This window comes from Hymenobacter sp. YIM 151500-1 (assembly GCF_025979885.1).
Classification (GTDB): Bacteria; Bacteroidota; Bacteroidia; order Cytophagales; family Hymenobacteraceae; genus Hymenobacter.
In genome coordinates, this window is the sequence record NZ_CP110139.1 from 2,077,212 (window position 1) to 2,134,882 (window position 57,671).

Here is a 57,671-nt window from a genome sequence, read left to right on the forward strand (position 1 = left end):
CACAGCGTTTGCCACAATACAAGGCTGACCTGCTTCCTGCAACCTACGCCACAGGGCCATATAAGGTCGCATGAACGTGCGACGACTGAGCGGAGGACTAATTACCTCCAGCCATACGTTGGCATCAAAAAAATACAGCCGGCTGGGAGCCGGCTGCACAGTGTCAGGATGATAAATCCTGGGGAGATTCGCCTCATCAGCCATTAGTATCCAGCTAATTCAGCGTCCCATGCTTCAGCAGTCCGCTGACGATAGTCAGCATCCAATGCCAATTTTTTAACCTCTGCCAACTTGATGTTGGCATAAGGAATGTGCTCCAGGCCTTCGATGGTGAGCAACGAATCGAATTCGGGATGTACCGACAACACCACGCCTACGGTGGCGTGCAGAAAGTCCGACATCACATGACGCATCCCTGCAAACGATAGTATGAGCGGTTGACGTTTTTCCGCTGCTTGGCGCAGCACGTCTAACACCGGCTGGCCCTCGAAATCGAAAGCCGCTACTTCTTTATTAAGAAGCTCCTTCACGGAAACTACGGCCATCATGTTCATAGAATGAGATTGTTAAGAAAAGCCTTGGGAAACGAAATCATGCAACCGACGTGCCATAATACAGGCGGCAGTGCATGCACGGTAAGGGTTCTTATAGCGCAAAGGTAACCGAATTTGTTACTTCAGCAAGAGGCCTGACCGCAATTGAAAATGGCGTGAACTACACTACCTTGGAACGGGGGAACCGCTACTGCTGAGTACGTTACCCGTCCCGCAGCATCGCGTTTTCCGGTCAAATAATAACCGTCACTACATAGGTGAAGTTCCCCGCCGCGGCCGATACAGTAGTTGCGCAACATCTTCAGGCCAAAGCCTCCGTTACGACGTGGCAGGCTACTGTTGTGGCCAGTTAGAGCCCACCGAAGAGCGTTTTCAGGCAGAACCACCGGACTCGGAGTCTGGCGGGTAAACTCCTGTATCGGCTTCAGATACCCTTGACCCAGATCTACCAGCGTGAACTTGAGTTGCTGGGTTTTGGGGTAGTACTGGCCGCACACAAATACCGGCTGGTCGGTATTGGCATGGCGCTTCACGTTGGTAAAAATTTCGAGTAGGTGCGCCACGATCTTACCTTGCTCGTCCTCGGTGCAAGCAGTACCTAAATCCGGCTGTTGTAGCAAATAGTTCGCGACGTAAGACTCAAAACCAGCCACATCCATCGGGTCGAAATGCTGCATCCGCACAGAGGTAGTGCTGCCAGTGCACACATCAGTCTCGCCTTGTATAAAGCCATTCCGTAGCAATACGCCAAACCGCTGCTGGACTACCTCACCCGCTACGCAGAATGATAACCCGCGCTGCTGCTCCAGGTCATGCAGCATAGCACCCAGCAAAGCGCATTGGTTAGCGTCCAACCAGTTTAGGCTAGCCAGATCCAGCAACACCAGCTGATCTTGCAGTAGTAGGCCGCGGCTATGCCACTGTACGAGCTGAGCAAATCCCGCTGGGTCGGTACGGATGGCCCCCTGCAAAGGGAGCGGTTGCGAAGATTCAAGCGTTAGGACGGACACAGGCGGTAGCAGCTATTACATCGAGGTTAACAAAGATAAGTAAACCCACTTGGTAGGATTGGTGGAATACAGGATTTTTTTAATCCTTGTTTTCGAACATAATACACTCAGCAGGAGCACTCAGCCAACTCCTTCACTTGAACTGGGCTGATCAGATTCATGCGTTTGATATAGCTGCTAACTGTCAAACGATGAACTTTCAAGCGTCGCCCAATCTCGCTAACGGAAACTTGTTGTTGTAACAGGGTCTGAATCTTTGCTTCTTTTCCGGAGAGCTTTAGTTTTTCAGACTTTCTACCCCTTGGCCTTCCCAGCACCACGCCTTCTGCCTTCTTGCGGGCCAAGGCTTCTTTCGTGCGCTGTGATATAAGGGTTCGTTCAATTTCTGCCGCCAACCCGAAGGCGAAGGCTAGCACTTTAGAGTTGATGTTGTTGCCCAACTCGTACCGCTCTTTCACGGTGAAGACCTGAATATCGTTCTCCATACAGTCATGCAGGAAGCTCATGATTTGCATCAGGTTACGGCCGATGCGCGATAGTTCCGATACGATAAGCACATCCCCTCGCTTCAGGCGCTTAACCAGCAACCCAAACTTTCTGTCGTTCATCTTGCCGCCTCCGGTGGCGGTTTCCTCCAGCCACTTATCAATGGTAAGGCGGTGGTGCTGGGCGTACTGCTGAATCTCGTAGCGCTGGTTTTCTACTGTTTGGCGGTCCGTGCTTACTCGAACGTAGGCTATAATCATGAGAAGAAGGGCGAAAATGAGCCGGCAAAGCAACCGTCATTTTCTGTATAATTTATACGACCCCTTCTTCGCGGCAGGGACATCGACCCCTACCACATCCGCTTCGCCGACCAATGGCTAATAGATACTTACAATGGCAAGCTGGTCGATGTAATAAATCCAACAACCAAGCAAATTCGCAAAGTACGTGTTGGTCGGATTGATGTTGTTAAGGACTACCCTGCTATTTACCAGCATCTTTCGTCGTTCGGTGACGAAATTAGAAACAGACAGGATCAGGGGGAGCATTGGACTAATCTGCGGAACTGCGCCTATGCAGAAGAGTTTGCCTCACCGAAGATCATCTACCCGAACATGACGTCGGTGCTGCCCTTCGTCTACGACAAAGGAGCGTTTTATACTAACCAGAAATGCTTCATCATCACTGGTGAGCGTTTAGGCTACCTAACGGCGTTTTTCAATTCAAAGCTTTTCCGCTACTGCTTCAAAAGCAACTTCCCAGAGTTACCAGGAGTTACACGCGAACTGAGCAAGGTGTTCTTTGATCAGATACCGGTAAAACCGGTATCTGATGAACAGGAAGCAGTATTCATGAGCAGGGTTGAATGGGTGCAAACGGCGAAACAGAAAGGTGTAGACACCACCCACATCGAAGAAGAAATTGAACTACTCTTAGCTGACCTCTACGGATTGGAAGCTCCTGAAAGGGATGCGGTAACAGCCTCTACAGATTGATCATCAGCATTGATAACCTCCAATAGCTCGTTGGCGTCAAGTTCGTACAGGGCGCATAATTGCTCTTCAACTGTTGCTTCCAGCTGAGAGCTATCCAGTCCTTTCCGCTTGGCCAATTGAATTTGCTCTACAGCTTGTTCAAACCAAGCGGCCTGTTCACTTGTGGGCTGCTTGACGGGTATCTGATCAAAGAACACCTTGCTCAGTTCGCGTGTAACTCCTGGTAACTCTGGGAAGTTGCTTTTGAAGCAGTAGCGGAAAAGCTTTGAATTGAAAAACGCCGTTAGGTAGCCTAAACGCTCACCAGTGATGATGAAGCATTTCTGGTTAGTATAAAACGCTCCTTTGTCGTAGACGAAGGGCAGCACCGACGTCATGTTCGGGTAGATAATCTTCGGCTTCTCGAACTCTTCGTAGTAGTTAGATCCAAAACGTTGTAGAGCATACCATTCATAGCGAATGCCTGTTTCAGCAGCATTTCTTGCACTCAGCTGTTGCTTAAACGAAGCTAAGTGTTCATACACAGCGGGGTACTGTGCAGCGAATGCCTCTTCAGCAGCAGTAGAACTGCCTTTAATGCTCGCATCTCGATGCAAGGGAAAGTGCCAAGGGATGAACAGCAGCCATTGGTCGGCGAAGCGGATGTGGTAGGGGTCGATGTCCCTGCCGCGAAGAAGGGGTCGTATAATTTCGGCTGATTTGGGGTCAGACGCGATAAGTTCGTCCTTCTTCTGGCTGGTTACTACAAATGCCGGGTTTAAACCTGTCAAAATCCCCCTAAAGATTTTGATAGACCAGTTCTTCAGTGGTACGCCCTGTGCTTCTACTTTCTGCTTTATTTTAACCTTCGAGCCATCCATCACAACCCAGCTTGTGGAAGAAAAGCCGCTTTCTATTACCGTGCGAGTTTCCAAGTACGGCCGCAGGGCGCGTAGTTGCCCGAAGTCCCGGTTGATTTTGCAAACGGCTGTTTGACGTTGGTTTGCATCCTTGGTCAGCACGATGATGTTGGCCAACAGAACAGCGTTGTCGAACAGCTGATAGTCGTTGAAGTCGAGCAGCGTAAGCGGGTTCGTTTTCTCCACAAAGAAAGTGCGCAGCTTCTCGCCGTAGTTGGCCCGAAGCCACTTGTTCGAGGTGATGTACGCCAAGCAGCCACCAGGCTTCAGCATCTGGTAGCCTTTCTCGTAGAAGAGGGCATAGATGTCACCCGTCCGGGTGAATGTTTCGTAGCCGGCTTGCTGCAACAGGTCGCAATCAGCGCCCATTTTCTGCAGCTGGATGTAGGGCGGATTACCGATGACAATATCAAACCCGCCCTGCTCAAAGACATTACGGAAGTACAGATGCCACAAGAAATAGGGCCGTTCGGTGCTATCCTGGAGCTTATCCAGCCGCTGCATAATGCCCTCTAAGCGTTCAACGATCTGCTGACATGAGTCTACCACCCGTTGCTGTTTTGCGCGGGCCCGTTCCTTCTGCTGGCGCTTTGCGGCCGTATCCTTCGGGTCCAAGCGAACAGTCTGCAGCACCTTTTCGGCTTCTGCTAGCCTGATATGTGCTTGGTTCAGCTCCAGCTCTACGTTGTAATGCAAGTGCTGGTGAATACGCTCCGAAATCATCCGCCTCAACTCGGCTTTCGGTGGTGAATTCTTTTGGGGGCCATCACCCACGTTGAAGTAGCTGTCAAGCAACTCTTCCATTTCCTCGCTTTGCTTCTGCTGAGCCTCCTGGCGCACCAAGTCTAACTTGGTTTGCTGAGCCACCGAAGTCTGAAAAAAGCCCAACTGTTGTCCACCTTCCACCAAGGTTTTGGGCTCGTAGATGGCTCGTACTTGGTGCGTGGGCTTCACGTGGTGCAGCGGAATACCCTCGAACGATTCCAATAATGAGTTACCCTGCATGATTTTGTAATCCAGGTTGGGCAACGGGTGAGGCCGGTCCTCATCCACCACCAGCGCCAGCCAAAAGCGCAGCCGGGCTATATCCACCGCACCACGCTCCAGGTCCACGCCGTGGATGGTATGCTGGATGATGTGCTTTTTTACCTGTACCGGGTCGAAGGTGAGGCCGTGAGCCAGGTAGGGAAACAAATGGCGCCGCGCCGAGAAAATTTCCTGCAGCATCCCCATGGGGAAGGCCCCCGAGCCGATGGCCGGGTCGCATACCGTAATGTCGCGCAGCAGTTCGTCGGCGTATTGGGCATGAGGCCGCAGCGGCACCGTCACGTTCTGGTGCTGCACCAGTTCCACTACATCAGCCCTCGAAACACCATGAGGCACCAAACGCCGAGTTAGATGCTCCACCAGCGCTTCTTGGCACATGTACTGCACGATTTCGCGCGGCGTGTAGAAGGCCCCTTTCTCGCGGTTTTCCTCCAGTAGGTTCTCAAAAATATGGCCCAACATTTCCGGGTCAATACCTACCTCGTGGTCATCTGGCCGGTTTTCGTCAATGGTGAAGTTGTATTGCGCAAAAAACTCCAACAGGTCTTTGAAGAACTCAGCCGGGAAGTCTAGCGCCGCTGCTTGCGCATCGTCGTTATCAAACAAGCCACCATTCAAGTAAGGCACCCGGCAAGCTTGGGTCATGCCCCCAACCTGAAAGCTGTGGTTAGGGCGGTCAGGGTTATTGAGTGTGCGGAAAAACAGCTCGGCTAATGCTTGGCTATGAAAATGTTCTTTTTCGGGAAAACGCTCGTAGAGGTCGAGCAAGAAGCTTTGGTTACCTCCCTTCCAATCTGCTGTGGTAGTAGGGCAACCTAGCCAGCCTTTGCGTTGCAGGAAATGCAGAAATACCAACCTGCCAAGCAGCTTTTTAGCGAAGTCACGGATGGGCTTCTCCTGCTTTTCTTTCTCCGCAGCCTTCTCGGGTACCGGTAGGCCTGGCAAAAACACTTCGCGGTGATGCAGCGCGAGGTACTTCCAGAACCGTTCGTAGTGCGCTTTGTAGCGGTTGAAGAACTCTTTGTTGAGTTTATCGACCGAGAAAGCATCTTGCACGTGCTTTAGCTCCGCTACTGGCTGTTGCGCTGCCAGCATCTGCAGCCGCTCCGTGGCTGTGCTGCAAGCCTCTTGCTGGCCCAGCACGTATGTGTAGCGCTTGCTGTTGGTAGACGTGGTAACGACTTCTCCCGTTTCCTCATCCAAGCTGCTTTGCTGGGTAAGAAAGCTAAAGCGGTAAGCGTGGGGCTGAGTAGGATCGTGGAAAAAGGCCAAAAGCCCGTCAGCGCGCTGGTCGTCCGTTAGATTGAACACCATGTTGCGCAGCCCCACGCGGTTGCGGGCAATATCTACGGTGCCAGGTGCCAGCTCCACTTCCACTACGGCCAGCTGAGATTTAGCTCCAAATAAATCAGCGGCTCCCAGCTGCACCACGCCAAGCTGGCGTTTACCGGTCACCTTTGCTGTGTAACGCTCTTCTATCTCCAGCGGCACCGGCATAGGAAACCACTTTATCTGCTCGCGTCCGAACATGTGAGGCAAGAGCGTTTCATGCCATGTGTTGGAACTGAAAGGTTGACGCAGATACTCTTTTAACTGGTTGTTGGGTAGGCCGGAAGTAGCGTGAGTGGGCATGTAAGTAGTAGTTAGCTGACTACACAAAGGATTCAGAAATGATGATGCGCGGCAAGATTACGGCCGTTGCGGGGACGGCCTCAGCCGGTGAAGGTTCCGCAACAATCGAAACAGGAGGTGAAGTTGGTTCCGCTTCCAACGGGTAGCCCTGCAGGATGTGCATTAGTTGGCTTAGCAACACTGGTATTTTGAACTTGGCTTTTTTGTGAGCCGCCTGCAGTTTGTTTACATCGCGCTGCAGCTGTTGAAACTGTCCCTTGGATATAGCTTGCTTGGCTGCTCTGATGCGTTGCGTTTCCTCCGGGTCTAGGTGTACTACTTTGAGACAGGCATCTAGAAAGTCCAACGCCTTTTTCTCGTTGGGGGGGAGCTTGGTTGGGGTCAGCGCCATAGGCCGGGCTGCCTCTAGTTGTATTTGTCGTGCAAAGGCTTCGGTAGCGGCACGTACTTGCTGGTGATGACTCTCCGGTAGTGAGTGAGGAGCTTCGTCGGGTGTTGCCTCAAATAGCTTTACTGCTTCCAGAAACGACTTTTCCTCTAATTGCCCATCCGGCTTGCAGGCGTAAAAAACGTCGCGCAATGGGTTCCGCAAATACAACAGTGTCGAGCCGACAACAGGCTCTTTACGGTCCGTCCGAGCAGTGCGGGCCCGAAGTGGTAACTGCTTGATGCGGCGGAATTCGGCGTTATTTTCCTCGCGGAACTTGCGTAGCCAAAGCAAGTAGTTCAAGCGTAAGTCCCGTTCTTCTTCAGGGTTCTTGTCAAACAGCCCGAAAGAGTTGGTTTCTTCCTCCGGTGAATACACTTCGCTGTCTTCGCCCAGTGCTTCGTGAAAAGCCTGCAGCTTCATGAACGCTTTCCGTTCCAACTCGATGTTTGAGTTGACTTGCGCGGTCGGGAAAAAGTTATGTACGAATATTTCGTCGGCTTCAGTACCAATTCGGTTTACACGTCCAATGCGTTGCATCAAGCGCGTTGAATTCCAAGGGGTATCATAATTGACAATAACATTAGCGCGGTGCAGGTTGATGCCTTCAGCCAAAACCTCCGTGGCGATGATAATATCGTAGTCGTTAGCGCGTTGTTCTTTGGGTAAGTTCGCATCAAAATTTGCTCGAACAACCGGCATAAGTGCAGCCCGGTTGCTGCCATCTACCACCAGTACCCGACGCGTAGAGTGCTCTTGCAGCCTATTAGCGAGGTAAGACGTGGTATCCTTTGCTTCCGAGAAAATAACCAGCTGTTGATTTCGGTTGCGTTGCTTATCGAAAAGCTCCGGCTCCAGCTGCGTCAGAAACTCATCTAGTTTAGGATCAAACCCCTTGACTTCTTCCCAGGCCGAAGTCAGTTCGCGCAACAAGCTTAGGTCGCGCTGTAGCCCTCCTAAGAAACCAGGGACAAAATCTTCAGGTGTGCAAATCTCAATACTGGGGTCACTCAGCTGTTGGCTCAGCAGCAGGGCTTCTAGCTCCTCTTCTCTGCCTTCCAGTACGTATTCGGTAACCGACAAACTAGGAGCAATATAGATTTTGCCCTGTTCGAACATGGTAACCATGGCCTGCGTGGCATCACAAAACTTGCCTAGCGAGTTACGAAACGCATGGAAGCTGCTGTCAATGCGTTTGACTAGCAGCGTCCGCATGATGTGCGCTAGTGACTGCGAAATGCGGTCTGCGTAGCGGTACTTGCTCTTTTTAGGCTCGGTAAGGTGTTGAATGGCCCGGTAACGGTTGTATGTCAGCTCATGGGCCAGAACGAAAATAGTACGATCAAACAGTGCTTCCAGCTTGGGCGGTAGCTGGTAAAGAATCTTATGCGGTTTGCCTACGTGCGGGAATTTTATTCCCTGCTCCTTCAGGTCTTCCTTGTATTCAGGGTGCGCCCGTAAGTCAGTGCGAGTGCGCCGCACAATAATGGGTTCCAAAACTTTGTCGCGTATAGCGGCATACACTTGCTTGATGCCCGCTCTAACCAAAGCGGTGTTTTCTTGTCTACGCAGCTTATCGTAAGCATCGATCTGCTGGCGGAAAAAGTGCTGCAGGTTGCCTACTTCCAGCGTCGAGTCTTTCGCGTCTTGGAACAGGTAAACAAGGTTGGCTATATCCTGCGGCCGATTGTTGAGAGGGGTAGCCGAAATAAGAATTACGCGCTTGCGGTCAAGCTGGCCAGCTAAAGCACCTGAGGTAACGCGACGACGCGTTGGTGTCTTGCAAAGCTTTTGCAACTCGCCATACATGCCGGCAGTGTCGTTACGAAACTTATGAGCTTCGTCCACGATGATAAGGTCGTAGTCTTCGGCCGGATGTGGAAGCTTGTGCAAGCTTCCATTGGTGAGCACATCGTAGTGCCCGATGTTGGTAAAGCTGAACTTGCGGATTGCCTCTCGCCAGTTGGATTCGAGAGCGGGAGGGGTAATGATGAGTGCCCGACCGATGTATTCAGTCGTGTGCAAGTGAATGAGGTATTGCCGGGCAATCAGTGTGCCCACAATAGTTTTGCCTAGACCCACTACATCAGCCAAGAAGAAGCCAAAATGGTCTTTCATCTTGCGGTAGCCGTCGTTTACGGCATCAATCTGGTACTTCAGGCGCTTGAAGCCCTGTGGCAAATCAGCGGCTGCACTCGGGTCATACTCTACCGCTTTTCCGAAGTATTCCACCAAGAGCTTAACGTACAACTCAAACGGCGTAATGGGCGCGTTAGGGTCACCCAGATAGGTCTTCTCCCGCACAGTGCGCGTCAAGTCAGCTGGCAATACATCAACTGACTGGCGCCATAGGGTTTCGAAGGTTTCCGTGGCAAAAGCCACATCAGCGTAATCCTTCAGTTCGACGTTGAACTCAAAATTATGTGCTAGCCCCGACGCGCTCAGGTTACTGGAGCCAGTGATAACGGAACCAGAGTTATGTGAATTGAAAGGCGCTGGGCGGAAAATGTAGATTTTTGAGTGTAAGCGTTGGCTAGGATGTGCCTTAATCTTGATTTGCCCCGACGCAACACGGTCTACCAGCCAGAAAATGCCGTCTTCAACCTCCTTTCTATATTCTGCTTGCTGAATGTCGCGGGCGAAGTCCTTCAAGGCTTCTTCGCGTGCTTCCCCAGACTTACCCATAAAATGTAGACCTTGGTGATGCGCTTGCTGTATAAGCGGGTCCACGTTGATACCAACCAGTATACGTACTTCTGGTACAGTCTCCAGCCACTTTTGTATTTGGAAGTAACCCGAAGCACGGAAGTAGCCTACTAATGCATCGAAAGCCTGAACAGTAGTGTTTTCAAGTACGCCTGCAAACTTGGCTAGAAGAGTGTTTCCTTCCGAGTTGGTAAAGAACTTTGTATTCATCTAATTCTAGGGTGCACTCTTGCTCGGTTTACTTCGGCAAGCTGCGCAAGATAGAATAAAGGGGTGTTTTCTTTAATCTATAGTAAACCTTATTAGGGTTGAAGCTTTATCGCGTGCATAGGCGCGCTCGGCGCTGTGCACGCGCAAATTATGTAGGGCTTAAGCGCCCACCAAGACCGTATCACGCCCCCACTCGCCGCACAGACGCAACGTGTCTTGGATACCGACGGATGTTTGGTACTCCTTGCGCCTACTCGATGGCCACGCGCAAGGGGCTCAGCGAGTGATTATAGAGCTTACTCACGGTGGGCGGGCCATATCCACTTGCGCCTCTCCAGCGTGTGCCAGCGCTGATACTGCTCCCATACTGGGGCAAAGTCGTAAGCAAGCCATCAAACTCGGCTACAGCAGGCTGATCAAAGCCAGAAACTGCCGTGGACGGGCCCGCAAAGCTGTGTAATCCACCCAGCAGAATTACGCCCTCTGCTTGCGGAGTGATATAATCCTCCTGTGCGAGTTAGCTTTAATGCACTGTTCACTACCGTTGGCGGAAAAAATAAAGTCGCTAGATTGCTAATAAATTTAGTTAGCAAATCTTTTCCGCTCCTGGCATGCCCACCGAAACTCCTACCCGCCTAAGGCGTGCTCACGGCCGGCGGCAGTCAGCAGTTGCTGGCCTAGCTGGGTCAGCAGCCCGTCCTGCAGGCGAAACCGGTCGTGCAGGGCGAAGTAGCTTAGGTCCAGCCCCTGGCGGGCCTGGGTTTCCAAGTGCTGGGCATCGAGGTGCACGTGGATGACGTCCGCCGGGCCGTCCCAGGCCAGCGCCCCGTATTCGCCGCCGGGGTACAGGCCCGCGTCGCCAAAGTGAAACCGGTCTTGCTCGGTTCGGGGGCCGCTCCGGCGGCTGGAGCCCACGGGCTGGCGGCCCTGGTGGATGATGAGCAGGTGCTGGGCGTGGAAGTGCGCCGGCAAGGCCATGGCCTCCAGTTGGAAGCGTTCCACCCGCAAGCCGGGCCAGGCCTGCGTGGCACTGGTTTGCAGCGCTGGCCGGCCATACGTCTCGGAGTGGTAGGTGTAGTTCGGGGCATCGGGCATCAAAGGGTAACCCGAGGGCCCTCGAAAAGTTTAGCTCCAGAATAACAATTCAGCACGCCGAGGTTTCCCCACCAAGCGAGTCAGCCGCTCTGCTTGCCGCTGCTGGGTCGCCTACGCCAAAGAATGTTAGCCGGTTTGAAACTGATGCCCTTAAGCCAGTACCAATCCACTACTGACGCTGAGCTTTGCTGCATAGGTATTCGCCTGCCGGCTGACTGTGGTCGCGCAACAGATGACGCAGCATTATTTGTTCCAGCCCGTTTAGGCGGTACTACCCAAACGAAAAGCCCACTCCTGATTGTAGGAGCGGGCTCACCTTTTGCTGACAGGGGCTACTTGCGCACCCGCTCCTTCTCCGTGGTTTTTGGATTTTCTTCGGCGTACTCCTTAGTGGTGATGCGGCCGGATTCGGAGTCGCGGTAGATGGTCTTTTTGCGCTGGGGTTTGGGTTTGTTGCTCATGAGAGTGGGTTGGCTAAAGTGAAAAAAGAAACTGCTCTAAGCTGCTAAGCGGGCAGTGGCTGGTGTGAAGCTGCCGTTGGTCAGGGCCCCGGCGTGGGCGCGCAGCAGGCGCTGGTACTTTTTGCGGCCTTGCCCCACCAAGCCCAGCATGTTCGTCAACTCCACGCGCCAGACCTCGTGCGGGGCCTTTTTCCGCACGCCGATGATGAGCAAGCGGGTAGCGCCCAGGGCATCCAGGTACAAGGCGGCTTGGCGGTCGTAGTCGTACTTCTCGATGGTGGCAAGGAAGTGGGGCAGGTCGGGGGAGCTGGTGGTTTTGAAGTCGATGAGCGTAAGCTGGCGGCCGGCGCGGCCGCGGTAGAGCACGTCGCGGCAGTAGCGCTGGCGGCGCACCTGGCGGGCCAGGGTTTCGAGGTCGGCCCAGCGGATGCTGCGCTCCTGGGTGCGGGCGTACTGGGTTGGTTCCAGCACGGCGGCACGGCGGCGTGAAAGTGGGTGCCGAAGGCCGGGGCCGCGGGGTTGGGCTGGCGGGTTAGACCCAGCAGTTCGTGCTTCAGTTGGCTCAGGTCGGTATTGCTGATGCCGGGCAGGTCGCGGTACTGGGCCTGGGTAAGGCCGGGGTGATGGGTGAGGCTGTGAAACATGGTTGTTAGGGTGTTAGGGACTTGGGGGCTTAGGGTCTTGGGCTCGTTCAGGCGGGTTGAATTCGCAGATGATAGCTAGGCGGTGCGGGTCAGTGGTGCGGTGCAGCCAGATGTGGGCCCCGCCGCAGCCCACCAGGTAGGCGGGTTCAGGGAACAGCCGGCGCACGGCCGGGGCCAGGTTGCGCAGGTCGAACAAGGGGGCGGTGGTGGCCACCAGCTCGGCTAGCTTGGCTAACTCGGCAGCCTCGGTGTCGTCGCGGGGCGGCTGCTGCACGGTGAGTTGGGGCTGGACAAGTGGGTCGGGGCGGTGGGCGTGGAGGATGGGCCTACACATGGGCGTAGAATAGCCTAGTGGCCCCCGCGCAGCGTGGCGCGGGGGCCGGGATGTTAGGCCGCTTGTTGAGCCAGCTCGGTTTCTTCGACTTCTTCCGGGGCCGCTTCTTCCGCCGGGGACGTGTAGCCGTGGCTGAGGCGCACGTCGGCCGTGGCCGAGTAGGTTTCCTGGCGCCAGATGGGGAAGTCGCGGGTGAAGTCGTGGCGGGCGGCTACCTCCTGCGGGTCGGCCGCCTCGTAGCTGAAGCTGGCAATGAAGTAGGTGGCCTTTTTGCCGTCCTTGGTCGTCTCCTTCTTCTCAGCCTGCACCTTTACCACGATGTCGGCTAGGGTCAATTCGTCGTATAACAGGGGCTCAATCAGGTGGTAGAGGTTTTCGACCGAGTAGCCGTGGAAGAGCACGGCGCAGATGGCGCCCTGGGTGTCGGCGAAGAACAACTCAGCCCAGAGCTTGCGGCCCATGTTCAGAATATTGTCCTGGAAGACGCGCCAGGCCAGCGGAATGAAACTGAGCGTGTTGCCCAGCGGTACGGTGCCGCCGATGTTGAACTGGCCGGCTTTGGCGTCGAAGCGGATTTGGCGCGGATGGCCGGGCAGGTACGTCACCAGCCACACTTATTTCCATCTAATTAAGCGGGCGCCGGCGGCCCTCGAACTCGTGGTGCAGCTCCAGCAGGCCGCTGTTGTATGAGGAAACGGTACCGAAGAGGCCCACGAAGCGGAATTTGACCACGGCCGGGTCGCGCAGCCCCAGGGCCTGACAGATGGTGCTGGCTCCGCCCTGGTAGAGACTCTCGCGGGCCACGAAATGCCGCGCCGCCGCCGCGCCCCGACTGAAACCAAATGCATCAGCGGTCAGGGCGGGTAGTTACTTGAGGGCGGTGATGCGCACCGGACTTTTGGTGAGCGGGATGCGCTGGCCGTCGCTTTCGAGCACGAGCGTGGCGGCTTTGACGTACTTGTCCGTCTCGACATGCAGCGTAATGGGTCCGGCAAGGTGGGCTTGGTGCAGCTGCTGGAACGCGCCCTGGGTTTCAGCTTCATCGAAGTCCGTCTTGAGCAAGTGCTTGTGGCCGGCCTCATCGGTGACATAAAGCGAGAACTTTGCTGGCACAGGGCGGGGCTGGGGAATGAGCAAGGCTTGCAAGTAGGGCGCCATGTCGCGCGTTTCGGGCTCGGCAATATATTCGCCCGAGAGGAAGTTAGCCCGATGGTAGGTCAGTGTTAGCGGCGGAGAGAAGGCCACCTGCCAGGAGTAAGTTTTCAGGTAGTCGTCCCATTGCTTCGCGCTGAGCGTGCCGGCCTGCGCCTGCGCCCGGATTGCGGGCGGGGCGGCGGCCAGCTTCTGGCGTAGCATCTCGGCCCGGTCACTCTTGGCATAGAAGCGGCGGAAGTCCACGGCAGACTCCGTGCCCTGATAGCGCCCCACTAGCACCTGTCGGCCTGCCCCGACGAGCCACACCACCACCGCGCCCTTGGGCAGCACACACACCGTCAACTCGTTATACGTCAGTTGTTGCTGTTTACGGTGGTCGAAGAAGCCAGTGCGCAGCAGCTGGCGCAGGCGCTCATGGGGCAGGGGGAACTGGCCCTCGTAGAATTTATCTTCTAGGTAGGAGAAGTAGAGAATCTCCAAACTCTCGGGCACGGGCTGGAACTCGTCGCCCACCACCTGCGCGTAGTTGGACCGGCCCCAACTGCCCTCCAGCGTGTGGCCCGCGGGCACGGGCAGGGTCTTGCCGTCGGGGCGCACGAAGGCCCCGAACTGAATCGTCATCGGGTAGCCTTTGGCCGCGCAGGGGCCGGTCGAAAGGCGGAACTTGTTGGTCTGGTAAGCGGGCAGGCGGGCTTTGCGCTGGGCGCGGGCCCCGGCGGGCCAGAGGCCGGCCAGCAGCAGGGCCAAGCGCGTGAGCAGAGCGAGACGGGCAGAAAGCACGACGTCAGTTGAGGGCGGTGATGCGCACTGGACTTTTGGTGAGCGGGATGCGCTGGCCGCCGCTTTCGAGCACGAGCGTGGCGGCCTTGACGTACTTGTCCGTCTCGACATGCAGCGTAATCGACGCGGCGGGGTGGGCTTTGTGCAGCTGTTGGAACGCGGCCTGCGTTTCGGACTCGTCCATAGGGTCAACCTTCAGTGAATACTTATGCCCGGCCTCGTCGGTAACATACAGCCAGAGCTTCTGGGGCACGGGCCGGGCCTGGGGCGTGAGCAGCTCCCGCAGGTAGGGGGCCAGGTCCTGCGTTTCGGGCTCGCCAACGTACTCGCCCGACAGGAAGTTGACCTGGTAGGTAGTCAGCCGCAGCGGCTGGGAGAAGGCCACTTGCCAGGAATAAGTTTTCAGGTACTCGTCCCACTGCTTCGTGCTCAGCGTACCGCCCCGCACCTGCGCCTGCACGGCGGGCGGGGCCTCAGCTAATGTATAGCGAAACATCTCAGCCCGGTCGGCCTTGGCGTAGAAGCGGCGGAAGTCCACGGCAGACGCCATACCCTGGTAGCGTCCCACCAGTACCCTCCGCCCCGGCCCGCTAAGCCACACCACCACCATCCCCTTGGGCAGTACACACACCATTAATTGGTTGTAGGTGAGCTGCTGCCGCTCACGCTGGCCCCAGAAGCCGGTGCGCAGCAGCTGGCGCAGCCGCTCATGGGGCAAGGCAAACGTGCCCTCGTAGAACGTGTCCTCCAGATACGAGAAGTACAGGATTTCCAGGCTCAACGGCACGGGCTGAAACTCGTCGCCCACCACCTGCGCGTAGTTGGACCGGCCCCAGCTACCCTCCAACGTGTGTCCTGCGGGCACGGGCAGGGTTTTGCCGTCGGGCCGCACGAAGGCCCCGAACTGGATGGTCATCGGGTAGCCCTTGGCCGCGCACGGGCCGGTGTAGAGGCGGAATTTTTCTTCGGCAGCATCAGCGGGCATAGCGGGGGTGGTTGGAGTGGTTGGGGGGCTGGCTGCCGGCCCGCAGGCCAGCGGGGCCAGCAGCGCCAGGCGCAACAGCCAGGTGGGCAGCAAAAGCATAGGGCAGGGTTGCGTAAAAGTAGGCATCAGGGCCGGCGGCCGTCGTCATATATGATTTCCCGGTCCGGGAGACCATTTTTCTCCCGGCCGGCAAAGGCGATGCCGTCTGTCGTCAGGCCCTTGTGGGCGGAGCGGTGCAGGTACTCGTTGCGCACCCAATGGTAGGGCTCCGTCAGCTCCAGCCGGACTTCCTGGCCCAGCTTCGTGTCATGGCAGCGCAACACCTCTTGATGCATGTAAGTGCTCAAATAATTTAGCTTTTCCGGCACCCGGTAGTCCGCAAATTTTGGGTCTTCAAATGACTTGAATGTTACCTCAAACTTCTGGGCTAGCTGCATCATGATCGAGAGCGGGATAAACTGGTAGTCGTGCTTGACTGTGCGGGTGCCCGTCATGCGCGTGCGGATGCCCATCCGGGCCCCAAGCCCAGTGAGCAGCGGCACCTGCGCGGGTAGGTACCAGCCCTCGTCAATCAGGCGCTGCCGCTCGTAGGCGTCCACTGCCCGCACTTCCACCTCTTCTTTCAGGTAGCTGCCGCCAATGTCGGAGTGCACGCCGGGCAGCAGGCACTCGAAACCCACGCCGGCCTCGCGGGAGGTGGTGATGCTGGTACGGGCGAAGCTTTTGCGGTATTCCTCGGCCGCGCCCAGCTGCACCACGCGCTTGGGCACGCCGCGCAAGGCTAGGCGCAGCTCGTCCACGTCATCACTAAACGAGTCGAGCACAACGTTGTTCCAGACCTGGCCCACCGTGCCCAGCCGGGCCTGCCCCCCATAGGAGGACACCGTGTCGTACAAACCCACGAAGTTGATGGTGATAGCCTCTACCGGCAGGGCCAGCGTGGCACTTAGGTTGGTCAGGTCGGCAAAGAACTCGCCCGAGCGGCGCGAGACGAAGTGCCGCGCCGCCGCCGCGCCCCGGCTGAAACCAAACGCATCCACGGTCAGTGCCTCTAGCCGCTTTTTGCTATCCTGTAAAATCTCGTTGATTTGCTCAGCCAGCAAGGTAATACCTCTAGTCACCTTGGCGGGCACCCCCGTTGGGCCGGCCCCCCAGCGCAGACCGTCGTTGTCATCGTTGTCGTTGTCAATCGTGCCAATGCCCTCCACATAGATTGATACCTCTAACGTCTTGTCCTCAATCTTGTGCATGTACTGCATGATGGCTACGTTGGAGTAGAACGACATAAAGCTGCCCGTCCTCTCCAACTGCCGGCCATTAACGGTGATTACCGTGGCCGTCGCGTTAGCCAGCCGGGTCTCGATGTTGGTGCGGTTGTTCTGCGTGCCGTCGAAGAACACGGCCGCCCGCATCCTGACTGGCTCCCGGTCGTCGGTTTCGGGCTCTTCGCCCACTACCACTTTGCCAATGCCCGAAGGCGGCCCGTCCAGCAGGCTGTTGAAAACGGTTCCCATGCTTAGGAAGGATTAGGCGTAGGTTGTTCGTTGAGCAGCAGCGGGCACAGGCTCATGCTGGCCGTGCGCACGCCCTCCACCTGAGCGGGCGGCGGCAAACCTGGCACCTTGATTTGCAGCGTGCTCATCACACTCACCTGCCCGCCGATGGCGCAGCGGATGGTGCTCTTCTCCAGCAGCGGGTGCTGAGCCGGAGTCATCAGACTCACCTTGTCGAAATACTTTTCCCACATGAGCAGCATCGGCACGCAGGGCGTGTTGTTCTTGACGATGCAGGTGCCGAAAGGCATAAATACCTTGTCGAGCGTAGTGGCCATGAGTTTGCCCTGCACATACACCGTAGGGTTGGTAAGTACTTTCAACTGGCTGGGCAGTGAGCCTTTGTCGCAGCGGCACAGGGCCCCGTTGCACACGTATTCTTGTCCGGTCTGGCTCATAGCTGCTGCACGGTTAAGTCGTATTCTTTGGTATAGCCTGTCGGGCTCTGGCACGTCACGGTGGCCGCCACAGCTACCGGCCAGCCGGTGGCCAGGTCCAGGTCGTAGGTAGCGTGGTAGGCGAACGTAAGCGTGGCCGGGTCGGGCGGGCCAGCAGGCGCCGGGTTGGGCGACAAGGCCAGCAGCGCCGCCACCTGCCGGGCCACGGCCGCCCGGTCGGTGCGGTCTTCATCGAGTCGGCCGCGCAGGTGCAGCGTGGCCCGGCCCGGCACCGTGGGCTCGCCCAACGTTACCTGCTCATGGAAACATACGGCAGTATCAGCCAGAAAATGCGGGAAGGCTCGGGCCTGCGTGTAGCCAAATCCGCTTTCAAACCGCCGCTGATACAGGTTGGCTACCAGCAGCGAATAGCTGTAGTCATGGTGCAAGGAGTCCAGCAGCCGGGCGGGGTCCTGCACCTGCGCCTCCACCGCAGCCCGCAAGGAGGCTGTCAGCGCGTCGGCTTCGCCGTAGCGGGCAAGCAGCTCTTGCTTGATGTCGGCCCAAGTTGCTATAATTTCGGCATGGTTGGCTACCGCCAGGCGCTGGCCTGCCGACGACGTTTCGATAACCAGCTGGCGGTAGATGCCTGCCAGCAGCAGCATTACTTCCTCTAGCGGCAGCAGGTCGGGTTTGCGCAGCGTGGGCGGGGCTGTGGTCCAAGACAGCAGCAACCGGGCGCCGTGGTAAGTCCCTGTCAGCGTGAGGCGTTTGCTGATGACGGAACGTGTTACCTCCCCATACCGACGTTCTTCCCACCGGGTCGTCACTTCGTAGGCCAGCGGATGCGGCGGCGGACACAACTCCAACCGGACCGGCAAGTGGAACAGTCCGTGGTTTGCCAGCCGCTCCACCGTGCGGCTGCTCCCGGCTTGCTGAGCTACTCCAATGCCAACCGGCAGCGCCGAACTTGCTGCCGACGACCCCAAAGGTGGACCTGCGAGACGAAAGTCGCTCATTGGAAAAGAGGAAATCAGGCTGATAACTCTATGGCAAAGTGGGACTACCGCGTTTAGCCGTTAAGCTTTACGTCCGAGCCGTTGAGCTTTACCAAGCCGGTTGCGGTTACCTCCACATTATTCGCGGCTTTCACCATCGTCTTCTTTGCTGCGGCTTCCAGGGTTAAGTCGCCACTTACCGCCGTAAGTAGCATTTCCTTCTGTGCCCGCAAGGCAACGTCTTCCTCCAAGGCCTGTACGCTGACCTTCTTCTTGGCTATCAGGCTGATGCTTTCATCGGCCTGCAGCGTAATGTTTTTCGCCGACTGCAGCGTAATGTCTTTTCCCGCCGTCAGATTGATCGGCCCGTTGGTTTTGATGTCAATGCTGCCGTCACCTTGGAAGCTTATCAGTATAGCCGTATCCTTCTTATTGGAGTTGGAAATCAGGATGGACTGGGCGCCGGCTGTATCCAGCATGACGAACTTGTTGCCGCCGGCGGTCTGAATGCCTTTCAACCCATTATTAGTCGGAGAGTAGCTGGCTCCTTGCGGGTTCTGAGCGTGGAAGAGGTTGCCCAGCACCACGGGCTGCTCGGCCAGGTTCTGGTGGTAGCCGATGAGCACCTGCGAGCCCACCTCCGGCTTCATCAGGTGGCCCTTACCATTGCCAGAGTACGGCGTGAGCACGCGCAGCCAGTCGGTTTCGGCGGCTTTTTTGTTCTCGACGGGCCAGTGGTAGCGCACCTTTAGGCGGCCCAGCTTCTGCGGGTCGTTGTCGTCGATGACTTCGGCCAGCTCCGGCGTACCGTGCGGCGGCAGCTGATGGGGGTTGACCGGCGGTATATCGACCACGTGTGGGATGGCCGTGAACGAGTTGCGGTAGTTACCCTGCGCGTCCACGTGGTGCGTGATGTCGATGATGCGGTAGGTACCAAAGCTTTCCCCGGCCTGCTGGTGGGTGCCGAAGCCCTTTCCCCGGATACTAAGCACGCCGCCCAGCTGCAGGGCGGGCTGGTCGCTATAGCCCTGCACGCGTACCAGGTCGGCGGCGCGGTTGGCTTTGAAGGCTTTGGCTTCGTCGTTGAGCTGCGCGGACGTCGCGCCGGGCACTTCAGCCGAAGCGTGCATGGGCTGCTGAAACAGCTGCGTGGCTTTGTCCAGCACGACCTGGCCGTAGCGGTGCTGCTGCAGGCCGGGCACCTGCTGACTGGCCGTGTTGCCGGTGTGGTGCTGGTGCTGCTGGTAGTCATAGTCGTAGAGCACGGCGCGGGTGGGGCGCAGGGCCAGGCCGAAGTGGAAGCCGTTCCACTCGCCGTCGGCCTCGAAGTCGTGGGCTTCACTGCTGGCCGGGGCCCCCAGGCGTAGCGTGGTGCCATCGTAGTAGAACCATTCGCCGTACTCGGCGGCCAGGCGGCTGAGGAAGGCGTAGTTGGTTTCCTCGTACTGCACTACGTAGGGCAGCGGGGCCTGGTGCGTGGGCTTGATGCTGCGGGCCAGCAGGTTGCCGGGGTACGGCTGCAGCACGGCAGTGAAGATGGCCGTGAGCGTCTGGTTGACGAAGGTGCGCTTCTGCAAGCCGTCGCTAAGCAGAAAGCAGGGGCTGTAGGCCTGTATCCGCACGCTGCTACTGTAGTCGGAATCCTGGCCCGTGCTCAGTTCGGCTACCAAACCCTTGAAGCGCAGGGTCTGGCGCTGGTTGAAGTAAAACGCCTCGTCGGCCTCGATAACCACCTCGACGGGCTGACTCAGCAGCTGCTCAGGGGCCTTGATCAGAAAGCTAGTCAGCGGCCCCTCCACATGGTCGAAGGGCACGTGCAGCGTCAGCGCATGGGGCGCAAACAGGCTTTGGTGGAGGGTGAACGAGTAGAAGTCGGTGCCGGGAGCCAGTAAGCGGCCGGCGCACCGCACGTCGAGGGTAATTTGTCGGGCCATCTATAGAAGGTAAAACACGAAAGAACGCAGGGAATCCGCCACTGCAAGGGTAATAGATAGTAGGGCGGCGGGCCGGTTAGTCCGCTAAGGTAATGGGATTTAGGAAAGAAGCCAGTCCGAAACGAGAGGTAGGCGGGGCTGCGTAATTTTTGCTACGTTTGCCGGTCTACACGTTTTATCCGGTGCACTATGAGCTTATTTGATTCGCCGGCCGGCCGGCCGCACGGACGGGCCGCCGCCCTGCACCAGGGCCGCGACCAGCAGCCTACCCGCAAACCCACAGGGCGAGCCGCCGCCCTGCACCAGGGCCGGCCCGCGCCGCCCCCGGCGCCGAGTGGGCGCGCGGCGGCGCTGCATAGTGGAGCGCAAGCCACGGGGCCTGACTGGGGAGACTTCCGCATCAAAATCTATGTGCGCAGCTTTGCGCCCCCGCAGTATTTTGCGCTGCATAACTGGCTAGGAGACAATAGAGGATTTAGCACGTCCACTTCCGGAGAAACAACATCCCGGCTGGCTGCTAACACCATATACCATGTTGCTACACAACGCTATTCCACTATACCAAGAGGCAGTAGGTCCGTAGCACTTTATGGAGGCTATATTTTAGAAGCCGCCTCTGATGCCTATGTCAGTGGTGGCTCTGCGGGTGACGGGTCAGGACGTGGCTCTATCTTGGATATTCACCTGTATGGCAACGACAAAGCCGTGCTGCCTTACGTTGCTGAAACTCCGGCCGGCCGGTATCAGAGTCCGGATATTGATGTACACGTCTCGCTGAATATTACCACTAAGAACCTACGGAACGGAACACATCTACTGACCATTGCCGGGCAGATGAAAGGTGACCAATTTCCGGCCGCTGAATGTTTCGTGGATGTACGCGGGGTAAAAATATTTTTGGGTGTTTCGCCTGCCCGCTACAATCCGGAGTTCAATGGCCCCTTCCTCGCTTTGTTTGGTGACCGGAAAGCCAATATGGCTACGCTGTCCGCCCAAATTATTGTTAATGGGTACGGGGACGTAATGGGGATGCTCAAACACGGGCGCGTTGTTGACGTTGAGCAGCATAATCGGCCTTTCTTCGATAAAAACCCGGTTGATAAAGGTGCCAATGCACGAGAAATGAAGGAGATGATGCAATCGTCTCCGTGGTCACCCGCAATTCACTGGTAGTCTCATCTCGCTCTGAAATAATATTAATCCTACCTGTTACCTTTCTTGCCGAATGAATTCTGTTCTGTATAGGCATATGTTTCTATTTTTCTTGTGCTCTTTATCGTGCGCTTGTGCCAAGAAGACGGAAAACACGTTGTACTTACTACCAGATAATTTTCAAGGCAATGCAGTTATTATGTTTGACCAGCCTGATGGATCAGGTCCTGAGTACATGAATAACTTCCGTGTTTACCGCATTCCACCCAGCGGCGTTCTAAAAACTCAATTTAAGTCAAACAATGGTGGGTACGCAATTGTCAAGTATTGCTATGCATCTCAATTCAAAAGCACTGAAGAGAACAAGGGATGTATCTTGAATTATGATGCTTTAAAGTTATTGACGAAGGAAGACAGCATCATTACAAAAGATGCATCTACAACCGTTTTTTGCTTTACTCATCCTCCATTCAGCCTGGGTAAGATGAGAGGCGAGTTGCTTACCGTGAGCACTGTTGCAAAATCTGATTCTCTTTATCAGCTAGGAGAGAATTTACTAGAGCAAATTTATTCGCCGAAGTAGTGTTGGCCGTGGCACAGCCATTCCTCGTCCTATTAAATAGCCTGCCTCTTATGCGCTACCTAATTGCTTGCAGCGTACTGGCCTGCTGCTTATTAGGAAGTTGTGAGCGGACACAACCACGTATACGAGTGGCGTTTGACGTACGCAATTTAAGCCGGGACAATGGGCGACCGGCAAGCACAGGTGTGCAGGTATTCTGTGATAATGTGCAAATCATGGATACCACGCTGGGAAATGTGTTCAGTGAAACGGCCCCGGCACCGGATGTAGCAAACTGGCATTGGGTGCAGGTAGTGCCCGGTAGCCACCGCTTAAAAGTGGTAGTCCCTGCTCTGCATCTCGTAAAAGACACCACATTAGTACTGGATACCCTCTCGTTCACAAGAATATACATTCACCATTCTGATTTGCCGGATGATACAGTAGTCTACGAGAGTCAGGGCAGAGTGAAACAACTAATTATGCCGGGAGATAAGTCAAAGAAACCATCTGGGAAATCTGGGAAGTGCGGGGCGTGCTGACCAAGCGGGTGCCCGCTAACCGGGAAGAAGCCATTGAGCGGGTAGCCGGGCTTCTGGAAGTTATGGCCCGTGACTCTACCGACGTGCGCGGCCGTTTGCAGGAAATGATGGAGCGGATCAGCCGCCGCGCCAGTGAGCAACTGCGGCTGCTGTAGATGTCGCCCGGAAACAGGAAAAATGGCAAGCCTGAACCCTACGCGCCCTGCTACGCCACCTGTTGATTCATACACCAAATTTAATTGAACAGTACCCACAGACAATCAAACGGTTAGCATCTCAATTTTGAGGCTGGATGCTACCCCGGCTCTGGGTACATTTTAGCACCTGCTGAACCCCTGAAAAGGCGCACATCTGGCAACAGAGGCGCTTCTTCAGGGTTCTGCGTTTCGGTCTCGGGGGTGAGCGATACGATCTTGAGCGGGAGCTTTGCCCCCATTTCCGCCCCCAAACATGCCCTAGTATTTTCTGGTTTATCACCTGATCTACAGGTGCCGTGAACATTCGCTTTTGACGCCGTATTGCTTGACCAAGTTTGCAGAACCGGTGCGTAAGTTGTTTGCAAGAAACTTCCGGCAACCCGCTTTTGCGTGCCGTCACCGGGAAGTGGGGTATGGCGCCCGACTGTTATCAAGACAACGAACAGTTCTGCAAATCGTCTTCGACCTGAACGATGCCACGGGCCGGCTCAATAATCTGTGGAACCGCAGCCAGAACCAATATAGCGCCCTGCAAGCTCGCCTCCTGTTGCTACCCAACTGACAGCGTCACCAACAACTGCTGGTAAGCCAGCAGCGCCGGGCCCAGGAGAGCTGATGCATGAGCACCAGGCGGTGCTGCGGCAGGGCGGGTTTTGAACCGACACGCTGAAGCGAATATCATGGCTTGCACGCAAGCCGCCGATAAATTCGGCGCCCTACTTAAGAACCACTACGCGCTGCACCAAGCGCTCGGGGCCACGCTCCACATGCAGGAAGTACACGCCTGCGGCCAGTGAACTCAGGTTGAGGGTAAGTGAGGAGTCACGGAGCTTCAGCGTGCGCGCTAGTTGCGTTACCGGCTGGCCGTGGGCGGTTAGCACCGTTATGCGTGCGGGCTCAGTTGCAGCGGCAATCCACGCAAGGGTTACCTGTTCGGTGGCAGGGTTGGGATAAACGGCCACTGCACTGGCTAGCGCGGCCGGTTGCGCGGCGGTGGGCTGACTTACGCAAGCCGCTCCGCCTTGAAACGCGCCGACCCACACCGGGGCGGTGGCCAACAGCCCCAGGGCCGTGCGCACGGCTATCGGTACATTTTGCCGGGCCGGGGGTAACTGGCAGGCCGACAAGCGAAACTGGAAATTTCCGCTGTTCCAATCCTCGAACAGGTTGCTCAGCGACTGACCATCGAGCTGGCGGCCGTTACGCTCAAAATTGGTTTGACCCGTGAAGCTGGCCAAACTCGTGAAACTGGCGTCCGAGTCGCAGCTCGAGCCTCGCTGGTTCCACTGCACCAGGGTGGGTACTGCTGGTGTCTGGGTGCTGGAACGCACATACAGGTTGTGGTCGAGGGTGCGTACCATCGGCTTGGTTCGGCAGGTGGTCCACCCGTTCAGAACGGACGCATTCACGGCGCGGCCGTCCGCCAGCACGTTGTTCCAGGCGTCTATGTCGTAGGTGTTGTAGTCGAGGCCGCGGGCTACTTGCGCGGCGCGCACCGCCGCATCTTTTTCGTCGTTTTCGCGGCTGGTGTCCTTGATGCGCAGGTTACGGAGGTTGCCCACCAGCGTATTGTTGTAGATCTGCACGTTGGAAGAGCCGGATATGTAAACGCCGTCGGAATTACCATAGGCCACGTTGCCTGCCAGCAACGCCCCGCGCGACACTTCAAAGAAAATGCCGACGGCACTATTGTGGTGGGCCACGTTGGCCAGCACTTGCACCCGTTCCACATCCAGGTCAAGCCACAGGCCCATGCAGTTGTTGAACTCAAATAAGTTGTTGCGCACCATCACATCGTCGAGATGATGCAGCTTGAGGCCGGCGGCCGCCCAGTTGCGCCGGAAGTGCTCATTGTTATTGAAGCGGAACGTGTTACGCTCAATCACAAAGTTGGCCGCCGAAGCGTCGGGCCCGCCGACCGACAGCCCCTGGTGTCCGTTGTCGGTGAAGGTGTTGCCCCGCACGCGCACGTTGGTGGGCGTGTTGCCAATCACCATCCCGGCCAAGGCATTCCACGCAAACGTGCAGTTCTCGATAGTGTAGCCCGTCGTCCATCCCTGCAAGGCGGAGTCGCCGCCGTAGCCCCGGAACCCTAAGCCCCGTATGCGCGTGCCGGCTGCGGCGTCTGACACTACCTTGATGCCGAAGTGGTAAGCCGCCGCTTCCACCCGGTTGCCGGCGGGGTTAGCTCCGATGTACAGCTGTTTGGTGGCGTAGTCAACGTAAAACGTGGCGGGCGAGGTGGCCGTGGCGACGCGCACTTCGGCGCGGGTAAGCACTTGCTTCAGCCCCAGGTTGTTCACGAATACCATGTCTTGCAGGTGGGAAGCCGGGAAGGCCGCGTCCCGGGTCCGCGGGTCGGCGTCGTTGGGGAACGTTGCAGTCCAGTTATCGGCGCGCCAGTCGCCGTTGTCGGCCACCCAGTTCGTAACCGGAATGCTGCCGGTCAGCCAGGCTTTGGCACCGGGAGCGGGTTGCAGGGTGAGGCGCCGGCGGATGCCCACCTCGTCGACGGGGTAAGTGCCGGTGGCAAAAACCAGCGTGGCACCCGTAGGCACGAGGGCCGTGCTGTTCACTTGCGCGTTGGTGAGCGTGCGCCAGGCCGTGGCCGGAGTCAGGCCGTCGTTGTCGTTGCTGCCGGCGGGGCTGTAGTAGCGCACCGGCCCGCTGGTGGGCAGGGCGTAGGAGGTGTCCTTGATGGTGACGATGCCTGTGCTGGCCGGAATGGTAACAAAATCGTCTACATCGGCTGGTGCCTGAGCCTGCAAGCCACTGGGTAGCACCCACAGGCTAAGGAAAGCAACTGCCAGAACCGAAACTATACGGTAGCTCACGTTCATGCTGCGAAAGGAAAACGGGTGAACATTGTGATGTTGTGTGGGCGCGGCCGTCCACCAAAGCTAGTGTAGACGACAAGGCTGCGCACCCCGGTGCTGAGCGGTGGAGCACGTCTCGGGATACGCAGCTTTACGAGCCAGTAGGCCTCTACTACCCTGGTCTGTACAGAAGACTCAAGCCAAATAGCGGGTCCGCGAAGGCCGGTTATCGTTTGCCAAACAACTGCTGCAACACTGCCTTGTCGGTGGCGTTGAGTGCGGCGGGCGCGGTGCCAAAGGCCGGGCCGCAGAGCGAGAATACCGACGTGACATCGGGCGTGGCCGCGGCGGTGCCGGGCACCAGCAGCGGGTTGCCGTTGAGGTCTTTTTTGGTGTAGCGCAGGTCGTCGCAGAAATAATCGACGCCTATCATCGTCGTGCCCGGCAGGTAGCTGCCCTTGGGGTCGGTATTTTCGATGCCTATGACGTGGCCTAGCTCCTTGAGCAGCACGTTGGTCAGGGCATTGGGGCTGGCAGCCAGGCCGTACGCCAGGTTGATATAGATGGAGCGGCCGATTTCCACGGTGCTGCCCCCATTCACACCCGAGGGAAACACGCTGCCGGAAATCAGCCGGGTCGTGGGGTTGCTGGTGTAGCTGTGCAGCGCCAGGCGCAGCGGCTCGGCCTTGGGCGGCTCAATGTAGTTGTAGACCGTGACGTAGTAGCGCTTGGGCGGAGCCGGCTGCGGGCTACGGTCGCGCGGGTCGCGCGGGGCCGGCTCGGTGCGGCTGAACTTGATGTTCAGGTTGAGGGCGTTGTACTGGGCCAGGGCCCGGTCGAGCGCCGCCAGCAACTCGGGGGTGTTGGCGTTGGTGCTCACGTTGCGGCTGTCGGGCCGGACGATGACGAGCGTAGGAACATTGGGCAGAATTCGCTCGGCCCGATAATGCCCCAGCGGAAGAATGTTGGTGCTGTCGGTGGTAACTACAGTGGCCGCCGTGCGCACGCCAACCGGCGCGGCGCTGGCCGCGGGGCGGACGTCACCCTGGCCTTCGCACGCTGCCAAAATAAGGCCGCTCAGCAGCAGTCCGCTCAGCTTCAATAAGCCAGTGTTCCGGCTGGCAGGGTTGTTCAGCTGTGTTTTCATAGGAAATGAGTGGATGAGTGAATGAGTAAGTGAGTGAATGAGTAAGTGAATGGATGAGTAAGTGAATGAATGACGGACGGAGCCTTTCTTCTGACTACTTTTTGAAAAGGCGGGGCGGGCAGCGCCGGACCGGGGATACCGGGTGGCTGGTTCCCGCGGGGCAGGCGCGTTGGGGTGGCCGGCGAGCAGCTTCAGGGCCGCTCGCCGGCCGCCCCGGCGCCTACTCCACCCGCAACACAAACCGCCGGGGCTGGCCGTCGAGCTTGGTTTGCACGAAGTAGGTTCCTTTGGCTAGCACGCTGGGCAGGCGGAAGTCAGTGCGGCCGGCCTTCACGGGCACGGCCAGCACGCTCACGAGCTGGCCCTGGTCGTTGCGCACATACACCGTGGCGGTATGGGGCTGCCGGGCCTCCAGGCGCAGGGTGGCCTGCCCATCAACGCTGGGATTGGGGAAGGCTGTCAGGCTGGCTGCGTCGCTCGTGGGGGTGGCGGAAGCCGCACTGCTGGCCGCCGTGCGGCTGGCGGTGGCGCTTAGCAGGGTAAACTTCCACTTCTGCGCGCCCGACGTGTTGGCGTCCCAGAGCTGCACCTTGGCGCCGGCGGCCGTGCTGGAGCCGCTCACGTCCACGGCTTTGCCGGGGGCGCACTTGGGCTCGAGCCGGTAGCTGCCGCCGCCCATGTCCGTGAGCGTGAACTTCTGCGCATCGTTGTTGAGCCACTCCCACAGGTGCATCTGCGTGCCGTTGGCGGTGCCCATGCCGGCCACATCCAGCACCATGTCAGGATCCAGCTCGGAGCTGAGACGGTAGGAGCCGTCGGGCTGGCGCTCCACCAGCCAGTTCTGGGCGTCGTGGCTGTTGGCCGTCCAGGTTTGCACTTTGGTGCCGCCGGCCGTGGCGGCGCCGGCCACGTCCAGGCGGTTGGCCGGCGCGCACTCGGGTGTCAGGGTGTACAATCCGTTGGCCAGGCCCGTAGCAGCGGGGGGAGTACCCGCCCCAAACCGAATCCAGTTCAGGTTTACGCCGCCGCCCACAAATTCGAGGCGCAGCACCTGGCCCGTGCCACCGGGCACGCTCACGCCCGCCAGCGTAACCGTCTGCCAGGTTTGCCAGGCCCCGGTGTTGGGCACGGTCACCGTGCCCAAGGTGGTGCTGCCCAGCTTCACCCGAATCTGCCGGCCTGTGTTCACCGAGGCCACCCGCAGCTGCACGTCCTGGGTGCCGCCGGTCACGTTCACCGTGTATTCCAGCCACTCGCCGTCGTTGGCGTAGCCTACGTTGTGGCCGCCGTTGGTGTCGGTGGTGGTTTGCACGTCCACGCCTTCACTGGTGCGGTAGGCCCCGCCGCGGTTGTTGGTGTCGTCGTCGTGGTAGGCCACGCCTTCGCCGCCGGTGTCGTAGTCTTCGGCTTGGATGGTGCCGGGCAGCGCGCGGGCCGTGTTGCCGTAGGGCGCTTGCGTGGCCGGGGGCGAGGTGGGGCCGGCGGCGCCTTTCAGCTGGTCGAAGTCCCAGAGCGGCCACATGGCCTCGCCGAAGTCGGCAATCTGGTTAAGCAGCGTGCCGTTGATGCCCAGCTCCCGCCCGAAAATAATCATGTTGCGCACCCGAATCGGCATTTCGGCGGTGCCGCGCAGGTTATCGGGCTCGTCGAGGGCCGTAAACGGGTAGTTGCTGGGGTTCCAGCTGTAGGAGTTGAAGTTCTGTACCTGGCCGTTGCTGTAGCCGAACCGGTCGAAGTCGGCAATGGGGTGAGAGGCGGTTTTCTCGTACCACGCGCTGTACACGGCTTCGGCTAGGTCGCGGCGAAGCGCCGGGGTCAGGCTCGAAAACACTTTGTCGAAGTTATCCGAAGCCAGGGTTTCCGGCCAGATTTCGCGCAGGTTCCAGCCGGTTTGCGCATTGCTCACGCCCACCTCGTTGTCCCACATCTGCATGTCCTTGATCAGGCTGGACACGTAGCGCAGGCCCTCGCCGGGCGTCTGGGCCGACATGCCCGACAGGTTTTCGATGTGAGACAGGTGGTATTTCCAGTCCACGGGAATGTGCACGGCGTTGGTGCGGTAGCCGGGGTTGACTACCAGCTGGGTTTGGTACCACACCGTGGAGAAGTACTTGCCCACCAGCTTGTTCTGGTAGGCAAAATGCTCCCCGTTGCCGGCCGACAAGTGCGGGGCCAGCTCGAACACGGACCGCTCACGCCCCAGCCAGCCCCGCTCGCCGTGGGGGTGCACTTGCGGGGCGAAGTCTTCGAGGTAGAAATCGTGGTTCAGCTCCCAGATTTTGGTGATTACCCAGCGGCGCAGGCCCACTTGCGCCTGCTCAAAGGATACGCCGGCCGGCAGGTTGTCGCCGAGGTTGTCACGGTGCAGGGTCTGGGTGATGCCGTCGCCGGTGAAAAACTTCATCAGGTCTGCCACCCGCGCCGGCGACACGCTGGCGCGGCCGTTGGGCGCCAGCTCCTGGCGCACGCGCTGGTAGCTTTTCCAGGCCGCCGAATTGTAGAACTCGTCGCCCCAGATGTCGACCGGGTGCAAGGGCGAGAGCCACTCGTTCCAGTCGAGAAACTGCACGGCGTTGGGCAGCTCGCGCATGTTCAGCGTGGCCTTGGTTGACGTCACCTTCTTCATTTCCGCCAGCGAAGTGCCGTTCGGAAACAGGTAAGGCAGCATGTCGCTGTCTTTTTCCAGCACGGCGTTCAGGCCGGCCCCCGCCGACCATTCTTCCACGGGCTTGCTGTCCAGGCCGGGGCCGGGCTGGTAGGGCGGGTCCCAGGGGTAGCCGGGGGCGTTGTAGGTGCTGCCGTCGCGCTTTTTCAAGGTCAGGCTGCGGATGTAGGAGGCAATCTGCTCGCCCTGCGCCTGGCTCAGGCCATGGAACTTGGTGCGCTCGATAATGCTCTTGTTGGAGTAGCGGAAGTACTTCAGGTCGGCCCCGTTTTCGTGGTGGCAGCTCGAGCACTTGGCCCGCAGGGCGGTGCTGGCCAGCGGCGACTCCACCAGCACGGCTTCTTTCCACAGCCGCTTGCCTTCGGCAATATCGGCCGCGCCGGGGCGCGGGGCGGTCCACTTGGTGGGGTCGTCCTGCGCAAAAGCCGAGGCCGGCATCAGCTTGGCGCCGCCGGCATCAAGCAGGTTTACTTCCAGCACGCGCAGGCCGCTGCTGTGCCCGTCGGTTTGGTTGAGGCGGATGCTGAGCGTGTTGCTGGCCGCAAACGCCGCCCCAAACTTGCTGGCCGCTATTTTGAAGCGCACCGTCTGGAAGCCGCCGCCAATGCCGCCGTAGCTGGCGTCTACCGGCCAGGCCTGGCAGTTGGCGTTGGTGACATCCACCCAGGTGCCCCCGTTGATGCGCACACTGGCCCGCGCCGTGGCCGGGTCGGTGCTGGCCCCGCGGAAACCGGGCCGGTGCACGCGCAGGTACAGCGCGGCCACCTTGCTGGCATCGGCCACGGGCAGCGTCACCTGCACGGTGGTGCCCTGGGGCCCCAGTACCTCGACCGGTAAGATAATCTGGGCCTGCGCCGCCGGGAGCAGGCCGATGCTGAGCAGCACCCACAAGAGGCCGCGCAGCAACGCGTTGAAGTTTGTCATAAAGAGTTGGAAAGGAAGGTTGTAGGAAGGCAGCCGGGGCCCCGCTTCTGTAGCAGGGCCGCGCGCGGAAAAAGGTGAATAAGGCCGTGAGCAAGCCGCCCACGGCCCCGGCAAAAGCCTGTCTTATTCAACCTTGAGCGTGAGGCGCCGGACTTTACCGTCGAGAGTGGTCTGGACGCGGTAGAGGCCGGGCGCCAGCCCGGCGGGCAGCGCAAAATCAGTCGACCCAGCTGTTACGGGCACGGCAAAGCGGCCCGCTGGCCGGCCCTGGGGCGTGAACACCTGCACGGTGGCGGTCTGGGCTTTCTGGGCGCTCAGGCGCAGCGTGGCCTGGCCGTCGGGGCTGGGGTTGGGGTAGGCCAGCAGCTCGGTCCCTTTGCTCAGGGTTGCGCTGGCCGTGGCCTGGCGGGCACTGCTGCTGCTTACCAGGTCCAGCTTCCACTGCTGGTTGGTGCCGCCCACATATTCCCACTGCACCACGTTGTCGTAGTCGGCGGTGGCCGCCGGGCCGCCGTACACGTCCAGGCATTTGCCCGAGGCCTTGCTGGTGAGCTTGTAGTAGCCGTCGCTGGTGGGCTCAATCTTCCACTTCTGCGGGTCCAAGCCGTTGGCTTCGTACTGCCACACCTCCACGCCGTTGTCGAGCTTGCCGCCGTCCACGTCCAGGCACTTCGTGGTGCCTTCGTGAGTGAGCGTGTAGTAGCCGTCGCCCACGCTGCGCACCACCCAGCGCTGGGCCGAGGAGGTGTTGGCCGTGTACTGCCAGACCTGGGCTTTGTCGGCGCTGGAGTTGCCCTGCACGTCCAGGCGCTTGCCCGAGTGGCGCGCCGTCAGCGTGTAGGTGCCGTCGGCTACGGCCGCGGTTCCGGTGCTTCCGGCCGTAATGGTTACTTCGTGGCCCAGCTTGTTGTAGCCGGTGCTGCCTTCCCAGGCGTTGGAGTTGGCCAGCCGGATGGCGTACTCGGGCCGGGTGCGCAGGCTGCTCTGCGGGTCGGGCAGGTTGAGCAGCACCTCGTACTGGCCCGTGGCCGTGCCCGCCGGCACGGTGTAGCTCACGCTGAGCGTGTGCTCTTCGCCGCCCAACCAGAAGCGCGGGTCTTTCGAGCCGCCCAGGGCGCCGCCGCTGGCCACCAGCTTGGCGCCGGTGCTTTTATTGCGCAAAATCACCTCCACGCCCCGGCTGTTGTAGCAGCTGGCCCAGCCGTCGTTTTTCACCTTGATGCTGGCCGTGAACGTGGCGCCCGTGGCCACCGAGTTGGCCAGCGTGGCCGTGGTAAGGCGGAAGCGGTAGCCCAGGCTGCGCTTCACTTCGTCCATGCAGCCCTCGGTCTGCCAGCGGGCCAGCAGCGTGTTATGCCAGTAGGCGTTGAGCTGGCTGTAGCGCATGCGCCGAAGCTCGGCCACCGACTTCGAGCAGGAGCTAAACTCGGGCCGGTCCTCGCCGCTCTCGCCGCCCTGCACCACGTAGCGGTTGTCCTGGCTCAGGAAAGCCCGCTCGTTTTCGCGCGTGGCCGCCTGGTCGTCGCCGTAGGTGAAGGTACCGCCGTCGGCTATGTCGCTGAGGAAGTAGTCGTTGTGGCAGCCCACGCGGGCCCGGTCGGTTTGGTTGAAGGCTTCGCTGGGCGTGAGGGCATTGTAGTTGTTGAAAATCTGCTTTTTGTGATTGGGGTAGCGCAGGGCCACCATGCGGCTGGCCGGCACGGCCCCCAGCAGCCGCTTGAGGATGTCGCCCCGGTCGGTGGTGTTGTCCAGGCCGTTGGTGGAGTCGTGCCACTCGCCCCAGCGCCCGATAAAGCCGGCCTCCACGTAGGCAATAGCGTCGGCATTGGCTTGCAGCACGTTTTTGAGCTGGTCGATGTGGCCCAGGATGCGGCTCTTGGAAGCGTCGGCGCCGGTGTCCCAGTTGTAGGTGAAGCGCACGATGAGCTTGATACCAGCCGCCCGGGCCGTGCCGAAGTCGGCGGCCACCATGTCCAGATACGCCTGCGAAATAGCGGCGCTGCGGAAATCCTGGAGGTTGTAGATGCGCCGCACCCAGCTGTAGCCGGCCGTGCGCGTGCTCTGCATGTCGCTCAGGTTCAGCGCCTCGCCGGCGTGGTAGGCAATGCGGTCCACGGAGAAGCCGCGCTCGGGGTTGATGAAGATGTCGGACGTGCCAGAGTAGGTCTTGGTGGTGGTCTGGGCCGTGGCCGCGCCGCCCAAGAGCAGCGTCAGCAGCCCACAGAAAACGTGTTTCATGTGTGGAAAGGAGTAAGGTGAGAAAGTGACAGTGACACCTGCGCAGCGCAGGCCGGTAGGGGTAGCAGAAGCCGGTACTCTACTCGACCCGGAGGTTGACGTGCAGGGACTTGCCGTCGAGGGTAGTTTGCACGTGGTAGAGGCCGGGGCCAAGGCTGGCTGGCAGGGTAACATCGGCGGAGCTGGCGCCCACCGGCACGTCGAACCGGCCCACGAGCCGGCCGCGCTGGTTGCGCACCTGCACGGTGGCGGTCTGGGCTTTCTGGGCGCTCAGGCGCAGCCTAGCCTGGCCATCGGGGCTGGGGTTAGGGTAAATCACCAGGCGGGGGCCGGACTCATCCGCCAGGTTGGCTGCGAGCGGAGCCGCCTGCGCGGCCACCCGGCCGGCAGTGCTGCTCACGGCCTCAAGGCGCCAGCGCTGGGCGTCGTTGCCATTGTCTTCCCAGAGGTGAATGGGCGTTCTGTCGGCGTTGACGGCCCCGGCCACGTCCAGGCGCAGCTTTTTGCTGATGGCAGCATCCTCGGCCACGTGTTTGGGCGTGAGCAGGTAGTAGCCGTTGCCGTCACTTTCCACCCGCCAGCGCTGGGCAGCGGTGTTGTTGCTGTGGTAGAGCTGCACCAGCGTGCCATTGGTTTTGCCCGAGCCCTGGGCGTCGAGCACGCGGGTTTGGCTGCCCACCTGGCTGGTGACTTTGTAGTAGCCGTCGCTCTGGCGGGCGAAGTGCCAGCGCTGGGCGTTGCTGGCGTTGGCCTCGTACAGCCACAGCTTGTTCTCATCGGCGTCGCGGCTGCTGGGCACGTCGAGGCGGCGCAGCGGCGCGCCGCTCACGCTCACCTTGCTTACCAGCGTATACACCCCGTCGGCCAGTCCGGCGCCGGGGTTGCTGGGTGTGCCGCAGCCGTTGCCCGGCACCCGCGGCGCTACGCCGGTGGAGGTCATCTGCACCGGCCGGATCGAGCCGTCGGCGTTGAAGTACAGCCGGTCGAGGGCCACGTAGCGGGTCGAAAAGTCGTTGTTCTGGTAGCGGTGGTAGGCCACGTAGTACTCGTCGCAGCCCGGCAAGTGCAGGATGGAATGGTGCCCCGGTCCCTGGAACCGGTCGTCGGAGGACAGCACGTAGCCCCCGTACGTCCACGGCCCCAGCGGCGAAGAGCCCGTGGCGTACTCGGCCCGGTAGCTGCCGTCCGACCAGTTGCCCACCGAGTAGCTCATGTAGTACACGCCGTTGCGCTTCACCAGGCAGGGCCCTTCAAAGTAGCTGGGCGGGGTGATGTCGCGGGGCGCGTCGGCGGTGAAGCTCACCATGTCGGCGTTGAGCTTGCGCACCACCATGCGCCGGCCGTTCGAGCCGCCGTAGTACAGGTAGGCCTGCCCGTCGTCGTCCACGAACACGTAGGGGTCGATGACGTCGGCCGTGTACGGGTCGGAGGCGATGAGCGGACGGCCCAGGTCGGTGAAGGGCCCGGTGGGGCTGCTGCCCACGGCCACCCCGATTTTGGCCTCGGCCGAGTAGTAGAAGTAGTACTTGCCGTTGCGGGCCACCACGGCCGGGGCCCAGCCGTTGAATTCGGCCCAGCTGCTTTGCGGGCCCAGGTCGAAGATTTTGCCGTCGTCGCGCCAGTTGGTGAGGTCAACCGAAGAGTAGGCGTGGAAGTCCTGGCCCCCGGTGCCTTCGTTGCTGGTGGGGTAAATGTAGTAGCGGCCCGCAAAATAGGCAATGTGCGGGTCGGCGTGGTAGCCGCTCAGCACGGGGTTGCCGCTGGTTTGGGCCGCCGCGGGCCAGGCCAGCAGCAGCACCAGGCGCAGTAGAAGGAAGTAGTGTTTCATGGGTGAACAGAGTTTGGGTTAGGGTGAGAAAAGGAAGTAGGTGCCGGCCACCGGTGGCGGGTGAAAACCCCCACGCCGGTGCCACCAAAGCGGGCCGTCGGCGCGGGGCTTATTTCACCTGAAGCGTGAAGCGCCGCGCTTCGCCGTCGAGCGTGGTTTGCAGGAAGTAGGTGCCGGCCGGCAGCGTAGCCGGCAGGCGGAAGTCGGTCTGCCCGGCCCGCACGGGCACGCTGAGCATGCTCACCAGCTGGCCCTGCCCGTCGCGCACGTACACCGTAGCGGGCTGGGCGGCTTCGGCCGTCAGGCGCAGCGTAGCGCGCCCGTCGGGGCTGGGGTTGGGAAAGGCCCAGAGGCTGGCGGGCTTATGCGCCGCGGGGGCCGATGCAGCCGACTGGCTCCCAGCTACCGGCTCCAGCTTCCACTGCTGGTTGAGTTGGCCCAGGTATTCCCACTGGTGCACCTTGGCGGCGTTGGCCTGGCTCACGCCCGACACGTCCAGGCCTTTGCCGCTGGTGTGGTTGATGAGGCGGTAGTAGCCGTCGGTGGTGGGCTCGATGCGCCAGCGCTGGGCGCCGGTGCCGTTGTCGGTGTACTGCTGCACTTTGGTGCCGTTGCTGGTGCCGCTGCCGGCCACGTCCAGGCACTTGCCCGAATGCTGGGCCGTGAGCTTGTAGGTGCCATTGCCCGCAGCCTCCACACGCCAGCGCTGGTTGGCCCCGCCGTTGGCCGGCCACTGAATGACGCCGGCCGTGTCCAGCGCGCTGGCGTTGCGCACGTCCAGGGCCTTGCCCGAGTGGCGGGCCGTGAGCGTGTACAGCCCATTAGCTAGGCCGGAAACTGCGCGCGAAAAGGCGCTGGCCGGAATAACCTGCTTGGCAATGCCCGGCCCGGCGTAGCTCACCGTCACCGACTGGTCGCCGTACGCCTCATAGTAGGTGATGGTAACGGCGTGCTTGCCGGCCTTCAGGCCAATTGAACCCTCTCCCCCACTGCTGGCATCAGCTACCAGCCGGTCGCCGATGTAGAGCTTGCAGCCATCGTCGGCGCGCAGCGAGAAGCCGTAGTTGCCGTCGGTGGGCACTTCCAGGTAGCCGGTGTAGCGGAACGCGAACAAGTCTTGCCGGCTGCGGGGCGTCAGGTCGATGGTGGCTACCGTGCCGATTTTCAGCGGGGTCAGCTGCGTGAGGTTGGGTTCGGCGGCACCGGCTTGCTCAAAGTAGGCGTAATCCAGGCCGGGGGCCGTGGCGGCGGGGTTGTCGGGCTGGCGCAGCGGGGGCGCGAAGTACACCGGGTCGGAGTAGCCCACGCGTTCCTGCTCGTCGATGACGCGCGCCACGTAGAAGCCGCCGGCCGAGGTGTTCATTTTCTTGGCTTCGCGGTAGGCGTCCACGGCCGGCACGGCGGTGCTCAGGGCCTGGTTGAACAGGTTTTTCACCGAGTACGTGTTGTGCAGCACCTCGGCAAAGCGTACCGTGGTGCCCGCCGCCGGCGCCACCGTAGCCGTGGTGCCGCCCGCGGCGCGCGGGTCGCCGGCCACGCTCAGGCCCACGCTGCCCAGGGCGCGGTAGGCCGGCACGGAGTTGTAGTGCGTGCGGCTGAACTTCACGTCGCTGGTTTGCTCGTAGGTGTCGTACACCAGAATGGGCGCCGACAGCACTTGCTGCACCACGGCGCCGCTGGCGTTGGTCATGGTGGCTTTGGCCCGCAAAAAGCGCTTGGCCGGCAGCGCCGTCAGGTTCACCGACAGCGTGGCGGCGCCCGCCTTGCCCGCGCCCACCGCCGCCGACCCGGCCGCGCCCACGGGGGCGCCGTTGCCGTCCACAAGCTGAATCTGCACGCTCACGGCCGCCGAGCCGGTATTGAGGGCCAGGGCTTCGGCCGGCAGGCTTTTCGTTTGCCCCACGTTCACGCGCTGCGGGGTGGTGACGTAGAGCTGCGGGGTGCGGAGGCGTTCGGGATAAGCCACGCCCCGCATCTGAGCCGAGTAGAAGGCCGTGAGGTCGGCCAGGGTCCAGTTCCAGTTGCTGGTGGGCCAGAGGTCGTGCAGCTCGCTCACGTCGTTCCAGGTCACCAGGTTTTGCCACTGCACGCCCGAGGCCAGGCTTAGCTCCCAGTGGTTGCGGTAGCGGCCCGTGGCCCGCGAGTCGTCGTAGCCGCCGTTGGGTTCCCGGTTGTAGCCGATCATGGCGCCGCCGGCGAAGGGCCGGTTGTAGTCGTTCAGCAGCTTCACCAGGTCGGGCCAGAAGTTTTCGGCGCTGGGGTCGAAGTTCCAGTGCGCGTCGAAGCAGGAGAAGTAGGGGGTGATTTTGGCTTGGTTGCCCACCACGTTGCCTTCGGTCACCAGGTCGCCCACGAAGAAGATGGGCACGCCGGCCGCGGCCAGCTCGTCTTTCACGGCCTGCCACTGCGCGGCCGTGCCGTTGTAGCGCGAGCCGTAGGAGTACACCACCAGCTTCGAGACGCCGTTGTGGGTGACGCGCGCGGCCGAGGGGTGGCCGGCGGCCTTGGCGGCGTACTGCTTGATGACGTTGGCGGCGCCGTCCAGCCAAATCAGCTCGGGCGCAATGGTGATGGCGCCGTTGTAGGCGTCGGCATCAGTCAGCATGCCTTCCCACACGGCCGGTGCGCCGGGGTACTCGTGCACCAGGTGGTGAATGCCGGTGATGCCCGACTCGATGTAGCGGCTCAGGTTGTCGGTGGGCCGGCGGGGCTGGTAGCTGGGTTGCAGCGTGAGGGGGTAGTGGGCGCCGTAGTAGTCATTGTTGGGCGGGTAGTCGTAGTAGGCAATTTCGTGCAGCTGGCTCACCCACACCTGCTTGCCCGGCAACGAGCGGTTGGTGAGCTGCTGGGCAAGAGCTGGCGCCGGCAACACTGCCCAAACCAGCCACAACGTCAAAAGCCGGTAAGCCCAAGCAGCAGAGGTTGCCTGGCGAAGAAGTGCTTGGTGGGGCCACGTGTTGCCCACTCGCTTAGGACCAAGAATGCACGGGTTGTTCATAGCTGCACGGAAAAGGGGAATGGAAAGGAGTAGACATGGGCGGCAAGCAGCCTGCCGATGGCTGAGCGCCGGCCGTGGCGGCTTGGCTTCAGGGCTGCACTTGTAGGGTGCGCGTCGTCAGCAGCTGGTCCTTGGTAAGCACGCGCACCACCAGCAGGCCAACGGGCAGTGAGGGCAAGAGCACGTTCAGCGAGTTCTGGCCGGCGCGGGCCGAGAAGCGCTGCGTGAGGCGTACAGTGCCGGCGCGGTCCACGAGCTGCACCCACACCGGACCGGCGGCCGGGGCCACGAACTGAACTTGCACGTGGTCGGCGGCCGGATTGGGTACCAGCACTGCCTCGGCTTGGGAATGGGGCTGCGTAGTAGGTGAAACAAGGCGGGCGGCCGTCTCGCCGGCACCGGAAGGAACGTAAGTCAAGTCGCTGGTAAGTAAGAGCTTGTCGAGCAGGGCCCCGTCGTCGCGGTAGCCGATTTCCAGGGTGTGGGCACCGGCGGCCAGGCTCAGTTGCAGCACCTGGTTGCCGTTGTCGGAGTTCTGCACCTCGTCCCAGTGCCAGGCGCTGCCCACCTCCACGTAGTTCCACTTGATCCAGGAGCCGCCGTCCACGCGCACCCAGAAGGAGTCGTCGGCCGTGCTGGGGGCAATGACGCGGCCCCAGAGTTTGTAGGTGCCGGCCTGGGCCAGGCTTAGATTGTAGCGGGCAATGCCACTGGTGGGCGGGGTGCTGCCGCTGGTGTTGCCCGCGGCCACCGTGATGTACTGCCCGCCCGAGGCCGCGGCGTCGCTCAGCACCTGCATGGGCGCGCTGATAGTGCCGCTCTCGGCCTCCAGCCACACGGCAGTAGCCGTTGGCGGCGCCGTCACCGTCACGGTTTTGCTCGTGGAGCTGGTGGCGCCCTGGTTGTCGGTGACGGTGAGGCGGGCCGAGTACGTGCCGGCCGCCGCGTAGGTACGGCTCACAGTCTTGCCCGTGCCGGTGCTGCCGTCGCCGAAGTCCCAGGCGTAGGCGCTGATGGTGCCGTCCGGGTCGCTGGACGCGGCGGCGTCGAAGCTCACGGCCAGCGGAGCCGCGCCGGAAGTGGGCGTGGCCGTGAAGCTGGCTACCGGCGCCTGGTTGGCGGGCGCGCTGCCCCCGCCGCCCGGCGCCACGGCGTCGTAGCCCACATTGCCGGGCTGGTGGCGCACCTCGTCGAAGTACAGCACCCGGTTGGCGTAGTCGGAGCCGTTGAACTGGTAGGTGCCGTACTTGAGGTAGGTGCCGCCGCTGCAGCTGCCGCCGTGGCCCATCTGGAAGTTGTATTTGGTAGCGGCTTTGGTGCCGTCCAGCCACACCTCGGCAAAGCTGTCGTTGCTGTTGAGGTCGGTGCGCAGGTGCAGCACGATGTCGTGCCAGCGGTTGCGCGTCAGGTTGGAGGTGATGTTGAACGTGCGCTGGGTTTCGCTTTTGTCCACGTAGGCGAAGTCCAGGCCGCTACCGGCCAGGCGCAGGGCCGCGGTTTTGTTGGAGGGCGAGCAGCCGCTGTAGCCCATCACCTGGAAGATCATGCAGTTCTTGCCGTCCACCTTCATGCCGTTGGGGTCCTGGTCGGGCAGGTACACGCTGAACCCCACCCAGAACTCCTGCTCCCACGGGATGCGCGGACTGGTGGCCGACTTGGCTTCGGTGCTTTTGCTGCCGCGGCTGCTGCCGGCCAGGCTACGCTTCCATTCGATGCGCAGGGCCCGGCTGCCGCTGCGCGCCCCAAACGCGGGGCTCACCACCGAAAAGCAGGTCGAGCAATCGGTTTGTACTTCTTTCGAGCCGTCCCAGTCGCCGTCTTCCAGGGTTTCCTCGAAGGTGGTCTGGCCCAGGGTCAGGTGGGGCACCAGCGCGCAGGCGGCGGCCAGCGCCAGTTGAATGCATAGAGTTTTCATAGGGGTTGGGGTTGTGAGCTGCTCAGGACCGCCCTGGGCCTGGCGGCTAGGCCCAGGGCGGTGAAGCTGGTGAAACAGGAAATCCAGTAAACTACTCGGGGCTGGTGGGCAGCAGGCGCCAGTGCTGGGCGGCGTTGCCGTTGTCTTCCCACAGCCAGAGGTTGCCGCCCGCGTTGGGGTTGGCGTTTTCCACGTCTAGGCACAGGGCCGGGGCGCAGCGGGGCTTGAGCTTGTAGAGGCCGTTGCCCACGGCCACCAGGTCCCAGCGCTGGGCTGGGTGGCCGCTCCAGGGCCAGGTGTGCACGTCGGTGCGCAGGGCGTCGGCCCCGTTCACCACGTCCAGCACCAGGGTGCGGTCCAGCGCCGAGCTGAGCCGGTAGGAGCCGTCGGCCTGGCGCTCCACCCACCATTTCTGCGGGTTCAGGCCGTTGGCCGTCCAGGTGTGCAGCGGCGTGCCGGGCGTGGTATTGCCCGCGGGCAGGTCCAGGCGCACGCCGGGGCCGCAGGCGGGCGTGAGCGTGTAGAGGCCGTCGGCCACCGGCGCCGTGCCGGTGCTGGTGGTGCCCACGCCGGGCGGCGGGATGTTCTTGATGTTGGCGGCCGGCGTGATGGTGTGCATGCTAAAGGAGCGCCAGCTGGCCGTCACGTTCTTGAACTTGCCCATGGCGCAGTCGCCATTGGTGAGGAAGTTGTTCCACTCCGCCGTTTTATCCAGCCAGTAGTCGGCGCCGCCGCTGGCAATGTAGCGGGCCGTGCTGCGCTGGTCGGGGCCGCTGGGGTTGTCCAGGATCAGGCGCGCCTCAAACGTGGTAAACACGCCCTCAATGTCGTCGGGGTTGATGTCGGCCCGGCCGCTCTTGGGCCAGAAGTGGTAGTTGTAGCCGCCCCCGGTTTTCACCGACAGCCCCCCGCCGTTGCCGCTCTCGTCGCGCGGGGCGGCCGGCTGGTTGTTGTCATTGGCAAAGTCTTCCCGGTACTGGGCGCCGCCAAAGTCCGACGTGTTGTAGAGCAGCGTCCAGGCGTGGGTGCTTTTGAGGCGGATGTAGGCTTTCATGCCGCGGATTTGCACCCGCACGTTGCTGGCCGGGTTGCCCTCCACGGTTTCGTAGATCTGGCCCCACGGGATGATGGCCCGGAACGCGGTGCCGTTGCTGTGGTAAGGCCGGTTGCCCATGCCGATGCGCGGCCCCTGGGCCCAGTCGTAGCTGCTGGGCACGCCGTGCGGCTGGGCTTCATGCTGGCCAGTCATGTCGTACACCAGCTCGTCGGCGTTAGCAATGGCCGCGGCCGAGGCTACGGCGGTCAGGGGCTGCACGTCGTGCCCGTCTTTTTCGCTGCACGCCGACAGCACCACGGTAAGCGCCAGCGTAAGCGCCAGAGGATAGTTTTTCATACGTGTTTTGGAAAGGGTGAAATGCTTGGGAAAAAGGGTGAAGAAGCGTGTGGTATGAGAAAGGGCTGATCTAGCAGAGGCCAGCGGCGCACCTCAGGGGCCCTGCTCTAAGCGGCCACGCCATGCGCCACCACGCAGCCATAGTGCCGTTGGCTGGCCACCGGCCTGAGCCTGCTTACTCAACCTGGAGGGTGAACCGGACGGCCTGCCCGTCGAGCCGGGATTGTAGATAGTACAGGCCCTTCTGCAAGCTGGCGGGGAGTTCCACTTCCGTTGTGCCGGGCTGCACCTGCACGGGAAACTGCACCACCAGCTGGCCCACCACGTTGTGCACCTGCACGGCGGATTTTTGCGCCGCTTGGGTAGCCAGCGCGAGCCTGGGCCGCCCAGCCGGGCTTGGGTTAGGATAGGCCGACAAGGCCGGGGTGGCACTGCGCGACGCTGGGGCCACTGCCGTCACCGGGTTGGGGCTGGCCAGCTCCTGCTTGGCGCCCTGGCTCACGGGCTGCCCGGCCGGCCAGCCCAGGGCAGCGGCCACCGCAGCGGGCAGCGCCTGGCCGGCGCCCACGGCCACCGAGCCGGGCCGCAGGCGGTAGTCGCGCTGCGCCGCCGCGGTGAAGAGCGAAGTCAGCGGTTGGTTGTCGACGCCGCGGCCGTAGTTTTCCAGGCCGGCAGTGGCAGCGCGGAACTCACTCAGCGCTGCGTATTTTTTGTGCGTGGGCGCATCGCAGCCGGTGGGGTTCCAGTCGAGCAGCTGGGGCGCCACGCTGGCTTGGCTGCGCCAGTACAGGTTGTAGTCCAGCGCCTGCATCATCGACTGCGCTTCGCAGGGCGTCTGCCCCACCGCTACTGCGTGGGCGGCGGCATCGGCCAGGATGTTGTTTTTGAAGACGATTTCCCGGGTTTCAAAGTCGATGCCGCGCGCGGTTTCGGCGGCCCGCTTGTCTAAGTCGCTGTTGTCGTTGCGGCGGGGCGTGTCTTTTACCCGAAAGTTGGTGGCGTTGCCGATCAGCGTATTGTTGTACACCTGCACCCCGGACGACCCGCTGATGTAAATGCCGGCGGAATTGCCCTGCACCACGTTGCCCGCAATGATGGCGCCCCGGCAGGCCTCGAAGAAGATACCCGTCGATTTGTTGCTGCGCACCAGGTTGTGCACCACCGTGGCCTTTTCCACGGCCACGTCCAGCCACAGGCCCGTGGCGTAGTTCGTGTCGAACAGGTTGCCTTTCACCGTCACCTCATCCAGCTCAGTAATTTTTAGGCCGGCCGCCGCGTGGTAGGTGGCAAAGCCTTCCACGTTGTTGTAGCTGAAGACATTGCCCTCAATCAGCGTATGCTCGTTGGGCTCGGCCCCGAACGAGGCGCCCAGGCGCCCGTTGTAGCTGAAGGTGTTGCCACGCAGCGTGGTAGTGGTGCTGCCCGGCCCGCCATGAAACCCGATGATGGCGTTCCACGCGCACGAGTTGTTCTCCAGCGTCACGGCGGGCACGAAGCTTACTACGGCCGTGCCGGCGTAGTCCCGGAAGCCCAGCCCCCGGATCAGGCTGCCATCGGCGGCGTCTTTAGCCGAGCTGGGAAAGGTAATGGCGCGCTCATACGCACTTGCTTCCAGCACTTTGCCCGCCGGGTTTTCGGCCAGGTAGATGCGCTTGGCCGCGTAGTCGAAATAGAATTCTCCGGGGCCGAGCGTGCTTTTGCGCAGTACCTGCTTGAGCCCTATTCCGTTGGCAAATACCATTTCCTTGTTGGCGGCCACGGCCGTTTCTGCGGTGGCTTTCCCCCGCGAATCGGTTTTCCCGCCGGGCAGGTACCGGACGATGCACTTCGGGCAGTCGAGCGTGTCGTTGGCGAAAACGGTAGTCCACGGAGCGTACCACTGCGCCCCGCTTTTCACCCAGCCGCTTACCACCTGGCTGCCCTTTATCCACACTTTTTCGTTGGGAGCGGGCTGTAGGGTGAGTTTTCTGCGAATGGAGATTCCGCCCTCCCGGTAAGTACCCCCTTTCAGCACGATGGTGGCCCCATCCGGTGCCGTAGCCACGGCCTGGGCTACCGTGGCCCAGGCCGTGGCCCAGCTCTTGCCGTCCTGCGTGTTGTTGCCGCCGGGCTTCACGAAGCGCGCCGTACCATTGGTCGGCACCGGGTAGGCGGTGGCTTTGATGTCCACGGTGCCGTCGCCGCGGGGCTGGTTGGTAAAGCCGTCGTCTTCTTCGGCATCCTGCTGGGCCTGGGCTGGCAACGATGCTCCCAGCAAGAGCGCCAGCCACAACAGCAGCGGGGCAGGCAGGCGTTTGGGAAAGGCCCACAGAATCTGAGGCGAAGCTTCGTCACAATGCAGGTTGCGCATAAGAATCGGTGTCAGAATGAGAGGGTGGTGAAACAGTTTCTGCCCGTTGGGTTGATACCAGTCACTCGGCTCCGGTGCGGCAGCAGTGGAGCCTGCGGGCGGAAAAGAACTGCGCGCAAAAAGCGCCCGAGCCATCAGTGTTGACCGGGTTGGTCAGTGCTGCACGAGTACGCGCTGGGGCCGCCCGCTCGGGCCGCCCTGAGCATCGGCCGAGCGCACATCGAGCAGGTAAGTGCCGGCCGGCAGGGTGCGCACGTCGAGTGTGGCCTGCTGGGAGCCCGCCGCCGCGGCGTGGTGGCGCTGGTGGCGCACGACGCGGCCCAGTCCATCGGTTAGCGTTAGCTCGGCGGCGCCGGCCTGAGCTGCTCGGTAGCGCACGGTGAGCTGCGCGCGCGCGGGGTTGGGGTACACCGCTAGCTCGGGGCTGAGCACAGTGCTGGCTCCAGCGCTCAGCGCCGGCCGGGCGCTGGACACTTTTTCCAGCTTCCACTGCTGGTTGGTGCCACCCCAGTAGTCCCACTGGTGCACCAGCACCTTGTCGGCGGTGGCACTGGAGCCGCCGTTCACGTCGAGGCACTTGCCCGAGGCCTTGCTGGTGAGCTTGTAGTAGCCGTCACTGGTGGGCTCAATCTTCCACTTCTGCGGGTCCAGGCCGTTGGCTTCGTACTGCCACACCGTCACGCCGTTGTCGAGCTTGCCGCCGTCCACGTCCAGGCGCTTGGTGGTGCCTTCGTGGGTGAGCGTGTAGTAGCCGTCGCCGGTGCTGGCTATCACCCAGCGCTGGGCCGAGGAGGTGTTGGCCGTGTACTGCCAGACCCGCGCTTTGTCGGCGTTGGAGTTACCGTCCACGTCCAGGCGCTTGCCCGAGTGGCGCGCCGTGAGCGTGTAGGTGCCTGCAAACCCGGTTGTGGGCGGCGGCGAAGAGGGGCAGGTGCCGCCGCTGCCGGCCGGGCCAAAGTCGCAGGCCATGGCCGCGCGGCGGTTGGTTTCGTCGGTGGTGGGCCCACCCCCCATGGTGGTGGGCGCGTTGTTTTTGACCACGTGCAGGTTGGTCATCACCGCGGCCATGTCGTTCACCCAGTCCCACGAGGCTTGGTTGCAGTCGGCGCGCCGGCCGCCGCTCACCGTCGACTGCTCGTTCCACTTCACGTTCCACTGGTTCCACACCTGGGCGCGCACGTTGCCGTCGGGGCCGTCTTCGGTTTCGAGTATATAGTTGTCCCACGCCGAGTCATCCACCAGATAGGCCCCGTAGTTTTGCAGGGCCCGGGCAATAATGCGCGCCGGCTCGGTTTTCAGGGAGCCAATGTTGAAATCCGGCTTGAGGGCCAGCAGGGCGCCCATTTGCATCTCGGGGTTGGTGCCGCCGTAGCCGGAGGCCGCATAGGCGTCGGCGGCGTGGGCCGGCCACCGGTAGCCGGGCTTGCCGTCGGGCTCGGAGGCGCGGTAGTAGGCGTACTGGCCGCAGTCCACCAGGATTTTCAGCGCGTGGCGGATTTCGCTGCCCGGCCGCAGCTCGCCTACCCGGATGGTGCCGCCCAGAGCCGACAAGTGCGAGGCGCCGTGCCCACCCGAAAACAGGCCGTCGCCGGTTACGTCCTCCACGTTCGAGGGCCACATCGCCGTCCACTGGCCGATATCCGTGCAATACTGCATGGGCAGCGCCTCCACAACGTGCGTGTTGTCGGTGAATACGGCGAAGATGTTGTTGTGCGTGGGATGGGTGTAGGTGTAGTCGGCCGGAATGGGCGCCGAAAACGCCACCGGGTTGCCGGCGGCCCGCTCGCAGCGGTTGGTCCAGTACCGGTCGTTGTCGCGCACCAGCTTGTACACGTTGCGGCGCGGGGCCGTGGGCCGGGCAATGATGTGGATGTCGTCGTCGCCGAAGCCCCAGTCCGTAGCGGCCTTGATACCGGCCGGCGTATACTGGGCGCTGGTGTGCAGGGGCATGTTCCACACCGAGGTGCGGGCGTAGGGCCACTTCAGGGGGTCGCGCTGGGCCTGCGCCGAAAACATAGCCAGACATCCTGCCAGGGCGAGCAGAGGTTTTTTCATGGAGTTGGAAGGAATGAGCAGGGAGTTGTGGAAAGTACCGCGGCAAGCAGCCGCGGCGTGGCACCGGTAACCCAATCGGGCCCGGCGGCCGGTGCACGGTGCGCCGGCCGCCGGGCCCAGTCGGGCTTACTCTACCCGGAAGGTAAAGCGCTGGGCTTTGCCGTCGAGCATAGCGTGCACATAGTAGGTGCCCGGCGCCAAGGTGGGCGGCAGACGGAAATCGGTCTGGCCGGCCTTCGTGGGCACGGAGAACAGGCCCACCAGCTGCCCGCGCCCGTCGCGCACGTGCACCGTGGCCGTCTGGGCCTGCCGGGCCGCTAGGCGCAGCGTAGCCCGTCCGTCCGGGCTCGGGTTAGGGTAGGCACTGAGCGTCGGGCTTTCTGCGGGCAGCGACAGGCTGCTGGCAGCGGCCGGCGAAGCAGAAGTAGCCGCTGCCGTTCGGGCGGCTGCGCTGCTGGCACTGCCTTCGGCCAGGCTGAAGCGGAAGCGCTGGGCGGCGTTGCTCAGGTCTTCCCACAGGTGCATCTTGGTGCCGTCGGCCGAGCCCATACCGGCTACGTCCAGCACCTTACCGGCCGAGGAAAGCGGCGCCAGCTTGAAGTAGCCATTGCCGGCGTCGGTGAGCGTCCATTTCTGGGCGTTGCTGTTGTTCCAGTCGTAGAGCTGTACGGCGGTGCCGTTGGCCGTGCCTGAGCTTCTCACGTCGAGTACCTTGTTGCCGTTGAGCTTGGCGCTGAGCCGGTAGGAGCCGTCGGGTTGTTTCTGCACGGTCCACTTCTGGGCGTTGTCGCCGTTGGCGGTGTAAATCTGGAGCTGCGTGCCGTTGGCGGTGTTGCCGCTGGGCACGTCGAGGCGGGCGTTGGGCGCGCACTCCGGGGCCAGGGTGTAGGTGCCGTCGGGCACGGTTTCCACCGGCGTCAGGCGGAAGCGCTGGGCGGCGTTGCCCACATCGTCCCAGAGCTGCATCTGCGTGCCGTTGGCCGAGCCCATGCCCGCTACGTCCAGGGCCTTGCCGGCCGACGACTTGGGCACGAGCTTGAAGTAGCCGTTGCCCACGTCGTAGAGCTGCCACTTCTGGGCGTTGCTGTTGTTCCAGTCGTAGAGCTGCACCAGCGTGCCGTTGGCCGTGCCCGAGCTTTTCACGTCGAGCACCTTGCCCGCGTTAAGCTTGGAAGTCAGGCGGTAGGAGCCGTCGGATTGCTGGGTTAGCACCCATTTCTGGGCGTTGCCGCCGTTGTCGGCGTAAATCTGGACCTTGGTGCCATTGGCCGTGTTGCTGCCGCTTACGTCCAAGCGCGCATTGGGGGCGCACTCCGGCGTGAGCGTATAGGTGCCGTTGGGCACGTTGGCCAGCGTGCCGGCCGGGGGGTTACTGGGCGTGGGGTTGGTGGGCGTGGTGCCGGGCGTCCAGCGGTAGAGCAGCACTTTCTGGAACCAGTCTTCTTCCACAAAAATCAGGTACTGGCCGTTGGCCCGCTTGCGCACCGTAATGGCGTGCGGAATATCCACCTGCGCAATGCCCGACTCCGAGGGCCGGAGCATGCTGCCGATGTACACCCCATCGGTTTTGCGGTACACCATCACCTCCATCTGCTTGCCCGAAATGACGAACACGTAGTCGCCTTCCACGTTCATGGCCTTGGGGAAGATGATGTTGTCGCCGCCCAGGGTGCGGTCCGAAGGCAGCACGGTTTGCCAGGCGGGGGTGCGGTTGCCGGTGCTCCAGTTGTTATAGCGGGCCAGCACCTTGCCCATTTCGCCGCCGCCGTTCTCGTAGGGCTGGGCGCTGGTGAAGCCATTCACGTACATCACGTCGGCCGCCACGTCGTATTCCAGCCGCTCAATGTCGTTGCGGTTGGCCGTGTTGAACGGCGCCGGCACGTCCGACACCCGCACGGCAGCGCCGTACTGGGGGTTGCCGTTGCTGTCGAAGCCGTTGAGCGGGGTGCGGAAAATGCCGTCTTCGCCGCCTTCCCAGATGGTACCGTCCCGGTCGGGCCACTGGGCCCAGCCGCCGGTGGCCCGGTTGTGGGTGTAGCACGGAATGGCCGTTTCGCCCTCATTGGCGGGGTCGAAGCGGTACATGGTCAGCGGCTGGTTGTGCATGCCGTTGAGGTACATGTACAGCTTGCCATTAAGCCGCCGCATGATGGTGCCGGCCACATTGTGGCCGAACTGCTCGTAGTTGTTGCGCGGGTCGTTGGGGTACTTGAACGGGTTCATCGTGAAGCCCTTGTAGGTCCACTCCTTGCCGCCGCCGTTCTGGCTGTAGTCCATCGTGAAGTGCTCGTGTTTGGTGTACACGTCCACCCCGTCGGAAGCCGGGTCGGCGTCGGCGTTGTCCACGAAGTGCAGGCAGTGCAGCGCCCAGTTGCGGCTGCCCGTGGCGCTGTAGCTTTCCAGCTCGGTGCCGGCGTCTTGGCGCTGGCCGTACATGCTCACGTAGGTGTTGCCGGCGGCGTCGGCGCCCACGCCCGTGAGGTGGTGAAAGCGCTGGGGCCCCACCAGGCCCGGCGTGGGGCCGGCGTACACGCCGCCCTTCACCCCGAAGCTGGCCGCCGCCGCGGGGCTGCCCGTAATGCCCGTGTACACCTTGATGTTCTGGTCGGGGCCGTTGTCGGCCACCAGCAGGCGCCCGTCCTTGTCGATGGCAATGTCGGCGATGATGCTGCCGCTGGGCAAGGTCACCTGCTGGCTTTGCAGGGCGCCCGTGGTGGAGTAGCGCAGCACTTTGCGGGTGCTGGGCTGGGCCACCCACAGGTAGCCGGCCCCGTCGATGGCCATGCGGCCGGGGTCGGTCAGGCTCCACTCGCGCAGCAAGGCGTGGCTGTCGGTGTTGAACACCTTGATTTTACCGTTGGCATGGTCGCTGGCAAACAGCTCGGTGCCCACAGTGGCCAGGCCGCGCAGGGGCGAGGTGCTGATGTTGAACACCTCGTCGCCGCTGCGCCGCCGGTCGCTGCGGGTGTAGCGCCGGAAGCCCGAGGGGCCCACGCCCTCGAAGGCGTCGCCGGTGCTGGTCGTAATCCACACGTAGGTGTCGTTGCCGGTCACGGCCCCGCCGTCGGCGTGGTGGAAATCGTCCTGGAGCTTGCCCTGGGTGAGGCCGTTTTTGTAGACGCCCGCGGTTTTGTGCGCCTCGTCCCAGCGGCCTATCGTGTACACCGTGCCGTCGGAGGCCGCCCAGATGTCGAAAATCTGCAGCTGCACCCACTTCACGTTGTCGGCATCAGCCGCGTCGAAGCCGCCGGCAATCTTGGTCATCGAGCCCGTGCCGCCAAACGAGTTGCCCAGCCAGGACGTGGTGTACTGCAGGGTCTGGGCCCGGCCCGGCCCAGCCAGCACAACCACCAGAAAAGTAGCCAGCCAGTGTTTAATCCAGTGTTTCATACAGTGTAGAGCGTTGTGCCGGTTGTGGAATCGGCGGTGTGGAAAGGAAAAGGGTCGTCCTGCATGGCCCCGCCAGACGCAGGACCATGAGTTATAAGTAGGTAGATAGGCGGCGGAAAAAAGCGGAGACTGGTGCAGCAACTGCCCGCGCAGGCCCAGGACTCTGGACTTCCGTTTTACTGCGCGCACGGCCACAAAACCGCGGGAAAGCCAGCCGGGTCCCGGTGCTGAGGGCAGGCTCAGGACAGCATGATGCCAGGCTTGCCAGTTGTTGCCCCATGGGTGCGGGCTAAGTTGCCCTATGCCAGCAGGCAGGCTCAGCGCTTGGCATGTGGGCACCAGTCCGTAGCCACGAATTAGTGCGCTTCAGTCCGGCATTTTCGGCTTCACCGGCCGTGTGTTGCCCGGATAGCAGCCCGTTAGTTAGTGAAGCTGGAAATCAGCAAGTCAAGCGTGGTGCTATACCCCGCTGGCTGGTAGTCACCCACGGCCTTGATGGTCGCCTTGCGGGTGAGTTTTGGGTGTGCAGGCTCCGTTTAAACGATACGCCTGCGGGTTATCAGCAACGACGTCCCAGCCACTCAGCTGCGGGTACATCAGTTGTGCATGCCGTACAGAAACCGGTGGGCAGCACCCCGCCGTGATTTTCCTAGGTCCGGTCGTTTTGGCGAAAATCTACCTTAAAAGGTAGAAACGCCATCCACTCTCACGCCTGGCTTGCTGGTGTACAAGGTTGCGTAGCTGCGGGCAGCGTGGCAGCTTTCAATACCCAGGCTACATGTGGCCCGGTAGAGTACAATGGGACATGATTGAGCAAAGTTGTTTTCATAAGCAGTAGGTAAGGCGGGAAGCAGCTAACCAGCGAAGCCAAGCACATCAAGCAGAACAAAGGCCGTTATGACAAAACTAAGTACCGGTCTTCCCAATATGCTTTTTCACGGTCAGGTCCGTGTCAGTTTACAAACCCTATGCCATTGGCCGCCAGGCTTGAATAGTTTAATTTCATTTTTTGTTAAGTAACAGTTACTAAATTACTTATAATTAATTTATCTTTTTATAGTTACAAAATAAATACTCATAAATCGCTCCCTCCAAACGGAGAAATCCCTAAGCAGCTCCCGTACACGGGATTTGTATTTATGCAGTAGATAATTACTTGTGGAGAGTAGGTTGACAAGATTGATTTGTCTATTTTGGCGAAGCTGTACGCTTATTTTCGGCTCCTCTTCCCACTTGTTTATGCTACGGTTTTGCCTGATTCTGCTCTGCCTGTTAACGTGCCGTGTTTCGGTTGGAGCCAGCCAACACCCGCAAGCTGTAGATAGTTTGTTGCGGTTACTCCCTGGTAGCCCTGACACTACTAAGGTGAAGTTGTGGCTTAAAGTGTCGCAGTATTACGAAATCAATGATCTTAGCAAAGCTCAACAATACAGTGAGCAGGCGTTGGAGTTGGCCCAACGGATTCGTTGGCGGCGTGGAGTAGCCCTAGCACGCTTACACTTGGGAACGGCGTATGGGCTCCAGAGTGATTTTCCTAACGCGCAGGCCCAGTTTATTCAAGCATTTACCTATTGGCACGGTCGAGAGAAAGACAAAAGCTATTTCCACTGTGTAATCAATCTTGGTGGTATCACCTCGCACATGGGCGATGATCCTGCTACAGCTAAATGGCTCGCGCTAGCGCTCAAATCAGCTCGAGCCCGGCACGATACTTCCGGAATAGTACGCACGTATATGTCTTATGCACTGCATTCTAATCGTCAGCGGAACTGGCAGGAATCCATTGTGTGGTATAAACGAACTTTGCCATTGCTTCAAGCTTCCCCGAAGCCGAGGTCAGAGAATACTATTTATGACGAGACAATAATCTGGAACAACATAGCGGATATGCACCTGCAACTAGGTCAGCCGCGACAGGCGCTTCCTTATTTATCTCGTGCTTTGGCTCGAACGCACAAGGGCAGTGACAGAACAATTCTACTGGTTGTTAATGGAACTATGGCTCAGGCCTATCGCTCCCTGAAGGAGCCGGGTAAAGCGTTGCCTTATGCGCTGCGAGCTAGGCTCCTGGCAGTAGCGCTTAAAGCTAAGACGTATGAGCAGCAGTGCGATACTATCTTGGCCCATATTGAAGCTGCCCGCGGCAACTATCGTGCTGCCTACCGTTACGCTGAGCAGGGCGCGGCCATTGAGCGAGCATTACTCAGCGAAGCCAAGGCCAAGGCGCTGGCTGAGTCACAGACACGTTACGAAACCCAGCAGAAAGAGCAGAATATAAAAGTCCTCACCCAGCGCAACCAGCTGCTGGCCCAGCGCAGCGAGGTGCAGCGCCTCACGGCCGAGCGCCAGCGGGTGCTGCGCAATACCGGGTTTGGAGCCTCGGCTTTGCTGCTCGTAGCCATGGGTATTGGCTACCGCCGCTACCAGAGCCGCCAGCGCCTGCTGCGGCTGCTTGACGCGCAAAACCAGGAGAAAACATTGTTGCTGAAGGAGGTGCACCACCGCGTGAAGAACAACCTGCAAATCGTGCTCAGTCTGCTGAACACCCAACTCAGAAGGCTGCGTGAGCCAGCCGCCAGCCACGCCATTCGTGAGAGCCAGAGCCGGGTGCAGGCCATGGCCTTGCTACACCAAAGCCTCTACCAGGCCGATAGTCTGGCGCGGGTCGATATGAACAGCTACTTAACGGAGCTGGTCGAGGCGCTGCGCCGCACGTTCCGCGCCGAAACCCGCGGCGTAGCCATCGAGCTGGCAGTGGCGCAGGTTGAGCTAAACACGCACACGGCCGTGCCCCTGGGGCTGATTGTGAACGAGCTGCTGACCAACGCCTTCAAGTACGCCTTCCCGCCGGGCCACCCCAACAAGCAGGTGCGGGTAGAGCTGACGGAGGCGGGGTCCGCCCTCTACGAGCTGCAAGTAACCGACAACGGAGTAGGCCTGCCGGAAGGCGTGGACCCCAGTACCGTCCGGTCGTTGGGGCTGAACCTGGTAGGCGGTCTGGCGCAGCAGCTGGATGCCACCTTGACGGTTGAGCGCACCAACGGCACCTCGTTCCGCATTGTATTTACCGAGGTGGCGCCCGAAGCCAAGCACATTCCCATGGCCGAGTTTTCCTGATTGTTGCCGCTGAGCAGCTGGCTGCGTTATGGGCCGGGAGGCCAGAGCGGGGCAGAGACGCGCCCCCAGCCAGCCAACCTGGTAGCGTACTGCAACCTGCTGCTCAGCGTCTGATTCAGCTACGCATCTGTTCAACAAACTTTGCCCACTGTAATGCAGTCTGATTACAAGCAACTTGCCCGCATTCTGATTGTAGAGGACGAGTACGTCATTGCCAATGATTTAAGCAGCCTGCTGCTGGAGCACATGCCTCACACCAGCGTTTTGCTGGCCAAGTCGGTTCCCGAAGCAGTACGCGTAATTACGCACAAGCACCCGGAGCTGGTGTTGGTAGACATTCGCCTGCGTGGTGAGCAGACCGGTATCGACTTAGGCAAGCTCCTGAGCACCCGCTACCGCCTCCCCTTTATCTACGTTACCTCGCACGCCGACAAGCAAACCCTGCAGCAGGCCGTGGCCACGCAGCCCTACGGCTATATCGTGAAGCCTTTTGAGGAAGACGACATTTTTGTGGCGCTCGAGGCGGCCTGGAATCGGTACACGAGTGAGCAGCTGGTGCGGCAGCAAGCTTGCCTGACCGAAGAGCTGCGCGCCGTCCACCACCTCGACAGCTTCGTAGCGCAGGACCCCGGTACGCACGCCGCCTTGCAGCTGGTGCAGCAGGTAGCGCCCGTCGACATGACGGCGCTGCTGCTGGGCGAAACGGGTACCGGCAAAGAGCTGTTTGCCCGCGCCATTCACGAGCACTCGGCCCGCCGCGACCAGCCCCTGGTGAAAGTGAACTGCGCGGCGCTGCCGGCTCAGCTTATCGAAAGCGAGTTATTCGGCCACGAGAAAGGGGCGTTTACCGGGGCTATGGCGCGGCGCATCGGCAAGTTTGAGGTAGCGGATAAAGGCACCCTGTTCCTGGACGAAATCGGGGAGCTGCCGCTGGAGCTGCAGCCTAAGCTGCTGCGGGTGCTGCAGGAAAAGGAAATCGAGCGGCTGGGCAGCAACACCCCGCTGCCGATAGATGTGCGCATTATTGCGGCCACCAACCGCAACCTGGCAGAGGAAGTAGCCGCCGGCCGCTTCCGCGCCGACTTGTACTACCGCTTAAGCATATTTCCCATCACCATTCCGCCACTCCGCGAGCGGCCGGGCGACATCCTGCCATTAGCCGCTTATTTTCTGGCCAACATGAGCAAGCAGCTGGGCAAGCCGCTAAAGGGGTTCCATGCAACAGCCCAGCAGGAACTGGTGAATTATAGCTGGCCCGGCAACGTGCGGGAGTTGCAGCACGTGGTAGAGCGGGCCGCGTTGCTGGCGTCTTCCCCCATGGTTATGACCCTGGGGCTACAACACGCGCCCGCCGAGACGCGAGCCGCCAACGCCCCCAGCAAGCCTGCCTTGCCCAAGCCATTGCACGAAGTAGAGCGAGAGGCGATTCTGGCGGCCCTGGACTTTTGTAAAGGGCGCCTCCGGGGCGAGGGAGGCGCCGCCGAATACCTGCAAATTCCGGCAAACACGCTGGATGGACGTATGCGCCGGCTGGGCATTAAAAAAGGCTTCGGGACTTCTCAGACTGCTTAAAAGCCTGCTTGCGTTACGCTCCCAGGTTGACCGGTGTAGCAACGCAACCAGTATGCCACTAGCTTCATAGGAGCGGTTTGCGTTAGCTACAAGTAGGTTAGCTTGCTGTAGCGACGCGACCCTTCGCGGCGGCTGGGTGAACGATTTGTATGCGAGCAGCCGCAACACGCCGCATCTTTACAGGGTGCCGGCATTCTCACCCATAATGCAACCAGCTTCTCAGCGAGGACAAATCCGTAGCCAGCAAAACGGAAGCAGCCTTCTGAGTTTATTACCGCCAGCTACTGCTACAGCCGCTGTGGTGCAGCAGTCAACTTTGCTTGTATTCCGTGCGTTTAGGGCCTGCTGAAACCCTGCTGAGCTGGCGGAAGACCTTGCCAGATTTGCTGCTCCTGCATGCTTACGCCTGATTCGCCTCACTTCTACACGCCTGCGGGTACCATCATCGGCTGGCGCGACGGTGCGGTTGTACGCGCCAGTGGCATCCGCTACGCCCGCGCTGCACGCTTTCAGCCACCCGTCGACGAGCCTCCGTCTGCCGGGCCCTTGCTGGCTACCGCGCCCGGTCCGGCCTGCCCGCAGGTGGTCGATTCGTTGCTGAACCAAGCCCTGGGGCCGGCCCTGGCGGGGCGCACCTACGACGAGGACTGCCTGCGGCTGACTGTAACCACTCCGGGCGACGGGCTGCCAACGGAGCGGCTGCCCGTGCTGGTCTGGGTGCACGGCGGCTCCTACGTGAGCGGGGCCGGCGACCTGGCCTTTTACGACCCGGCGCCGCTCGTTGCTGAGCAGCGGGTGGTAGTGGTGGCCGTTACTTACCGCCTGGGGCTGTTTGGCTTTCTGGGCCGTGCCGACGCACCGGCCAACCTGGGCCTGCTGGACTTGCTGTCGGCGTTGCGGTGGGTGCAGCGTACCATCGCCGGCTTCGGGGGCGACCCGGCCTGCGTAACTCTGCTGGGCCACTCCTCCGGGGGCGACGCCGCCGCGCACCTGCTCGTCGCGGAAGGCGCCGCGGGCTTGTTCCAGCGCGTTATACTGCACAGCGCCCCGCTGGGACTGGCTCCGAACCGGGCCCGCATGACCCAGGCCATGGCCGCGGCCGTGGGCGCTATTCCCGCCGATGCTCCCTACCAGGAGGTGCTAACCCGCGAAGTCCTGGCCTGGCGGGCCGCGCGCTGGGCTGGGCTGAAAAGCGGAATGCCCTTCGGCACCCAGTACGGCGCCTATCCTTTGCCGGACGAAGCGGCCCTCGACCAAGCCTGGCGCGCAGCGGCCCCGACCGTAGACGTGCTCATTGGCGCTACGGCCGAGGAACTGCGGTTTTTCGCCGTCATCGACCCTAAGTTTCGCTGGCTCGGGCGTCTGCCGTTGGGGCCAGCACTAACTCGCCGGCTTGTGGCGGCTGGCTCACGCCGCATCTACGTGGACCCAGCGGCGGCCTTTGCCAACCGGCACGCCCAGGCCGGCGGCCGGGCCTACCTGTTTACCGTGACGTACCGCCCCCAGGGCAGCGCGTTTGGCGCGGCCCACACCATCGACCTGCCCTTGCTCTTCGGGACGCAGGAAACGTGGGCAGCCGTACCCCTACTCGGCGACGCCCCGTGGGAAGAAGTGGACCGGGCCGGCCGGCAGGTGCGTCGGCTGTGGGCAGAGTTTGCCCGCACCGGCGCATTGCCGGCTACCGCGGAAATACCCGGAGTGCTGCACGTGCGCCGGGTATAAGGCCGCTGGCTCAACCGGGCGGCTTAGACGGCAGGCAATAGGTAAGCCGTCAGTTTTTCCAACCACAAACCCACTGTCCTGTGACGTTTAATCAGCTCGGTTGGTAATGGCGTACAGCGGTGAAGTAGCCCGCAGACGCGTATTGGCCCAGGCGAAGCCTATGGATAAGGCCTGCAAAAACCGGGAGCGGGCTACTGCCCACTCCCGGCTTTTGTGGTTGCTGTAGCTAACTTAAGTTGCGGAGGATAAAAACTAGAGCTAAGAAGCTAGTTCCCCTCCTTGCCAAGGAGGGGCTAGGTGTAGTTGACCGGAGCGTGAGAGTTCCTGGCTCTAGTTGCCTCACCCCAACCCCTCTCCGGAAAGGGAGAGGGGCTCTAGCTTTTAGCTGGACGTTCTGTCAATTGTCAACCACCCCTGCCCCAGTTGCTTGATGCGCAACGCTTGATGCGCGGAATTTTCCAAGGAGGGGAATTAGAGCCAGCAGCTAGGCCAGCACCTGAATCACGGCTTCGGAGAACCGTTCCATTTCTTCGAGCTGGGGGCTGCACTGGAGCAGAAACAAATCCACGCCCACGGCCTCGAAAGCGGCAATGCGCTCCGCCAGCTGGTCGGGGGTGCCGGTGAGGCCGGAGCGCAGGCCGCGGTTTGATACGGAGTAGTCTTGCAAGGACACCTGGTTTTCGAGCTGGGTGCCGGCCAGCCACTGCTGGTAGTTTTTGTAGCCGGCCGCCGAGCCCTGCACGTTGGTAATGCGGGCCAGCTCCTGCTGCACTTCCTGCTCGGTGTTGCGCACGATGGCGTAGGCGGCCACGCCAAACTTCATGGGCGGCAAACCCAGCTTGTCGCGGCGCTGGCTCAGGTCCTGGATGCGGCGGCCAATGGCGGCCGGCTCGTCGCCGTGCATCACGTAGCCGTCGCACTGGGCGGCAATCAGGTTTTTGGCCGCCTCCGACTCGCCCCCGGCGTAGATGAACGGCCGCGGCTTCGACACCGGCTTGGGTTGCAGGATGGAGTCCGTCACCTTGTAGTACTTGCCCTCGAAGGTGAAGTGGTCCTGCTTCCAGAGGTTGTCGACCACGTGCAGCCACTCGGCGGTGCGGGCGTACCGGTCGTCGTGCTGCTCGAAGTGCACGCCGTACTTCGTGGCCTCGTCCTGCCACCACGACGACACCACGTTCAACGACAGCCGCCCGCCGCTGATGTGGTCGATGTTGGCCGCCTGCTTGGCCAGCAAAGCCGGCGAGTGGAACGTGGGCCGCACGGCCACCATCAGCTCCAGCTTCCGGGTGACGGCCGCCAGGGCCGCGGCCGTGCTCCAGGCATCCAGCGAGGGGGCTTCCTCGCCCTTGATGTCGTTGAGGTTCAGCTCGGCAATGAGCGACAGGTCGTAGCCCAGCTCCTCGCTGCGCTGGGCCAGCGTCTTCACGTAGTCCCAGTCGGCGCGCATGTTTTCGTCTTCGACGTTGCGCAGCCACCCGCCAAAAACGGGCATCCAATAACCGTATCTCATGATTGTTGATTTTGTAAAAACGTCATGCTGAGCTTGCCGAAGCATCTCTCCCTCTGGCTAACTCAATCGTTTACCGAAGCGGGAGAGATGCTTCGACTCCGCCTCCGGCTCCGCTCAGCATGACCGTTCTTTTTCTTCAGCTGTTGACCAGATTCAGTTCTTGCACCGCTGGCGCAGCGGCGGCTAGCTGCTCCTCCAGGTAGTCCACGAAGCGGGCGTAGGGGTCGAAGCCGACTACGTTCACGGCGTCGGCCACGAAGTTGGACAGGGCGTTGATGTCGTAGAACAGCACCTCGCCGGTGCGGTCGTCCACGAGGTACTCGATGCCGCCCACGTCGATTTTGGCGGCGGCTACCAGGCGCTCCACGGCTTCGATGACCTCGGCCGGGGGCGTGGTGGCTTCCACCTGAATGCCTTTTTTGGGCGCTTCGGTAAGGCAGAAGTCACCTTCGGTGGTGGCGGGCTCGTCGGGAATCTGGCAGATTTCGGCGGGGCACAGGTTGAAGCTGGTGCCGGTGGTGTACACCTTCATGGCGTAGAGAAACTTGCCGTTGAGCGTTTCGACGCGGGTGATGTGGCCGCCGCGGGGCGCCACAAACTCCTGCACCAGCGCGGTTTGGTCGATGCCCAGGTCAATCTGCCCGGCCTCTACGGCGGCGTGCAGGCCTGCGGGCGTGTCGAAGCGCACGATGCCGGCCCCACTGCCGCCAATGTTCACCTTCACCACCAGCGGAAAGCGTAGCTCCTGGGCCGCATCCGGAATGCGCGACACGTGGTTTACCACCCGCGACTTCGGAAACTTCAGCCCCAGGCCGGCCAGCAAATCCAGCTGCCGGGCCTTGTTGGTTTCGATGCCCGAGGCCACCGTGCCGTTGATGACGCGCACGCCCAGGCGCTCTAGGTGGGTGAGGAAACCGGCCGTGTGGAAGATGCCCTGCCCGTGCCCGCGCAGGTAGGCCGAGGAACTCATGCGGTTGACAACCAGGCTGTAGCGGCTCTCGGTTTCGGCGGGGTCGAAGAGGTGGTGGGCGGCGTCAATCTTTTCGTAGGGCAGGCCGCGGCGGTCCAGCTCCGCAAACAGGGGCTTGAACCATTCGGGGTGCTCGTAGTAGATGCCGATGAGCTTCTGGGTCTGAGACATGGAGAAAGTGAGGTGAGGAAAAAATGAGGCTAGGGAGAGAGTAAGTGATACGCGTAATGCACTTTTCGCTGCCGGCTTCAGCTGCCAGTATTTTGCATCTGCTCAGCCTAATAATCAGCTATTTGCAGCAAAAGCACCTCCCGGCAGCATTGGGG

At 61.1% G+C, this 57,671-nt stretch carries 38 protein-coding genes and 1 pseudogene (1 of these 39 only partly in view); 8 read left to right on the top strand and 31 right to left on the bottom strand.

Features of this window, described 5'->3' with window-relative positions; genetic code table 11:
• From OIS53_RS08725 to OIS53_RS08740, 4 genes are all read right to left on the bottom strand, one after another.
• On the bottom strand, nucleotides 1–204 hold the 5' portion of the coding sequence (locus OIS53_RS08725; protein ID WP_264682014.1) for a hypothetical protein. The gene continues 432 nt to the left of window position 1, outside the view; the window shows 204 of its 636 coding nt (coding positions 1–204); the start codon lies at nucleotides 202–204; the stop codon falls past the left edge of the window.
• The gene (locus tag OIS53_RS08730; RefSeq protein ID WP_264682015.1) at nucleotides 204–554 is read right to left on the bottom strand and encodes a hypothetical protein; all 351 of its coding nucleotides are present in this window, start codon (nucleotides 552–554) and stop codon (nucleotides 204–206) included. Before OIS53_RS08730 ends, OIS53_RS08725 begins: the two co-directional genes overlap by 1 nt.
• Nucleotides 555–676: 122 nt before the next feature.
• On the bottom strand, nucleotides 677–1,375 hold the full coding sequence (locus tag OIS53_RS08735; protein ID WP_264682016.1) for a hypothetical protein: 699 nt from the start codon (nucleotides 1,373–1,375) through the stop codon (nucleotides 677–679).
• A 296-nt stretch (nucleotides 1,376–1,671) separates the two neighbouring features.
• Nucleotides 1,672–2,310, bottom strand: coding sequence for a master DNA invertase Mpi family serine-type recombinase (locus tag OIS53_RS08740; RefSeq protein WP_264682017.1), 639 nt, complete (start codon nucleotides 2,308–2,310; stop codon nucleotides 1,672–1,674).
• A 54-nt stretch (nucleotides 2,311–2,364) separates the two neighbouring features.
• On the opposite strand from OIS53_RS08740, the gene OIS53_RS08745 reads away from it, so the two are divergent.
• Nucleotides 2,365–3,045, top strand: a complete 681-nt coding sequence (locus OIS53_RS08745) for a TaqI-like C-terminal specificity domain-containing protein (protein ID WP_264682325.1) — start codon at nucleotides 2,365–2,367, stop codon at nucleotides 3,043–3,045.
• Here the strand turns inward: OIS53_RS08745 and OIS53_RS08750 are convergent.
• The 14 genes from OIS53_RS08750 to OIS53_RS08815 all read right to left on the bottom strand — a co-directional run bounded on the left by OIS53_RS08750 (nucleotide 2,994) and on the right by OIS53_RS08815 (nucleotide 20,282).
• The gene (locus OIS53_RS08750; protein ID WP_264682018.1) at nucleotides 2,994–6,623 is read right to left on the bottom strand and encodes an Eco57I restriction-modification methylase domain-containing protein; all 3,630 of its coding nucleotides are present in this window, start codon (nucleotides 6,621–6,623) and stop codon (nucleotides 2,994–2,996) included. The two genes, OIS53_RS08745 and OIS53_RS08750, sit on opposite strands and share 52 nt — an antisense overlap.
• A 19-nt stretch (nucleotides 6,624–6,642) precedes the next feature.
• A complete protein-coding gene (locus tag OIS53_RS08755; protein ID WP_264682019.1) occupies nucleotides 6,643–9,966 on the bottom strand; it encodes a helicase-related protein in 3,324 nt (1,107 codons plus the stop codon).
• A gap of 627 nt (nucleotides 9,967–10,593) precedes the next feature.
• A complete protein-coding gene (locus OIS53_RS08760) occupies nucleotides 10,594–11,061 on the bottom strand; it encodes a hypothetical protein (RefSeq protein ID WP_264682020.1) in 468 nt (155 codons plus the stop codon).
• Nucleotides 11,062–11,393: 332 nt separating this feature from the next.
• On the bottom strand, nucleotides 11,394–11,522 hold the full coding sequence (locus tag OIS53_RS08765; protein ID WP_264682021.1) for a hypothetical protein: 129 nt from the start codon (nucleotides 11,520–11,522) through the stop codon (nucleotides 11,394–11,396).
• Between the two features lie 36 nt (nucleotides 11,523–11,558).
• Complete coding sequence (locus tag OIS53_RS08770) at nucleotides 11,559–11,993, bottom strand: PD-(D/E)XK nuclease-like domain-containing protein (protein WP_264682022.1); 435 nt, start codon at nucleotides 11,991–11,993, stop codon at nucleotides 11,559–11,561.
• 186 nt (nucleotides 11,994–12,179) lie between these two features.
• A complete protein-coding gene (locus OIS53_RS08775) occupies nucleotides 12,180–12,500 on the bottom strand; it encodes a hypothetical protein (protein WP_264682023.1) in 321 nt (106 codons plus the stop codon).
• A 53-nt stretch (nucleotides 12,501–12,553) separates the two neighbouring features.
• The gene (locus OIS53_RS08780; protein ID WP_264682024.1) at nucleotides 12,554–13,105 is read right to left on the bottom strand and encodes a hypothetical protein; all 552 of its coding nucleotides are present in this window, start codon (nucleotides 13,103–13,105) and stop codon (nucleotides 12,554–12,556) included.
• Between the two features lie 19 nt (nucleotides 13,106–13,124).
• Nucleotides 13,125–13,304, bottom strand: coding sequence for a hypothetical protein (locus OIS53_RS08785; protein WP_264682025.1), 180 nt, complete (start codon nucleotides 13,302–13,304; stop codon nucleotides 13,125–13,127).
• 63 nt (nucleotides 13,305–13,367) lie between these two features.
• Nucleotides 13,368–14,435, bottom strand: a complete 1,068-nt coding sequence (locus tag OIS53_RS08790; protein WP_264682026.1) for a DUF2931 family protein — start codon at nucleotides 14,433–14,435, stop codon at nucleotides 13,368–13,370.
• 4 nt (nucleotides 14,436–14,439) lie between these two features.
• Nucleotides 14,440–15,519, bottom strand: coding sequence for a DUF2931 family protein (locus OIS53_RS08795; RefSeq protein ID WP_264682027.1), 1,080 nt, complete (start codon nucleotides 15,517–15,519; stop codon nucleotides 14,440–14,442).
• A 26-nt stretch (nucleotides 15,520–15,545) separates the two neighbouring features.
• Nucleotides 15,546–16,934, bottom strand: coding sequence for a DUF2235 domain-containing protein (locus OIS53_RS08800; protein WP_264682028.1), 1,389 nt, complete (start codon nucleotides 16,932–16,934; stop codon nucleotides 15,546–15,548).
• A 2-nt stretch (nucleotides 16,935–16,936) separates the two neighbouring features.
• A complete protein-coding gene (locus OIS53_RS08805) occupies nucleotides 16,937–17,371 on the bottom strand; it encodes a DUF4280 domain-containing protein (protein WP_264682029.1) in 435 nt (144 codons plus the stop codon).
• On the bottom strand, nucleotides 17,368–18,084 hold the full coding sequence (locus OIS53_RS08810) for a hypothetical protein (RefSeq protein ID WP_264682030.1): 717 nt from the start codon (nucleotides 18,082–18,084) through the stop codon (nucleotides 17,368–17,370). The genes OIS53_RS08805 and OIS53_RS08810 overlap by 4 nt, the downstream gene beginning before the upstream one ends.
• A 338-nt stretch (nucleotides 18,085–18,422) precedes the next feature.
• Nucleotides 18,423–20,282: a type VI secretion system Vgr family protein gene (locus tag OIS53_RS08815; RefSeq protein ID WP_264682031.1), complete on the bottom strand. Its 1,860-nt coding sequence runs from the start codon at nucleotides 20,280–20,282 to the stop codon at nucleotides 18,423–18,425.
• Between the two features lie 189 nt (nucleotides 20,283–20,471).
• Here OIS53_RS08815 and OIS53_RS08820 point away from each other — a divergent pair, with 189 nt between their 5' ends.
• From OIS53_RS08820 to OIS53_RS08830, 3 genes are all read left to right on the top strand, one after another.
• On the top strand, nucleotides 20,472–21,455 hold the full coding sequence (locus OIS53_RS08820; protein ID WP_264682032.1) for a hypothetical protein: 984 nt from the start codon (nucleotides 20,472–20,474) through the stop codon (nucleotides 21,453–21,455).
• Nucleotides 21,456–21,507: 52 nt separating this feature from the next.
• Nucleotides 21,508–22,017, top strand: a complete 510-nt coding sequence (locus tag OIS53_RS08825; protein WP_264682033.1) for a DUF6843 domain-containing protein — start codon at nucleotides 21,508–21,510, stop codon at nucleotides 22,015–22,017.
• A gap of 514 nt (nucleotides 22,018–22,531) precedes the next feature.
• Nucleotides 22,532–22,693 (top strand): hypothetical protein, encoded by a 162-nt coding sequence (locus tag OIS53_RS08830; RefSeq protein ID WP_264682034.1) that lies wholly within the window; start codon nucleotides 22,532–22,534, stop codon nucleotides 22,691–22,693.
• Nucleotides 22,694–23,451: 758 nt separating this feature from the next.
• On the opposite strand, the gene OIS53_RS08835 is transcribed toward OIS53_RS08830, so the two are convergent.
• From OIS53_RS08835 to OIS53_RS08885, 11 genes are all read right to left on the bottom strand, one after another.
• Entirely contained in the window at nucleotides 23,452–25,569 is a 2,118-nt protein-coding gene (locus tag OIS53_RS08835) for a right-handed parallel beta-helix repeat-containing protein (RefSeq protein WP_264682035.1), read from the bottom strand.
• Between the two features lie 208 nt (nucleotides 25,570–25,777).
• Nucleotides 25,778–26,698: a zinc metalloprotease gene (locus tag OIS53_RS08840; RefSeq protein WP_264682036.1), complete on the bottom strand. Its 921-nt coding sequence runs from the start codon at nucleotides 26,696–26,698 to the stop codon at nucleotides 25,778–25,780.
• A 220-nt stretch (nucleotides 26,699–26,918) separates the two neighbouring features.
• Nucleotides 26,919–30,287: an RICIN domain-containing protein gene (locus OIS53_RS08845; protein WP_264682037.1), complete on the bottom strand. Its 3,369-nt coding sequence runs from the start codon at nucleotides 30,285–30,287 to the stop codon at nucleotides 26,919–26,921.
• A gap of 123 nt (nucleotides 30,288–30,410) precedes the next feature.
• Nucleotides 30,411–32,525 carry a DUF4832 domain-containing protein gene (locus OIS53_RS08850; RefSeq protein WP_264682038.1) on the bottom strand — a complete coding sequence of 705 codons (2,115 nt, stop codon included), beginning with the start codon at nucleotides 32,523–32,525 and terminating at the stop codon, nucleotides 30,411–30,413.
• 79 nt (nucleotides 32,526–32,604) lie between these two features.
• On the bottom strand, nucleotides 32,605–34,353 hold the full coding sequence (locus OIS53_RS08855; protein WP_264682039.1) for a family 43 glycosylhydrolase: 1,749 nt from the start codon (nucleotides 34,351–34,353) through the stop codon (nucleotides 32,605–32,607).
• A 109-nt stretch (nucleotides 34,354–34,462) separates the two neighbouring features.
• Complete coding sequence (locus OIS53_RS08860; RefSeq protein WP_264682040.1) at nucleotides 34,463–37,249, bottom strand: RICIN domain-containing protein; 2,787 nt, start codon at nucleotides 37,247–37,249, stop codon at nucleotides 34,463–34,465.
• A gap of 190 nt (nucleotides 37,250–37,439) precedes the next feature.
• The gene (locus tag OIS53_RS08865) at nucleotides 37,440–39,266 is read right to left on the bottom strand and encodes a PKD domain-containing protein (protein WP_264682041.1); all 1,827 of its coding nucleotides are present in this window, start codon (nucleotides 39,264–39,266) and stop codon (nucleotides 37,440–37,442) included.
• Nucleotides 39,267–39,357: 91 nt separating this feature from the next.
• Nucleotides 39,358–40,659, bottom strand: a complete 1,302-nt coding sequence (locus OIS53_RS08870) for an RICIN domain-containing protein (protein ID WP_264682042.1) — start codon at nucleotides 40,657–40,659, stop codon at nucleotides 39,358–39,360.
• A gap of 175 nt (nucleotides 40,660–40,834) precedes the next feature.
• Entirely contained in the window at nucleotides 40,835–43,009 is a 2,175-nt protein-coding gene (locus tag OIS53_RS08875; RefSeq protein ID WP_264682043.1) for a right-handed parallel beta-helix repeat-containing protein, read from the bottom strand.
• 153 nt (nucleotides 43,010–43,162) lie between these two features.
• Nucleotides 43,163–45,064 (bottom strand): RICIN domain-containing protein, encoded by a 1,902-nt coding sequence (locus OIS53_RS08880; RefSeq protein ID WP_264682044.1) that lies wholly within the window; start codon nucleotides 45,062–45,064, stop codon nucleotides 43,163–43,165.
• 126 nt (nucleotides 45,065–45,190) lie between these two features.
• A complete protein-coding gene (locus OIS53_RS08885; protein WP_264682045.1) occupies nucleotides 45,191–48,454 on the bottom strand; it encodes an RICIN domain-containing protein in 3,264 nt (1,087 codons plus the stop codon).
• 1,734 nt (nucleotides 48,455–50,188) lie between these two features.
• Between OIS53_RS08885 and OIS53_RS20465 the strand changes: the two are divergent.
• The 4 genes and pseudogenes from OIS53_RS20465 to OIS53_RS08905 all read left to right on the top strand — a co-directional run.
• Nucleotides 50,189–50,503: pseudogene (locus OIS53_RS20465) on the top strand (tetratricopeptide repeat protein); the annotation flags it as partial.
• A 69-nt stretch (nucleotides 50,504–50,572) separates the two neighbouring features.
• Nucleotides 50,573–51,571 (top strand): sensor histidine kinase, encoded by a 999-nt coding sequence (locus tag OIS53_RS08890; RefSeq protein ID WP_264682046.1) that lies wholly within the window; start codon nucleotides 50,573–50,575, stop codon nucleotides 51,569–51,571.
• A gap of 153 nt (nucleotides 51,572–51,724) precedes the next feature.
• A complete protein-coding gene (locus OIS53_RS20385; protein WP_319805485.1) occupies nucleotides 51,725–53,143 on the top strand; it encodes a sigma-54 dependent transcriptional regulator in 1,419 nt (472 codons plus the stop codon).
• 396 nt (nucleotides 53,144–53,539) lie between these two features.
• Nucleotides 53,540–54,865, top strand: coding sequence for a carboxylesterase family protein (locus OIS53_RS08905; RefSeq protein WP_264682047.1), 1,326 nt, complete (start codon nucleotides 53,540–53,542; stop codon nucleotides 54,863–54,865).
• Nucleotides 54,866–55,349: 484 nt separating this feature from the next.
• On the opposite strand, the gene OIS53_RS08910 is transcribed toward OIS53_RS08905, so the two are convergent.
• Nucleotides 55,350–56,375, bottom strand: coding sequence for an LLM class flavin-dependent oxidoreductase (locus OIS53_RS08910; RefSeq protein ID WP_264682048.1), 1,026 nt, complete (start codon nucleotides 56,373–56,375; stop codon nucleotides 55,350–55,352).
• 136 nt (nucleotides 56,376–56,511) lie between these two features.
• Nucleotides 56,512–57,516 carry an ATP-grasp domain-containing protein gene (locus OIS53_RS08915; RefSeq protein ID WP_264682049.1) on the bottom strand — a complete coding sequence of 335 codons (1,005 nt, stop codon included), beginning with the start codon at nucleotides 57,514–57,516 and terminating at the stop codon, nucleotides 56,512–56,514.
• Between the last annotated feature and the right edge of the window lie 155 nt (nucleotides 57,517–57,671).

Coding starts and splice junctions, on each gene's coding strand:
- OIS53_RS08820 (WP_264682032.1), top strand. CDS start 20,472: ATGAGCTTATTTGATTCGCCGGCCGGCCGGCCGCACGGACGGGCCGCC.
- OIS53_RS08880 (WP_264682044.1), bottom strand. CDS start 45,064: ATGAAAAAACCTCTGCTCGCCCTGGCAGGATGTCTGGCTATGTTTTCG.
- OIS53_RS08855 (WP_264682039.1), bottom strand. CDS start 34,353: ATGAAACACTACTTCCTTCTACTGCGCCTGGTGCTGCTGCTGGCCTGG.
- OIS53_RS08870 (WP_264682042.1), bottom strand. CDS start 40,659: ATGAAAAACTATCCTCTGGCGCTTACGCTGGCGCTTACCGTGGTGCTG.
- OIS53_RS08910 (WP_264682048.1), bottom strand. CDS start 56,375: ATGAGATACGGTTATTGGATGCCCGTTTTTGGCGGGTGGCTGCGCAAC.
- OIS53_RS08805 (WP_264682029.1), bottom strand. CDS start 17,371: ATGAGCCAGACCGGACAAGAATACGTGTGCAACGGGGCCCTGTGCCGC.
- OIS53_RS08865 (WP_264682041.1), bottom strand. CDS start 39,266: ATGAAAACTCTATGCATTCAACTGGCGCTGGCCGCCGCCTGCGCGCTG.
- OIS53_RS08760 (WP_264682020.1), bottom strand. CDS start 11,061: ATGCCCGATGCCCCGAACTACACCTACCACTCCGAGACGTATGGCCGG.
- OIS53_RS08775 (WP_264682023.1), bottom strand. CDS start 12,500: ATGTGTAGGCCCATCCTCCACGCCCACCGCCCCGACCCACTTGTCCAG.
- OIS53_RS08815 (WP_264682031.1), bottom strand. CDS start 20,282: ATGGCCCGACAAATTACCCTCGACGTGCGGTGCGCCGGCCGCTTACTG.
- OIS53_RS08750 (WP_264682018.1), bottom strand. CDS start 6,623: ATGCCCACTCACGCTACTTCCGGCCTACCCAACAACCAGTTAAAAGAG.
- OIS53_RS08730 (WP_264682015.1), bottom strand. CDS start 554: ATGAACATGATGGCCGTAGTTTCCGTGAAGGAGCTTCTTAATAAAGAA.
- OIS53_RS08885 (WP_264682045.1), bottom strand. CDS start 48,454: ATGAAACACTGGATTAAACACTGGCTGGCTACTTTTCTGGTGGTTGTG.
- OIS53_RS08850 (WP_264682038.1), bottom strand. CDS start 32,525: ATGAAACACGTTTTCTGTGGGCTGCTGACGCTGCTCTTGGGCGGCGCG.
- OIS53_RS08825 (WP_264682033.1), top strand. CDS start 21,508: ATGAATTCTGTTCTGTATAGGCATATGTTTCTATTTTTCTTGTGCTCT.
- OIS53_RS20385 (WP_319805485.1), top strand. CDS start 51,725: ATGCAGTCTGATTACAAGCAACTTGCCCGCATTCTGATTGTAGAGGAC.
- OIS53_RS08765 (WP_264682021.1), bottom strand. CDS start 11,522: ATGAGCAACAAACCCAAACCCCAGCGCAAAAAGACCATCTACCGCGAC.
- OIS53_RS08755 (WP_264682019.1), bottom strand. CDS start 9,966: ATGAATACAAAGTTCTTTACCAACTCGGAAGGAAACACTCTTCTAGCC.
- OIS53_RS08735 (WP_264682016.1), bottom strand. CDS start 1,375: ATGCTGCATGACCTGGAGCAGCAGCGCGGGTTATCATTCTGCGTAGCG.
- OIS53_RS08845 (WP_264682037.1), bottom strand. CDS start 30,287: ATGACAAACTTCAACGCGTTGCTGCGCGGCCTCTTGTGGGTGCTGCTC.
- OIS53_RS08915 (WP_264682049.1), bottom strand. CDS start 57,516: ATGTCTCAGACCCAGAAGCTCATCGGCATCTACTACGAGCACCCCGAA.
- OIS53_RS08905 (WP_264682047.1), top strand. CDS start 53,540: ATGCTTACGCCTGATTCGCCTCACTTCTACACGCCTGCGGGTACCATC.
- OIS53_RS08800 (WP_264682028.1), bottom strand. CDS start 16,934: ATGGGAACCGTTTTCAACAGCCTGCTGGACGGGCCGCCTTCGGGCATT.
- OIS53_RS08795 (WP_264682027.1), bottom strand. CDS start 15,519: ATGCTTTTGCTGCCCACCTGGCTGTTGCGCCTGGCGCTGCTGGCCCCG.
- OIS53_RS08740 (WP_264682017.1), bottom strand. CDS start 2,310: ATGATTATAGCCTACGTTCGAGTAAGCACGGACCGCCAAACAGTAGAA.
- OIS53_RS08840 (WP_264682036.1), bottom strand. CDS start 26,698: ATGAAAACACAGCTGAACAACCCTGCCAGCCGGAACACTGGCTTATTG.
- OIS53_RS08875 (WP_264682043.1), bottom strand. CDS start 43,009: ATGCGCAACCTGCATTGTGACGAAGCTTCGCCTCAGATTCTGTGGGCC.